Origin of the sequence: Acinetobacter thutiue (assembly GCF_030385805.1) — a bacterium.
In the GTDB taxonomy this organism is placed as follows: domain Bacteria; phylum Pseudomonadota; class Gammaproteobacteria; order Pseudomonadales; family Moraxellaceae; genus Acinetobacter; species Acinetobacter corruptisaponis.
Genome location: NZ_JAUDZE010000016.1, coordinates 1 through 44,711 on the forward strand (window position 1 = coordinate 1; position 44,711 = coordinate 44,711).

39 protein-coding genes, 3 pseudogenes and 1 other annotated feature are annotated in these 44,711 nt (G+C 38.4%); of the genes and pseudogenes, 20 read left to right on the top strand and 22 right to left on the bottom strand.

The annotated features are described in order from the left end of the window. Nucleotides 1–160: 160 nt before the first annotated feature. From QTA56_RS17745 to QTA56_RS17755, 3 genes are all read right to left on the bottom strand, one after another. A complete protein-coding gene (locus QTA56_RS17745) occupies nucleotides 161–1,054 on the bottom strand; it encodes a copper resistance protein B (protein WP_125318919.1) in 894 nt (297 codons plus the stop codon). Continuing rightward, entirely contained in the window at nucleotides 1,041–3,080 is a 2,040-nt protein-coding gene (locus QTA56_RS17750; RefSeq protein WP_267982255.1) for a multicopper oxidase domain-containing protein, read from the bottom strand. The genes QTA56_RS17745 and QTA56_RS17750 overlap by 14 nt, the downstream gene beginning before the upstream one ends. Nucleotides 3,081–3,169: 89 nt before the next feature. After that, nucleotides 3,170–3,466, bottom strand: coding sequence for a hypothetical protein (locus QTA56_RS17755; RefSeq protein ID WP_005021637.1), 297 nt, complete (start codon nucleotides 3,464–3,466; stop codon nucleotides 3,170–3,172). A gap of 148 nt (nucleotides 3,467–3,614) precedes the next feature. On the opposite strand from QTA56_RS17755, the gene QTA56_RS17760 reads away from it, so the two are divergent. Together QTA56_RS17760 and QTA56_RS17765 are read left to right on the top strand one after the other, a co-directional pair. Next, nucleotides 3,615–4,295: a heavy metal response regulator transcription factor gene (locus tag QTA56_RS17760; RefSeq protein ID WP_176538559.1), complete on the top strand. Its 681-nt coding sequence runs from the start codon at nucleotides 3,615–3,617 to the stop codon at nucleotides 4,293–4,295. Further along, the gene (locus QTA56_RS17765) at nucleotides 4,288–5,688 is read left to right on the top strand and encodes a heavy metal sensor histidine kinase (protein WP_005329302.1); all 1,401 of its coding nucleotides are present in this window, start codon (nucleotides 4,288–4,290) and stop codon (nucleotides 5,686–5,688) included. The genes QTA56_RS17760 and QTA56_RS17765 overlap by 8 nt, the downstream gene beginning before the upstream one ends. Nucleotides 5,689–5,726: 38 nt before the next feature. On the opposite strand, the gene QTA56_RS17770 is transcribed toward QTA56_RS17765, so the two are convergent. The 6 genes from QTA56_RS17770 to QTA56_RS17795 all read right to left on the bottom strand — a co-directional run bounded on the left by QTA56_RS17770 (nucleotide 5,727) and on the right by QTA56_RS17795 (nucleotide 11,741). Then, the gene (locus QTA56_RS17770) at nucleotides 5,727–7,010 is read right to left on the bottom strand and encodes an MgtC/SapB family protein (RefSeq protein WP_267982256.1); all 1,284 of its coding nucleotides are present in this window, start codon (nucleotides 7,008–7,010) and stop codon (nucleotides 5,727–5,729) included. Then, a complete protein-coding gene (locus tag QTA56_RS17775; protein ID WP_267982257.1) occupies nucleotides 7,007–9,382 on the bottom strand; it encodes a heavy metal translocating P-type ATPase in 2,376 nt (791 codons plus the stop codon). Before QTA56_RS17775 ends, QTA56_RS17770 begins: the two co-directional genes overlap by 4 nt. Before the next feature lie 11 nt (nucleotides 9,383–9,393). Continuing rightward, the gene (locus QTA56_RS17780) at nucleotides 9,394–10,044 is read right to left on the bottom strand and encodes a methyltransferase family protein (RefSeq protein ID WP_004663997.1); all 651 of its coding nucleotides are present in this window, start codon (nucleotides 10,042–10,044) and stop codon (nucleotides 9,394–9,396) included. Then, nucleotides 10,041–10,313, bottom strand: coding sequence for a DUF2933 domain-containing protein (locus tag QTA56_RS17785; protein WP_004755892.1), 273 nt, complete (start codon nucleotides 10,311–10,313; stop codon nucleotides 10,041–10,043). Before QTA56_RS17785 ends, QTA56_RS17780 begins: the two co-directional genes overlap by 4 nt. A gap of 28 nt (nucleotides 10,314–10,341) precedes the next feature. Continuing rightward, nucleotides 10,342–10,773 carry a hypothetical protein gene (locus QTA56_RS17790; protein ID WP_267982258.1) on the bottom strand — a complete coding sequence of 144 codons (432 nt, stop codon included), beginning with the start codon at nucleotides 10,771–10,773 and terminating at the stop codon, nucleotides 10,342–10,344. A 725-nt stretch (nucleotides 10,774–11,498) separates the two neighbouring features. Continuing rightward, nucleotides 11,499–11,741 carry a DUF2789 family protein gene (locus QTA56_RS17795; RefSeq protein WP_004281876.1) on the bottom strand — a complete coding sequence of 81 codons (243 nt, stop codon included), beginning with the start codon at nucleotides 11,739–11,741 and terminating at the stop codon, nucleotides 11,499–11,501. Between the two features lie 351 nt (nucleotides 11,742–12,092). Between QTA56_RS17795 and QTA56_RS17800 the strand changes: the two genes are divergently transcribed. The 7 genes and pseudogenes from QTA56_RS17800 to QTA56_RS17830 all read left to right on the top strand — a co-directional run bounded on the left by QTA56_RS17800 (nucleotide 12,093) and on the right by QTA56_RS17830 (nucleotide 19,770). Next, nucleotides 12,093–12,473, top strand: a complete 381-nt coding sequence (locus QTA56_RS17800; protein WP_004681441.1) for a copper resistance CopC family protein — start codon at nucleotides 12,093–12,095, stop codon at nucleotides 12,471–12,473. 64 nt (nucleotides 12,474–12,537) lie between these two features. Next, nucleotides 12,538–13,419: a copper resistance D family protein gene (locus tag QTA56_RS17805; protein WP_023278709.1), complete on the top strand. Its 882-nt coding sequence runs from the start codon at nucleotides 12,538–12,540 to the stop codon at nucleotides 13,417–13,419. 152 nt (nucleotides 13,420–13,571) lie between these two features. Next, nucleotides 13,572–14,805 (top strand): annotated as a pseudogene (locus QTA56_RS17810) (IS3 family transposase). Further along, nucleotides 13,847–13,963: a sequence feature (AL1L pseudoknot), on the top strand. Its footprint overlaps the pseudogene before it by 117 nt. Before the next feature lie 409 nt (nucleotides 14,806–15,214). Next, nucleotides 15,215–15,409 (top strand): heavy-metal-associated domain-containing protein, encoded by a 195-nt coding sequence (locus QTA56_RS17815; RefSeq protein ID WP_004281879.1) that lies wholly within the window; start codon nucleotides 15,215–15,217, stop codon nucleotides 15,407–15,409. A 178-nt stretch (nucleotides 15,410–15,587) separates the two neighbouring features. Continuing rightward, entirely contained in the window at nucleotides 15,588–18,065 is a 2,478-nt protein-coding gene (locus QTA56_RS17820) for a heavy metal translocating P-type ATPase (RefSeq protein ID WP_004281880.1), read from the top strand. Between the two features lie 126 nt (nucleotides 18,066–18,191). Continuing rightward, nucleotides 18,192–18,896: pseudogene (locus QTA56_RS17825) on the top strand (IS6-like element IS1006 family transposase). A 169-nt stretch (nucleotides 18,897–19,065) separates the two neighbouring features. Continuing rightward, nucleotides 19,066–19,770: an IS6-like element IS1007 family transposase gene (locus QTA56_RS17830; protein ID WP_001067793.1), complete on the top strand. Its 705-nt coding sequence runs from the start codon at nucleotides 19,066–19,068 to the stop codon at nucleotides 19,768–19,770. 936 nt (nucleotides 19,771–20,706) lie between these two features. On the opposite strand, the gene QTA56_RS17835 is transcribed toward QTA56_RS17830, so the two are convergent. From QTA56_RS17835 to QTA56_RS17855, 5 genes are all read right to left on the bottom strand, one after another. Further along, nucleotides 20,707–21,972, bottom strand: coding sequence for a type II toxin-antitoxin system HipA family toxin (locus QTA56_RS17835; protein ID WP_000934717.1), 1,266 nt, complete (start codon nucleotides 21,970–21,972; stop codon nucleotides 20,707–20,709). Beyond that, entirely contained in the window at nucleotides 21,972–22,277 is a 306-nt protein-coding gene (locus QTA56_RS17840; protein ID WP_000366814.1) for a helix-turn-helix domain-containing protein, read from the bottom strand. The genes QTA56_RS17835 and QTA56_RS17840 overlap by 1 nt, the downstream gene beginning before the upstream one ends. A 919-nt stretch (nucleotides 22,278–23,196) precedes the next feature. After that, nucleotides 23,197–23,454 carry a hypothetical protein gene (locus tag QTA56_RS17845; protein ID WP_004726728.1) on the bottom strand — a complete coding sequence of 86 codons (258 nt, stop codon included), beginning with the start codon at nucleotides 23,452–23,454 and terminating at the stop codon, nucleotides 23,197–23,199. Nucleotides 23,455–23,803: 349 nt separating this feature from the next. After that, entirely contained in the window at nucleotides 23,804–24,400 is a 597-nt protein-coding gene (locus QTA56_RS17850) for a putative adenosine monophosphate-protein transferase Fic (RefSeq protein ID WP_004826955.1), read from the bottom strand. A 12-nt stretch (nucleotides 24,401–24,412) separates the two neighbouring features. Beyond that, nucleotides 24,413–24,580 (bottom strand): YhfG family protein, encoded by a 168-nt coding sequence (locus QTA56_RS17855; protein WP_002125865.1) that lies wholly within the window; start codon nucleotides 24,578–24,580, stop codon nucleotides 24,413–24,415. A 274-nt stretch (nucleotides 24,581–24,854) separates the two neighbouring features. Here QTA56_RS17855 and QTA56_RS17860 point away from each other — a divergent pair, with 274 nt between their 5' ends. Genes QTA56_RS17860 through QTA56_RS17870 form a run of 3 tightly spaced genes read left to right on the top strand, consistent with a single transcriptional unit; the run spans nucleotide 24,855 to nucleotide 30,876 of the window. After that, complete coding sequence (locus tag QTA56_RS17860; RefSeq protein WP_000911011.1) at nucleotides 24,855–25,319, top strand: hypothetical protein; 465 nt, start codon at nucleotides 24,855–24,857, stop codon at nucleotides 25,317–25,319. A 12-nt stretch (nucleotides 25,320–25,331) separates the two neighbouring features. Then, complete coding sequence (locus QTA56_RS17865) at nucleotides 25,332–27,671, top strand: hypothetical protein (protein ID WP_004826952.1); 2,340 nt, start codon at nucleotides 25,332–25,334, stop codon at nucleotides 27,669–27,671. A 4-nt stretch (nucleotides 27,672–27,675) separates the two neighbouring features. Further along, nucleotides 27,676–30,876 (top strand): tyrosine-type recombinase/integrase, encoded by a 3,201-nt coding sequence (locus tag QTA56_RS17870; protein ID WP_002046149.1) that lies wholly within the window; start codon nucleotides 27,676–27,678, stop codon nucleotides 30,874–30,876. A 327-nt stretch (nucleotides 30,877–31,203) separates the two neighbouring features. Here QTA56_RS17870 and QTA56_RS17875 read toward each other — a convergent pair whose 3' ends face one another. The 6 genes from QTA56_RS17875 to QTA56_RS17900 form a co-directional block, all read right to left on the bottom strand. Then, nucleotides 31,204–31,422, bottom strand: a complete 219-nt coding sequence (locus tag QTA56_RS17875) for a hypothetical protein (RefSeq protein ID WP_267982259.1) — start codon at nucleotides 31,420–31,422, stop codon at nucleotides 31,204–31,206. 4 nt (nucleotides 31,423–31,426) lie between these two features. Continuing rightward, a complete protein-coding gene (locus QTA56_RS17880) occupies nucleotides 31,427–32,722 on the bottom strand; it encodes a Y-family DNA polymerase (protein ID WP_034700591.1) in 1,296 nt (431 codons plus the stop codon). Nucleotides 32,723–32,736: 14 nt separating this feature from the next. After that, entirely contained in the window at nucleotides 32,737–33,363 is a 627-nt protein-coding gene (locus QTA56_RS17885; RefSeq protein WP_004658359.1) for a LexA family protein, read from the bottom strand. A 111-nt stretch (nucleotides 33,364–33,474) separates the two neighbouring features. Beyond that, the gene (locus QTA56_RS17890; RefSeq protein ID WP_002046584.1) at nucleotides 33,475–34,116 is read right to left on the bottom strand and encodes an SOS response-associated peptidase; all 642 of its coding nucleotides are present in this window, start codon (nucleotides 34,114–34,116) and stop codon (nucleotides 33,475–33,477) included. A gap of 246 nt (nucleotides 34,117–34,362) precedes the next feature. Continuing rightward, the gene (locus tag QTA56_RS17895; protein ID WP_000482094.1) at nucleotides 34,363–35,469 is read right to left on the bottom strand and encodes an ImmA/IrrE family metallo-endopeptidase; all 1,107 of its coding nucleotides are present in this window, start codon (nucleotides 35,467–35,469) and stop codon (nucleotides 34,363–34,365) included. Between the two features lie 12 nt (nucleotides 35,470–35,481). Continuing rightward, nucleotides 35,482–36,192 carry a hypothetical protein gene (locus QTA56_RS17900; RefSeq protein WP_001052588.1) on the bottom strand — a complete coding sequence of 237 codons (711 nt, stop codon included), beginning with the start codon at nucleotides 36,190–36,192 and terminating at the stop codon, nucleotides 35,482–35,484. Nucleotides 36,193–37,077: 885 nt separating this feature from the next. Here QTA56_RS17900 and QTA56_RS17905 point away from each other — a divergent pair. The 3 genes from QTA56_RS17905 (at nucleotide 37,078) to QTA56_RS17915 (ending at nucleotide 39,612) form a co-directional block, all read left to right on the top strand. Further along, on the top strand, nucleotides 37,078–37,764 hold the full coding sequence (locus tag QTA56_RS17905; RefSeq protein ID WP_228130696.1) for a phosphoribosyltransferase: 687 nt from the start codon (nucleotides 37,078–37,080) through the stop codon (nucleotides 37,762–37,764). Nucleotides 37,765–38,157: 393 nt separating this feature from the next. After that, nucleotides 38,158–39,357 carry a tyrosine-type recombinase/integrase gene (locus QTA56_RS17910; RefSeq protein WP_000059658.1) on the top strand — a complete coding sequence of 400 codons (1,200 nt, stop codon included), beginning with the start codon at nucleotides 38,158–38,160 and terminating at the stop codon, nucleotides 39,355–39,357. A gap of 33 nt (nucleotides 39,358–39,390) precedes the next feature. Further along, nucleotides 39,391–39,612: a hypothetical protein gene (locus tag QTA56_RS17915; protein WP_001986288.1), complete on the top strand. Its 222-nt coding sequence runs from the start codon at nucleotides 39,391–39,393 to the stop codon at nucleotides 39,610–39,612. Nucleotides 39,613–39,864: 252 nt separating this feature from the next. On the opposite strand, the gene QTA56_RS17920 is transcribed toward QTA56_RS17915, so the two are convergent. Beyond that, nucleotides 39,865–40,116, bottom strand: a complete 252-nt coding sequence (locus tag QTA56_RS17920) for a hypothetical protein (RefSeq protein WP_004658363.1) — start codon at nucleotides 40,114–40,116, stop codon at nucleotides 39,865–39,867. A 194-nt stretch (nucleotides 40,117–40,310) separates the two neighbouring features. Between QTA56_RS17920 and QTA56_RS17925 the strand changes: the two genes are divergently transcribed. Both QTA56_RS17925 and QTA56_RS17930 read left to right on the top strand, forming a co-directional pair. Next, nucleotides 40,311–40,532: a helix-turn-helix domain-containing protein gene (locus QTA56_RS17925; protein WP_004658364.1), complete on the top strand. Its 222-nt coding sequence runs from the start codon at nucleotides 40,311–40,313 to the stop codon at nucleotides 40,530–40,532. 251 nt (nucleotides 40,533–40,783) lie between these two features. Continuing rightward, nucleotides 40,784–41,437 (top strand): annotated as a pseudogene (locus QTA56_RS17930) (IS5 family transposase). Nucleotides 41,438–41,683: 246 nt separating this feature from the next. On the opposite strand, the gene cadR reads toward QTA56_RS17930, so the two are convergent. Then, nucleotides 41,684–42,091, bottom strand: coding sequence for a Cd(II)/Pb(II)-responsive transcriptional regulator (gene cadR, locus QTA56_RS17935; RefSeq protein ID WP_104472708.1), 408 nt, complete (start codon nucleotides 42,089–42,091; stop codon nucleotides 41,684–41,686). Between the two features lie 95 nt (nucleotides 42,092–42,186). Here cadR and QTA56_RS17940 point away from each other — a divergent pair, with 95 nt between their 5' ends. The 3 genes from QTA56_RS17940 to QTA56_RS17950 are packed head-to-tail and all read left to right on the top strand — an operon-like array spanning nucleotide 42,187 to nucleotide 44,532. Further along, nucleotides 42,187–43,083, top strand: coding sequence for a cation efflux transmembrane domain-containing protein (locus tag QTA56_RS17940; protein WP_009392494.1), 897 nt, complete (start codon nucleotides 42,187–42,189; stop codon nucleotides 43,081–43,083). A 60-nt stretch (nucleotides 43,084–43,143) separates the two neighbouring features. Continuing rightward, nucleotides 43,144–43,572, top strand: coding sequence for a signal peptidase II (lspA, locus tag QTA56_RS17945; RefSeq protein ID WP_227549024.1), 429 nt, complete (start codon nucleotides 43,144–43,146; stop codon nucleotides 43,570–43,572). A gap of 27 nt (nucleotides 43,573–43,599) precedes the next feature. Beyond that, the gene (locus tag QTA56_RS17950) at nucleotides 43,600–44,532 is read left to right on the top strand and encodes an IS5 family transposase (protein WP_000743262.1); all 933 of its coding nucleotides are present in this window, start codon (nucleotides 43,600–43,602) and stop codon (nucleotides 44,530–44,532) included. Nucleotides 44,533–44,711 lie beyond the last annotated feature (179 nt).

Consider the following 44,711-nt stretch of genomic DNA (forward strand, 5'->3'; position numbering starts at 1 on the left):
ATAATTCAAGTGAATTTGTTTGAAAGAAGAACTTTAAAAGCTTTATTTTCACCCGATAAAATACCCATAAAACAAGAGGAAGCTCAAATGAGCTTCCTCTTGTGAAAAATTGTGGGACAGCAATGGCCTTAAGACTGCTATTTTTAATATCGAGACAAAATTAGAAAACTAATTCAATACCTGCCCCGTATAACCACCCCTTTTCAGAATCTGTAGCTTCTTGAAAAGTTGTTAATTTCTGCCCTTTTTCATATTGATAAGCGACATCAACAAATGGTCTGATACGCTTATTAATCTCGTAACGAGTTTTTATACCTGTCTTTAACTCAGACAAACCTGACTTTGCAGCAAAATCAGAATTATCATTAAGCACAATATCTGCTGCAATATATGGCTGAGTAATTAGCTTTTGAGTGAGTAATAAATCTCGATCAAACTCAAAACTGGCTCCCCAAAAATTATTTTCACCACCATAAAGGTAAGCTTTTGTCTCAAAGAAATAAGGAGCAAGACCTAATAATCCAATAACGCCATCAATGCGATTACTATTACGGTTATTTTTGTCCTCACTATACCTTACCCCAGCTTGAACATCCCAAAATGGTGCAACATTTCTACTGTAAAGAGCTGATACATCATAATTGGGATCATTACTCTCTGCTTTATTCAGATTGGCTTCAACAAACATTCGATTTTCATCTGTTCCAATCAATGTTTCGAAACTCGAACCTAAACTGCCTTTACCATCTTTATCAACTATCCACTCATTGGAAAATTTAGTTGTTTGGTAAATCTGCCCACCATGCTCGTTCAGATGTTTATCATGATTTTGGCTAAGAGTTAAAGTTTCAATTCCTTTGTCTTTTGAAGTTTTTTGAGCAACATTGCGTTCAACATAACCTAATCCGCCTGATTCTCTTAAAAGCACATTCATACTTGAAGTACTCTTATTTAGATTTTCAGTCGAATTATCATTCGCAAATGCCATACCTGCTAAACCAATTAAAGCAACTGATAAAAGTGTTTTTGAAAAAAGTTTTTTAGTGGTTTGCATGTTGATTCACTCCCTTATCATTTGCATGGGGTTGGGCAACGATACTTTTTGAATCAACATCATTGCTATCTACATTTGCCACAATGAGTTTGTTCATCATTCCAGCTGCCATGTGATATAACAAATGGCAGTGGATAGCCCATTCACCTAATTCATCAGCAGTAAGTAAAGTTGTAACTGTTTTCCCTGGTGGCACAATGATCGTGTGTTTATTTGGCATATTACTTGGATCTTGACCATTTTCAAGCTGCATAAACATACCGTGCAAGTGCATTGGGTGAGCCATCATACTGTCATTCACAAATTTCAAGCGTATACGTTCCCCATATTTCACTTTGAATGGTTCTGTTTCATTAAACTTCTTACCATTAATTGTCCAAATGTAGCGCTCCATATTCCCACCAAGACGGATTTCCATTTCACGTTCAGGGGCACGAGTGTCTTTTTGAGGATCTAACGATTGCAAATCACTATATTGCAATGCTTTATTACCTTCAGGTGTTGAAGCATTTGCCCATCCAAATACGGTATTATCATTCTTGTCTGAAGCCGCCTTGACAGTAGCGCTATTCATCGGCATATCATGATCCATACCTTTCATAGAAGACATATCATGATCCATACCTTTCATAGAAGACATATCGTGATTCATGCCTTTCATAGAAGACATATCATGATTCATGCCTTTCATAGAAGACATATCATGATCCATACCTTTCATAGAAGACATATCATGATTCATACCTTTCATAGAAGACATATCGTGATTCATGCCTTTCATAGAAGACATATCATGATTCATATCTTTCATTGAAGACATATCATGATCCATACCTTTCATAGAAGACATATCGTGATTCATGCCTTTCATAGAAGACATATCATGATCCATACCTTTCATAGAAGACATATCGTGATTCATGCCTTTCATAGAAGACATATCATGATTCATTCCCATATCTTCCATAGTCAATAAAGAACGAGGGCGAGATTTAGGCATCTCAATTTGTTTGACTGCTGGGCTGCTTTCTTCATGTAATGTTCCCACTGAAAAACCGGTACGATCAATAGATTCAGCTTCAATTTGGTAATGTGCTTGTTTTGGTTCCACAATGACATCATAGGTTTCAGCAGTACCAATACGGAACTCATCTACAGGAACGGGCTTTACAGGTTGACCATCAGCACTGACTACAGTCATTTTTAGGTTTGGAATGCGTACATCAAAGAATGACATAGCGGAAGCATTAATAAAACGAAGGCGAACTTTTTCTCCAGCTTTAAAATTACCGGTCCAGTTTTGCTGAGGTGTTTTGCCATTCATTAAAAATGTATAACCAGTCACATCGGACATATCTGTTTTCAACATCCGCATCTGATTCCACATAGAGCGGTCTTGCCAAGTTGCCTTTAATCCATCACGTTTAACTTGTTTTAATACATCGAATACTGTTTCGCGACGGTTCTGATAGTAATCTGCTTCTTTTTTAAGATTTTTCATAATTTGATCACTTGTTGAATTATGAAAATCAGAAAGCAAAACAACGTAATCTTTATCGGTTTTTTCAGCAGCTGTTAGTGGAGTTTTATCTTTAGGATAAATAACAAAAGCACCATATAAACCGTCTTGTTCTTGTCCTTTACTATGTGAATGATACCAATAAGTACCATTTTGGCGGACTTTAAACTTATATTCATAAGTTGTATTAGGGGCAATGCCATGAAATTTGTTAAATCCAGGTACACCATCCATAATTCCAGGTAATAATAAGCCATGCCAATGGATTGAAGAGTCCTGATTTTTTAACTTATTGTGAACACGGATAACGGCCTCATCACCTTCTTCAAATTCAAGAAGTGGTGCAACGAATTTACCATTTACAGTAATTCTCTCAACTGGTTTTCCTGTGATATTTACAGTTTGTTCAGCGATTGTTAAATCATATTCTTTAACTGCCGCCATTACCCAAGTTGATGAAAATAAACCAACTCCAATTAAGAGTACATGACTTAACTTATTTGACATTCTATCTCACCTTTAGAAAGGTCAAGATTGAAGTAATAAAGCAAATATTTAGTATAAACTTTAATACTTCTTTCTCGCTATTTATAAAATTATTTATTGCTACTAGGCATATTCATCTTTGAATGATCCATTTTAGAATGGTCCATATTCATCATAGCATGATCCATTTTTGACATGTCAGATGAGTTAGGAGACTGATGTTGACTATGATCTTGCTGAGTCTTGTCATCTTTTTCCATTTTACAAGGTTTTGTACAAGGTTCCTGTGCTTTTACCGTTTTAGTGGCACTTGAGGTTGATACATCTTTTGCCCAAGATTGAGTACCAGCAATTAAAGTTCCAGCACACATTAAAATTGTTAGACTACGACGCACTACAGTTTTCATAAGTTTCTCTAAAAGTTAATTTCTTGCTACTACAATAAAGTGAAGCACTGAACATCTAAGTGACTTGAAAATGACATTTTTGTAATCTATCTCGATCAGATGTTTTATAACGTTATTATAGTTTTAATGAATGACTTAGGATTCGGAAATGAGAATACTATTAGTTGAAGATGAACAAAAAACTGGTGATTATCTCAAGCAAGGTTTATCCGAAGCTGGCTATATTACGGACTGGGTTACAGATGGGTTAACGGGTAAACATCAAGCTCTTTCTGAAGAGTATGACTTAATTATTTTAGACGTGATGTTACCTGGACTAAATGGTTGGAATATTATCAATGATATTCGTAGCAGCGGTAAAACAATGCCCATTCTTTTTCTTACCGCCCGAGATCAAATCGAAGATCGAGTAAAAGGATTAGAGCTAGGCGCTGATGATTATTTAGTTAAGCCTTTTGCTTTTGCAGAGCTTCTAGCTCGAATAAAAACGCTCCTTAGACGAGGGCAACAAAGAGAAGATAATAATATTATTAAGATTGCTGATTTAGAACTTGATTTGAGAAAACGTCGGGTAACACGAGCAGGTCAACGCATTGATCTGACGGCTAAAGAATTTGCGCTTATGGAGCTTTTTATGCGTAGAAGAGGTGAAATTCTACCAAGAACACTTATTGCATCTCAAATTTGGGATATGAACTTTGATAGTGATACAAATGTAGTTGAAGTCGCTATTAAACGATTAAGAAATAAAGTAGATAGTAATTTTACCCCTAAGTTAATTCAGAATATTCGAGGAATGGGGTATGTATTAGAGGTAGAAGATGAATAATAAATTATTCAAATCTATCAGTTTTCGTATTGGTATTATTTTCTCATTATCGACTATATGCATTCTCATTATGATGGGGTTTTTCATCCATAAATTAGTGATGCATCATTTTGAAACGCAAGATCGTACCCAATTAGAAGGTAAAATCCAGCTTATTCAGAATCTTCTCCAACAGCATCCTAAAAATTCTCCAGAACTTGATCTTTATTTAAGAGATGCGTTAGTTGGACACCATGATCTTATGGTCCAAATAGAACGACCGACAGGTAAAGTTTTATTTAGTTCAGCATCCTCAATCATTAATACTCAAAATTTAATCAAGTCAGCAAATAATTCATGGATTAAATGGCAAGTTCAAAATAAGACCTATCGTGGCATGATCTACACTACAGGTATAAATAGAAATTCTGAAATACAATCTGTACGAATTATTGTTGGGATCGATACATCAGAACATCTACATTTTCTAAAAGATTTTAAGCGTCAACTTTTGTATATTGGTTTGGCTGGTACAATTTGTTTAATGTTTTTAGGTTGGTTTGCAACCTGGAGAGGTTTAAGACCAGTGCAAAAAATGGCTAAGGTCGCACAAGGAATTTCTGCTCAACATCTTTCAGAACGTTTAGAAGTTGAGCATACACCAACCGAACTAAAATCATTGGCAATCGCCTTCAATGCTATGCTGGACAGACTAGAGTCAGCTTTAGAAAAACTTTCCGATTTTTCATCTGATTTAGCACATGAAATTAGAACACCGATTAATAATTTAATGACCCAAACTCAAGTATGTCTCGCCCGTAACCGAGATATTGGTACTTATCAAGAAATACTATTTTCTAATTTAGAAGAATTTGAACGTTTGGCTCGAATGGTGTCCGATATGCTTTTCTTGGCAAAAGCAGAACATGACTTAAATTTACAGAACTTACAGAATATTGACCTGGTTAAAGAAGTTACAGCCTTATTTGATTTCTATGATGCGCTAGCTGCCGAAAAAAATATGACGCTTCAACAAACAGGATCTGGAAATGTCAAAGGTGATCCTGCTATGTTACGTCGAGCACTCAGCAATCTATTATCTAATGCAGTTAAATATGGAAATAAGAATTCTACAATACGCATAAAACTTCAACAGAATTTAGATAACACAATATTTTCAATTGAAAATGAAGGCCCTGAAATCTCTCCTGAACAACTATCCAGGTTATTTGATCGATTTTATCGAACAGATGCATCTAGACAAAGAACAGAAGAAGGAACCGGCTTAGGGCTCGCGATAACAAAATCTATTCTTGATATGCTTGGGGCGACCATCCAGGCTGAATCCCTCAATGGTCGAATCATTTTTACCATTGTTTTTCAAAGTGAATCCATGCAAGGGGAATCATTTTAACTCATTTTTTGAACCTCTTCCATTTACCCGAGTTGACCTTACATAAAGCTCAAACTGAGAGCCAGAGCTACGCCAGCACCTATCATGGCAATTGTGTAGCCAAATATGATAGCTCGGCCAAACTGTGCCCCCCCTGTCATCCATGCAATTGTCGCTTTGCTTAACATGTTGCTCAGTGTGGCCAGCCCTAGCGCGACAGCAGCCACATTTGTTGTTAAGCCTTCAGTACTATGCAGGCGGGCAAGTGAGACTAAAATAGCATCTACGTCTGCTAGCCCAGAAATAGTCGATAATACGAAGATGCCGCTGGTGCCCAACCATTGTTTTGCTGCCGGGACCAAGACTGCCATGACAGCCAGGAAAGCAGCGAAGCTGAATGCTGTCCCAAGATCAAAAGGAGCCATTGCTTCTATTGTTCGATCGTTGTTTTCAGCGCTGGTAATTTGGCGTTGTCTCCACAATGCCATACCCAGCAGAAGGATTCCCGCGATCATCATTGCACCACCAAAAGTGCTTAGCAATGCTGGCTCAATGACGCCTATCAGCACAACCATACGAAAAAACATGATGCCACAGGCAGCCAATGTTCCAGAAATAGCAGCACTGACCATGACGGGGTGCTGGCGTGTATAGCGTGCCAGTGCGACAGTTGCAGCTGTAGAAGATGCCAAACCACCCAATAGACCTGTCCAGAATATGCCTCTTTCTGAACCGGTAAGCCGCATGGCAAAATGACCTGCCAGAGAGAGTCCGGCAATCAGGATCACTGCCCACCATAACTGGTAAGGATTTAATGCAGCAAAAGGTCCCAGACCCGTATTGGGTAAGTAAGGTAATATAACGACAGAAAGTACCAGTAACTGTAGAGATGCGGTTAATTCACGATGTTCGATCAAGCGTAGCCAACCGTGTAAGGTTGGCTTGAGATCCAAAAATACAGCGACGATTACAGCCGCGGTTAATGCTAAAGTAACATTACCATGGGATGCATATGCACCTAAAACTAATGTCAACAGCATCGCGATCGTCGTGGTAGCGCTTAAATTACCGGAAATTTTTGCGGTACGCGCGTAGGACACTGTTAATAATAAGGAAAGCCCTAATACGGCCGCGACCAGCGGCCAAGGCCCGAAGTTTGGTTGTAAATGACCGAGCACTCCTCCGAGCAATCCTGTCAATGTGAAGGTACGTAGGCCTGCTACTCGGCTGCCCTCGGGCAATTCACGATCGTGCCATCCTCGTTCTAAACCAATGAGCAGGCCGATGGCAAGTGCTGCAATAAGACCTGGTACATCTGGTGGAAGAAAAGAACTCTCTATCATAACTTTTTATTTCGCAGGCGAAGGGCATTCGTGATGACTGAAGCTGAACTCAAACTCATAGCCAAGGCGGCAATCATCGGTGACAACAACCAACCGGTAAATGGATATAGTACGCCAGCCGCGATAGGGATACCCAAAGCATTGTAAAGGAAAGCAAACATGAGGTTCTGTTTCATGTTGCCGACAGTAGCTTCCGAAAGTGAACGGGCAACAGCAATCCCTCGTAAATCTCCCTTGACCAGCGTAACTTGGGCACTATTCATTGCAACATCAGTCCCGGTTCCCATAGCGATACCGACATCAGCTTTAGCCAAGGCTGGTGCATCATTGATGCCATCACCAGCCATAGCCACGATGCGACCTTCCTTCTGCAATTTGCTGACCAGTTCTAGTTTATCTGCGGGTTTGACTTCGCCATGTACCTCATCAATGCCTAGACGTGCTGCGACTGAACGGGCAGTGGTGAGACCATCTCCTGTTGCCATCACGATACGTAGACCCGCTTCCTTCAGGGTGGCAAGTGCTTCTGGGGTATTTTTTTTGATGGGATCGGATACTGCAAGCAGACCGGCCAATTCACCATTGATGGCTAGATGCATCACACTTGCACCTTCCGAACGCAGCTCTTCGGCTTGCGGAATCAGAGATTGTACCGAGATACCCAATTGCTCCATCAGTGCTGTGTTGCCCAAAGCTAACTGACGATCGCCCACTTGACCTCGAACACCAATCCCTGAGCCCGATTCAAAATTATCTGGTGTTTCAAGAGACAGGCCACGTTCGTGTGCTGCGTTTACAATCGCTTCGGCTAGCGGGTGTTCACTGCCTTGATCAAGACTGGCGGCTAAACGTAATACTTCAGATTCGTCAAAATCTGATGCGGCAACTACACGATCGAATACAGGGCGTCCTTCAGTTAACGTACCTGTTTTATCGATGATTAGTGTGTCAATCTTGCGTAGATTCTCAATGGCTGCTGCATCACGGAACAGCACACCATGAGTAGCACCTTGACCCGTCGCAACCATGATAGACATTGGAGTTGCCAAGCCTAGTGCACAAGGACAGGCAATAATGAGTACTGCCACAGCATTGATTAATGCATAAACCCAGCTTGATTCTTCTGGGCCGAATAGTCCCCATCCAAAGAAGGTAAGCAAGGCAATGGTCACTACAGCCATGACGAACCAACCTGCTACCTGATCAGCCATACGTTGCATTGGTGCTCTCGATCGTTGAGCTTGCGCCACCATCTGTACGATCTGGGATAACATGGTACTTGAACCAATTTTCTCTGAACGCATGATCAATGAACCATTGGTATTCAGGGTAGCTCCAATGACTTTATCGCCGATACGTTTAGTGATAGGTAAAGGTTCACCTGTCAGCATCGATTCATCCACTGAACTACTTCCTTCAGTGATTACACCATCCACAGGCACTTTTTCACCTGGGCGAATTCTGAGTAAATCTCCTACATGGACATGCGTTAGAGGAACATCTTCTTCAGTTCCATCAGGCAGGATTCGGCGAGCTGTTTTAGGAGCGAGCCCAAGGAGTGACTTAATTGCAGCAGAAGTTTGCGAACGTGCTTTTAACTCCAATATTTGTCCCAGTAGGGTCAATGAAATGATGACCGCTGAAGCTTCAAAGTAAACAGCGACACGACCCATGGAAATAAATGAGTCTGGGAAGATTTGCGGTGCAATGGTTGCGACCACACTATAAATAAATGCAGCTCCAGTGCCCAAACCAATCAGCGTCCACATGTTCGGGCTGCGATTCACAACCGATTGCCAACCCCGGGAAAAAAATGGCCAACCTGCCCAAAGTACAATTGGGAGTGACAACACCAGTTCAATCCAGCTCTGAACAGCCATATTGAACAGGTTCATTTGATGACCAAACATCGCCAAAAAAGTCACGATGATGGTCAATGGCAGTGTCCACCAGAAGCGTCGGCGGAAATCACGTAACTCCGGATTATCATCTTCCTCTAATTCAGGAATGAGTGGCTCCAGTGTCATTCCGCATTTAGGACAGTTTCCAGGATGATCTTGCCTGATTTCTGGATGCATTGGGCATGTATAGATGGTCGTACCTGTTGTGCTTGCCGCATTAACGTGTTGAACAGTCTGATGATGCTGTGTATGTGCATCGGCAGTCGTCGTTGCGGGTTTAGCGATATATTGCACCGGGCTGCTATGAAACTTTGATTGACATTTATCACTGCAAAAAAAGTAAGTTTTCCCCTTAAATTCCTCATGGTATTTCGATTCTTCAGTGACGGTCATACCACAGACTGGGTCTTTCAGTACGTCTGTTGTAGCCTGTGCCATATGGTCCTGGTTATGATTTTTTTGATCTGACATAAATAATTCTCTTATGGAAAAGTGGTTTTATGGCCGAATTTTGGAATAAATCTCGGAGTCTGTTGAGCATAGCTGTCATAGACAGCGCCAAACTGTTTACTCATTTCAGCCTCTTCCTTAATTGCCAAGCGGCTGTACATTAAGAGTAGGATTGGAAACATAATCAGTGTCAGTAAAGTTGGCCATTGCAATAAAAAACCCAGCAAGATCATCACAAAAGCCACGTATTGTGGGTGACGTATACGTGCATAAGGGCCTGTGATCGCTAAAGAATGCTGACGTTGCGCGTTGTACAGCACGTGCCATGACGTTGATAACAGGTAAAATCCATAGCCCAAGAAAACGTAACTGGCGATATGCAAAATGCCAAAATGTGGATCACCTTTTTCACCTAATAGCGTTGACCACAAGTGACCTGCATTATGAGAAAGTAAGTCAAGTTGAGGGAAGCGAGTTTGAAGCCAACCAGATAACAGGTAAATGGTTAAAGGAAAACCATACATTTCGACAAATAGAGCAATGATAAAAGCCGAAAAGGCCCCAAATGTACGCCAATCGCGCGCAGTGGAAGGTCTAAAAAAACTGAAAGCGAACATGATAAAAACTGCTGAGTTAATGATAACCAGCGTCCATAAACCATAAGCCGATTCCGCATGATTCATGAGGGGTCTCCTGGTTCGCGTGATTTTTTATTATCTGATGTGTCTGGATTTTTCTGTTGATGATGGTGATGTCCATGACCACCATGCATAAAAATATGCATGAGTGGGCATGCTAAAAGGAGTAAAAAGGGTAAAACACCAACGACATGGGCCAAATGCTCGGTTAAGAGAAAATAGGCTGCCACACCACCAATCACGAATAGGCCGATGGCATAACGTGTAGACCAAAAGTTAGGTACTGAATTATGTTCTTGAGGTTGATGGTTCATGGTGCTTCCCTCTCTAATTCATGGGTAATTATTTAGTTGTGGAGGGAGGCATACAGTCCATCATCATCTGCATCATGGATTGCATCATGTCCATACGTTTTTCCATCATCTGCTGACGGTCAGCCATATTTGCATTCATGCTTTGGCTGTCCATCTGTTTCATCATACTCATACCTCCTTGCATGAGTTTCATGTGCTCAGCCATAAGTTTCTGACGTTCTTGTGGGGTTTTTGCAGCCATCATCTTCTCATGCATGGCTTGCATCGCCTTCATGTGTTGATCCATTGCAGCCATTTTATCTGTAGCAGTGGTGCTGGTAACTGTTTGCTTAATTGTTACTGCAGATGGTGCTGTTTTTTCAGGGTGGTGATCTTTGTGTTCATCGGATTGCTGTGCAAATGTATTCAATGACGCGGCTGCGATACATAAGCCCAAAAAAATGTTTTTGAATTTCATCATAATTTTTTCCTTTAAATAATTTGGAAGTAAAAGCTATGTTTTAGTACTGAACAGAGACTAGGAATTTGACTACTAAACTGATGAAATTTTTGGTTATTCTCTGTCTCTCTTAAAAATTTTAGCACTATTAATTAATTATTTTTAAAAATGACAAAAATGTAATTTTGAGATCTTCTCGAAATATATAGTCTATGCTGAGATGACAAAAATTTTATTTAATATTAATCTTTTAAAACTATTAAAGTTGTTATGATTTTATGTGCTTAAAAAAATAAAAATGAAATGATTAGATGACTCCAAGGCTAGTTAGAGACACATTCTTAATGTAATTTACACTGTTATTCCTTTAAAGAAAAAATACAGTTGATCAAAATAGTTTTTTATAGAAAAAAGGGTGGATAATTTAATTATTAAACTTATTGGTATATTTATTAGATAGAAGGGGCTTTGTTGCACAAAGATTTCATAACTATATGATTTTAGAAGTTTTGATTATTTTTTGATCCAAAATTAAATTTATTTAAATCAGATGCTTACATATTTATGCAACAAAGCCGATAGAAGGTAAAGAAGATTATTTTTAATATTAGGGTTTATAATCCAAATTTCAGAGTAAGGAATCTACTACTTATATAATAGAGATTCCATCTCCAAAACAGTACTACTGTATGAATGAGTTGTATTCAATGCAGGGAAGAATGTAGATCCTTAATACTAACGGAAAATTATTTTACTGAATTTTCATGTAAAGACTCATTTAATTGATCAATCACTGTCGTCCATTCACCATCAGAGTGTAGTTTTTCTTCTAAAAAATGACGTTGAGCATCAGTCCAAAAAATTGCTTGTGTTAAAAAAACATCTCCAGCTAGCTGATGGCTCTCTATGAATTTTGCAATTGCTTCTTCAGTAGAAGCTAAACCAAGCTGTTCAAATAATTTGGTCATTCTTGGACGTGTTTGAGTCATGTGCTTAGCCCACAAATTTATATTAGATCAAATTAAACATAACATGTTTATATTTAAAATAAAATATAAAAAATTAAATAGCTACTATTTTCTTAGACAAAATGATTACTACATTTCATAAATCAACCACCTACATAATTTGTTTGTTAAATGATCATTATTTTTCAATAAGATTATTTTAATAGTTAAAGATTTTAAATTTTAAAAATGACAAAAATGTAATTTTGAAGTCATCGCTCTGTTTCTGTCTCTCACTAATAATTGAAATATAAGAGGAGATGATGTGGTCTCATTAAATATAGATTTTATAAAGTCATCTCTAATGAACTAACGAATCAAGAGGAAACGTAAATGAAATTATTTCAAAATAAAATGACTGCTCTACGTAATGTTGTAGTAGCTGCAACGATGATTGTGGCTACTACAACTACGTTCGCTCATGTGAGTTTAGTGAGTGCGATTCCTGCGGAAAATGCATCTATCCTTAGTCAACCAAAGAACTTGACCCTTAACTTTGGTGCAGAGGTTATGTTGATGAATATTAAGTTACTGGATGCTCAGCGAAGAGATGTTCCTTTAAAATATAAAGTTACTCATGACTTAAAGAAATCCTTTGATGTCGCTCTTCCGAAACTGAAAAAAGGTAAATATACCGTTGTCTGGACAACAATGGGGAAAGATGGTCACAACATGAATGGTGAATATAGTTTCACTATCAAATCAACTAAATAAGAATTGATTACCTTTCAACATGTCAGTGAGGTGCTGGCATGTTGTTCTAGAATGGACAAAAATAATGATTTCTGAATATTGGATGTGGGCCACTTGGTTAACTAAGGTTATTTTATATTTAAGTGTAGCTTTTGTCGTTGGTGGAGCCTTTTGCTATTTTTTACTTAGACAATATCTTGAACTAAAAGAATCGATTCTTAAATATATTACAATTGGCGCTGGATTAGGCCTAATTTCCAGTACCTTGGGATTTTTTATTCTGATTGGTAGTTTTGCCAATACTGGTATTACAGGTATGGTGGACCCCACGTATATTAATATATTGGTTAATACTCCGACGGGGTATATATACGTTCTTCGTTCTATTAGTTTTGCTCTTTTACTTCTTCTCATGGTGGTTAAACTTAACAGGAACAAAGGTCATTTTTCTATAATTGAAAGTTCAATATTTTGTATTTTACTTATCCCGATTATTTTTAGTTTTTCCCAGCTCGGACATGTCGCTAATTTAACCTTACTTGCTCAAATTTTATTATCAATCCATATTCTAGTTATGTCGTTATGGATGGGGTCTTTATATCCGTTATGGAAAACCAGCCGGGAAATAAGTGGTTTACCTTTAAAAGATCGCATGCATGTATTTGGACGTATTGCTGCTTTCATTGTTGGGATATTAATCGCCTGTGGCGCTAGTGTAGCTCTTCTTTTAATTAAAGATTTTAATACCTTAATCAATACTGCATATGGCTATGGTTTCATGGTTAAAATGTTTTTTGTTATAGGTATTCTACTTTTAGCTGCCTTCAACAAATGGTATTTCACCCCGCGTCTTCAACATCCTAAATTCGCTAAACACCTTAGTCATGCCATTTTATTTGAGATGTTATTAGGTCTATCAATTCTATTAACAACAGGCTATATAACCACTGTCGTGGGTATTGAATAAGAGAATTTCAAAATAAGGGAATTGAGGAAATTTAACATTACTGCATTTATCTTTTGTAGCTGAGCAATAAAGTTTCTACTGGACTGCCAACTTACGACAATCTGAACCGTACCGGGTTTGTCGGAGACCACTTTTCTTGAGAGAATGTCCCGATGAAAAAAGTAAAATACACCCCTGAAATCAGAGATAGAGCGGTTCAATTATTGATTGAATCCGAAAAAGATTATCCATCGAATTGGGCTGCGATCACAGCAATTGCGCCTAAGATTGGTTGTACTCCTGAAACACTTCGTGTTTGGTATCAAAAATATTTAGATAAACAAAATCCAGTTAAAGTACAGCAGCTTTCAGACCAAGAACGTATCAAACAACTCGAACGCGAAAATAAAGAACTGCAACGCGCCAATGAGATTCTACGTAAAGCAGCCGCTTTTTTCGCCCAGGCGGAGCTCGACCGCCCACACAAATAATGGTGGATTTTATCCATAACAATAAAGATCGATATGGTGTTGATGCGATTTGTAGAATTTTACCGATCGCAGCTTCAACCTATTATCGGGCTTTAGATCTCGTTGATAACCCAGAACATCGAGCGAAACGTGCTCTGCATGATTTACATCATGCAGAGCAAATCAAACGTATTTGGAAAGAAAGTTCAGGTCGATATGGTGTACGTAAAGTTTGGCAAAAATTGAAACGTGAGGGTTATGTTATTGCACGTTGTACAGTTGCTCGATTGATGCAGAAGGTAGGTATACAAGGTGTTTGGCGTGGTAAGAATAAACAAACCACCCGTAGCCGAGATGATCAAAAAAGAGCACATGATTTAGTGAAACGTAATTTTAATGCTGATCATCCTGACCCTTGCGAAGCAGTGCTTCTCAGGTGAGTGACTTTACGTATATTCAAACTCATTCAGGCTGGGTCTATACCGCCTTTATTATTGATGTGTTCTCACGAGCAATTGTTGGATGGAAAGTATCTACACGGATGAATACAGATATGGTGCTCGATGCATTAGAGCAAGCATTGCACGACCGAGGCATGCCAAAGAATGTGATTCATCATTCCGATAGAGGTGTTCAATATCTTTCTATTCGCTATACCAATCGTTTAGAAGCTGCAAATTTACGAGCATCAGTCGGTACGACTGGTGATTCATACGATAATGCTTTGGCTGAAACGGTGAATGGCTTATACAAAACAGAGGTGATTGAATATTTAAAAGCAGATTGGCAAGGTTTAGCAGATGTACAACTTGCGACACTAAACTGGGTAGATTGGTTCAATAAAAAGCGTGTACACAGTGCACTGGGTTATGTATCGCCTTTTGAGTTTGAAGCAATGTACTATGATAAGATTAACCCGTTAGGTCAGGTGGCCTAACTTAAATAAAAAAGTCTCCGACAAACCCGGTACGGTTCAATCAGAACAGTAAAATCGCATCATGAGGCATTATACATAAAGGTAGTCACCGGTTTTTAGCTTATCTTCAACCCATAACGGTCTCATCTATTCAGTTCACTACCATTGATTGAAATAACTAATCTTATAAATTTCAGAGTGATCGTAGATGACAAAAATGTCATTTTAAAGTCACATTAATGTTGGTTAAGTACTTTTACTGTAGTCATTAGAACACTCTTCTTTGGAATACTCTGAAGAAAACTGTAAGGTTGTAAACAGACCAAGTTACAGCGAGTAACTGATTCAGAAAAAGGCTGGTTGTATGGTGAAAGTTTAGAGTTACTGTTCTAATGTTTTAAACAAATGTTTTGTTAAAAAGGAGCAACATATGAAATTTCACATCGCTAATATGACTTGTGGTGGTTGTGCACGCGGCATTACTACCGCAATTAAAGAGCTCGACTCGAATGCCTCACTCGATATTGATTTACAAAACCGTATTGTTGAAATCAACACAACGGTGAGTCAGGATCAAGTCATTGCCACTCTCAGTGAGCGTGGATTTACAGCTGATCCTGCTTAATCTCTGTTAGAGTAACAGTGGGAATTCCTTACCACTTTTACTCTCTCTTATTTTCCTCATCGTACAGATAAAACCTGTACTTGCTTGAAATAAAAGTAATCCCTGAATTCCCCCTAATCTTGGTTCGAGCTGATCTTCGCATATAGAACTCAGCATATCTAAATGATAGAGATCGTATATGAGTACCGAAATGACTGATACGCCACACTACAGTGAAACATTAGAGATTGAGGGGATGACATGTGCTTCTTGTGTAGGCCGTGTGGAAAAAGCTTTAAAATCTGTTGAGGGTGTTGAATCGGCTCATGTAAATCTGGCTACCGAAAAAGCAGTCATTTATGCGCATCAACCACTTGATCGCGCTACTTTAATTAAAGCCGTAGAAAAAGCAGGCTACGAAGTGGAAGCGCTGCAACCAATAGAGCTTACGATTGAGGGTATGTCATGTGCTTCTTGTGTAGGTCGAGTAGAAAAGGCCTTAAAATCTGTTGAGGGTGTGGAATCAGCTCATGTAAATCTGGCTACTGAAAAAGCGACTATTCAGGCAAGCTCATCTGTCACTCGTGACTCGTTAATTCAGGCTGTCACCAAAGCAGGGTTTGAAGCAAAGTCAGTTCATCAAACTACGGAAAGCTTTCAAGATAAAAAAAATATTGAATTAGAAAAACTTAAAAAAGATTTAATTTTGTCAGTCTTATTGACTCTACCCGTTTTTATTTTAGAAATGGGATCACACCTGATTCCCGCCTTTCATACGTTTATGATGGATAACATTGGCCAACAAAATAGCTGGTTAATGCAATTTTTCTTGACCACAGTAGCATTAATTTTTCCAGGCCGACGCTTCTTTAAAAAGGGCATCCCAAGCTTATTCCGCTTAGCACCAGACATGAATTCCTTGGTGGCTGTAGGAACATTGGCTGCTTATCTTTATTCAGTGGTTGCTACTTTCTTTCCAAGTGTCCTGCCACAAGGCACGGTCAATGTTTATTATGAAGCTGCAGCGGTTATTATCACTTTAATTCTATTAGGTAGATTTTTTGAAGCCAAGGCAAAAGGCCGAACGTCTTTAGCAATTCAACATCTAGTTGGAATGCAGCCTAAAGTTGCCAGAATACAGCTCAATAATCAGGTGATAGAAGTTCCGATTGCCGAAGTTCAAACAGGAACGATTGTAGAGATTAGACCAGGCGAGCGTATCCCTGTCGATGGTGAAGTTATTCACGGCCAAAGTTTTATTGATGAATCCATGATTACTGGCGAGCCTATGCCCGTTGAAAAAACGATAGGCTCTACTGTGGTAGGAGGAACAATTAACCAAAGTGGCAGCTTAAATATCAAAGCCACCTCTGTTGGTAGTTCATCAGTGCTTTCTCAAATCATCCGAATGGTTGAACAGGCACAGGGTTCCAAGCTGCCTATTCAGGCATTGGTTGATAAAATTACCATGTGGTTTGTACCTGTAGTAATGGGTCTCTCTCTTTTAACTTTTATTACTTGGTTTATCTTCGGCCCTGAGCCCGCCCTAACGTTTAGCTTAGTTAATGCAGTTGCGGTACTCATTATTGCATGTCCTTGTGCAATGGGACTTGCAACGCCTACATCAATCATGGTGGGAACTGGGCGTGGTGCTGAAATGGGTGTTTTATTCCGTAAAGGGGAAGCTTTGCAGCTGCTCAAAGAAACTAAAGTGGTTGCTGTTGATAAAACAGGGACCCTGACTGAAGGGAAACCAATTTTAACCGATCTGCATGTCTTAGAAGGGTTTGAATACAATGCCGTACTTTCACTTATGGCAGCCGTTGAATCAAAGTCTGAGCATCCTATTGCTCGAGCAATTGTACAAGCCGCTATAGATAAGGAATTAATCCTGTCTCCTGTTGCTGATTTCAAGTCAGTCACGGGCTATGGAATAGAAGCAACGGTGTCTGAACATTTGGTTCATATTGGTGCAGATCGATATATGGAAAAACTAGGTTTGAATCCTAATGTTTTTTCTCAATTTTCGGATCGTTTGGGAGAAGAAGGAAAAACCCCTCTCTATGTTGCGATTGACCAGAAACTTGCTGCCATTATTGCTGTAGCAGATCCAATTAAAGAATCAACATTTGCTGCAATTGAAGCGTTACATCAGTTAGGTTTAAAGGTTGCCATGATTACAGGTGATAACCGTCATACAGCTCAAGCGATTGCAAAAAAACTAGGTATTGATGAGGTTATTGCAGAAGTCTTACCAGAAGGTAAAATAGAGGCCGTTAAAAAATTAAAAAATCAATATGGTAAACTCGCATATGTTGGAGATGGCATTAATGATGCCCCTGCACTTGCAGAAGCAGATATTGGTTTAGCGATAGGTACAGGTACAGACGTAGCTATTGAAGCTGCTGATGTGGTTTTGATGTCTGGCAACCTGAAAGGAGTGCCGAATGCTATCGCTTTAAGCAAAGCGACTATAACCAATATTCGTGAAAATTTATTTTGGGCATTTGTTTACAATGCAGCTCTGATTCCTATTGCAGCAGGTGTACTTTATCCGCAATTTGGACTGCTACTTTCTCCTGTATTTGCTGCTGGTGCAATGGCTCTCTCGTCAATATTTGTACTAGGAAATGCTTTACGATTAAAACGTTTTAAAGCCCCCCTTGCAATTATTTAACCATTTTTTATATACATTTAAAGTTTTGTTGGCTTTACTTTATATATTTGGAAATAGTCTAAGCGGCACTGTTGCAAATAACCACGAATGGTAAGCTGAAGACTGTTTTAGCTAAAGGTGCAGCATATGAATCCTTTCCATGGTCGGCATTTTCAGGGCGAAATCATTCTTTGGGCTGTGCGCTGGTATTGTAAATATGGCATTAGCTATCGTGAACTGCAGGAAATGCTGGCCGAACGGGGTGTGAATGTTGATCACACGACTATTTACCGTTGGGTTCAACGTTATGCTCCTGAAATAGAAAAACGTTTACGCTGGTATTGGCGTAATCCTACAGATCTGAGCTCGTGGCATATTGATGAAACCTATGTAAAAGTGAATGGACGATGGTCTTATCTGTATCGTGCAGTCGATTAACGTGGCGATACCATTGATTTTTATCTTTCTTCTAGACGTAATACCAAATCAGCATATTGTTTTCTTGGAAAAATTTTAAATAATGTGAAGAAGTGGCAAATTCCACAAGTGATCAACACGGATAAAGCACCCACATATAGACGTGCTTTATCACGGTTAAAACGGGAAGGTAAATGTCCACCAGACCTTGAGCACAGGCAGATTAAGTATAAAAATAACGTGATTGAATGTGATCATGGCAAGCTAAAGCGGATCATCAGGGCCACATTAGGATTCAAATCTATGAAGACGGCTTATGCCACAATTAAAGGTATTGAAGTCATGCGTGCACTACGTAAAGGACAAGCATCGTCATTTTATTATGGTCAGCCTCAGGGTGAAGTGTGTCTAATCAACAGGGTTTTCGGTCTCTAAGTACTTTTTAAAGGGAACATCATCGACTCAAATCTCTATTTGCAACAGTGCCTTTCAATTTATGTACCCGGCCTTTGTACTTCCCTTGAGAAGAGGCAAGTTTAATGGCACTGTTGCAAATAGGCTGACATGATAAGCTAAATATCTTATTTATTTCGAGATACAGCAGATGAATCCCTTCCACGGTCGGCACTTTCAAGGTGAAATCATTCTTTGGGCTGTTCGTTGGTATTGTAAATATGGCATCAGCTATCGTGAACTTCAGGAAATGCTCGCTGAACGTGGAGTGAATGTTGATCACACCACAATTTATCGCTGGGTTCAGCGTTATGCTCCAGAAATGGAAAAACGTTTACGTTGGTATTGGCGTAATCCTACAGATCGACATTTATGGCATCTGGATGAAACTTACGTAAAAGTGAATGGCAAATGGGCATATCTATACCGTGCAGTTGACCAACGTGGCCATACTCTTGATTTCTATCTTTCTGCTAGACGAAATACCCATTCAGCTTATTGTTTTCTTGGTAAGATTTTGAATCATGTCAAAAAATGGCAGATTCCACGAGTCATAAACACTGATAAGGCTCATACCTATGGCCGTGCTTTGTCGCGACTAAAACAGGAAGGAAAGTGTCCTGAAGACCTGGACCATCGACAGATTAAATACAAGAATAACGTGATTGAATGTGATCATGGCAAGCTCAAACGGATCATCAAGGCTACGTTGGGATTCAAGTCTATGAAAACGGCTTATGCCACAATTAAAGGAATTGAGGTTATGCGTGCTCTACGCAAAGGACAAGCTTCATTATTTTATAACGGTAATATTCTAGGAGAAGTTTGGCTAGTAAATAGAGTTTTCGGTCTCTAAGCTTTTTTGAAGGGAAAATCATTGACTCAGATCCCTATTTGCAACAGTGCCCAAATTCCTGACATGGAATACTATAACTGAGGTCACTTAAATGGGATGCATAAGTTATGTAAGTTACGCCACTTAAATAAGTTGAGGTGCTAAAGCGATAAAAGTGGCACTGTTGGAAATATAGATTTAAGTCGATGATTTTTCCTTTAAAAAAAGTACTTAAAGACGGCTTTGTTGCACAAAGCTGTTTGTAAGGTCTGATTCAGCAATATAATTTCCGAATGAAGAAGCCAGCAACTAAAATCTACCGTACAACGAATTGGTCCGCATATAAACTCAGTGCGAGAAACTTTCAGAGCCAAGTGAATGAGATAACACTAAATATAAAAAAAATGGAAGAATAATTTACTAAGTTATTGTTTTTAAGTTGATCCTTGTTTTATATGGGGGTGATAATAACTTCTGATTACTAGTTTTTACCTTAAATATACCGATTGAAAGATTCATTTAAAGGCTATGAATACATGAGTTTTACAGTTTGGCTAGGTCAGCATGAGTACTTTTCACAAGATTTAAGATCGACCATGAACGTGATTAAGTTATAGGGGATTGATGAAATAGTTTTTATGAATTTCTGGCTTTCTGGGCTGATTTTATCAAATTCATGTCTATGCAAAATTGCGACATATTTCTCGTGCTGGTAGTTATCCAGAGTTTGGTCTGCATCTATCCATAGTGCAGACCTTTTTTTGGTGACAGTTTTTTCTTAGTGATTTTCGATCTGGATGTAGTGATTTCACGTTTGCAGAATATATCTTGGCGGTGATCCATCTAATATTCGTGATTATAAAGAGAGCTAATTCACAGGTTCTACAGATTATGTAGCGACTAACTATATCAAAGTCTATTTGCAGTTGATGGTTGGCGCTTAGTTTATATTTACGCTTAGGTTTCAGTTAAAAAATCAATATTCTGTTGAATCCGTGATTGAATCATCTGTAGGGTAGATTCTCGAATTTGATGGGGATACAGGCGCTGCGCAATTTGACTAAATTGAAGTGCAATTTCACGCATGGTCAAGATGATCTCATCGACTTCTAGAGTAGTCAGATTAGCTTCTGAAGTACCGAGTTTATGTATGTCATTTCGGGAAATATTGAGCGCTTCTCCCATAATGTCCATTTGATGATAACCACCTGGACCCTCGCAGAAGGTCACATCATAGGCTGGAGCCAATTTCCATTGACCATTTTTCTCCATGAGAAATGAAAAGTTCTTAGTATGGTCATCCCGATTATTGAAAAGCACATTAAACACAGCACGTTTAAAAGCATGCAATCTTTCTCGTACATCTTGCGTACACATCAAGGTTGCCCGGAGAAAATTGCGATAGTCTAGGCTACCTGGAACTTTATAGTCTGCTCCTGTATATGCAGCCAAACTCTGCATTGGAATCCGCATACCATTTTGACGATCGAATCGTTTAGAAGCAAAAGCCGTTAAACCATTGGGCAAATTAAAGAAATGGGTATCTGGAGTCTCAATTGCACAAAGTCGCAAACATTCTGCATAGACGGCTTCAATGGCGCAGACTTCAGGATGCTCTTGCTGAGCAGGAAACTTAATCAGCCAGGCTTCATGTTGATCAGAATCTTGAGTCGAAAACTCTAAATTGACAGGATCTCGGTAAACCAACGCTTTTGGTCTGGCACCTTGAGGGGAGCCACCCATGACCAATAAATGCTGTAGAAATTCACCACCTTCACCTTTGAGTACTTCTTGAACTTCCTGGGCTAGTTGTTGTAAAGGGATATTTTCTGAGGTTTGCATGTCAGCAACACAAGGTTCAAAGGAGAGGGCACCCATTGCGTGACTACTAATATAGGTCAGACGCTCCAAAGGTCCAATTCGTGCTGAATTTAAGCCAATTTTTTTGAAATATCGATCCATCAACATCATGCCCCAACCATCTGGTAAAGCGTCATAGACTGGACCTGGGAGTCCCATTTGATGAGTAGGAAAACCTTGTCTGAATGGTAGACCTTTTAAAGGCAGCAAGTAAGAAGAGAGCTCAACACCTTGCTGTATTGCTTCTGGACTATATTCAAAAGCAATGGTGGGTCTACCTGTCGTGGCTGTTGAACTAATCAGCGTTCCCCATAACCATGATTCGCCCCAACCGTTGTAATAAACATTAAGTCTATTGAGCATTATCCCTTCCTCTTAATACGGTGGCGCTTACTTTGACTCTCATAGCGAAGAATGTCATTCACACTGTTAAGCTGAGGTTTAAATAGTTCCTGAAGTTCGTTTAATCGACCCAAGACCATTGCAATACGGACTAAATTTTCAACAGATACATTTCGTCCCGCTTCAAGATTCGAAACTGTATTCACGCCGACACCAGCGCGTGCTGCTACCTCAGCTTGAGACATCTCCAGAAAGAGTCGTTGCTTACGTAAACGCTCACCTAAAAGAGTCACAACTTCTTCTGGTTTAGTGAAATATAAATCCATTAAATTGGGTCTTAAGAATGAATAATTTAATTAAATCACAAAATAATGGAATTAATCTATAGCTATAGTGTGGCTAAGGAGGGCTTTGTTGCACAGCACATCAGAAGGGTAGGTATAGTCCTTGGGTATCGGTTACAGAAAATCATCAGGATGTACTTTGACTGATTGTTGATACGGAGATTTCAGTATTTTCATTTTTCCTAATAGGTCACATTACTTAGAAAGGGTTCTTCGAAAATTAGTTCATACTTTAAAAATCCTATAAATATTGAGGATATTTTCTTAATGCTTTCAATATAGCATGCGGCTATATGTAACTCGAACGGGCTTAATCTGCCTTTCAGTATAAATTTTTTGGGCGTGAGAGGGGAGAGGTGTGAGGGCAAGCAATTTATATCGTGGATACTTCTAAATTACTTATGTAATAGAAGGTGGTAAACATGGATTTAGAGGTAATAACACTAAATATAAAAAAATTGGAAGAATAATTTATTAAATTATTGTTTTTATGTGGTTATTGGTGATGTTATGAATAATAATAACTTTTTCTTGATGAATTTTACCTAAAAAAATTGATCAGATAATTTTCTTTAAATGTCATGCATACATAAATTTGACAGTTTGAAGGGATCGGTATGTGCATTTTTCATAAGGTTAAAGATCGACCATAAATGTGATAAACGGCAGAGGATCATTGAAAAATGAATGGATTTAAACACTACATGTATGCACGAAAAAAAGTATCGCTGCGGTTCTGCTGACAGGCTGTATTGAGCATTGAATGCAAATGATGTAGTAATTGTCTACAGGCTATAGGACCAGCATGAAGAAGAATGAAATGTAGTTGCCAATTTATAACCTTGGTTGAAAAGCATAGCATTGTTATTCGGAGAAGTGAGGTAAGCCATCCTTCTCTTATTCATTTAAAATGATTCTTACTCAACTGATCTCGACTCATGGGCTGGTTCCAATTAGACGGATAATAACTTCCATCCCCTATCTTTTTCTTACCACATTTCTTGCATTTAATCCCTTCTTTGGAGATTTGATTCAGCATCACTGTTGTCGGTTGAATCAAATCAATGACATAGTTCGTTGGTTCAGGAAAAGCAGAAGAGGCTGCTTTATTGCAAAAGAGAACATTCGGATCAAATGGATTGGATTGCACAAAAGCCATGATACAGCCACAGAGTAATTCACCTGCATGTAATCTGTAACATCCATTCAGGTCATCAGACGAAGATTAATCTGAAATTTAAGCACTAAACGCCATAAATCTATGTATGGGCAGACTTTTTTGAGACATATGTTGATAAACATGCGGCAAGTTACATTGCTTAAAAGTCTATCTAAGTTAACGATCTATTCAATTCTGGATAAGTAATCTGAATATTACGATCCTAAATTACCCGAAGAGTATTAAGATTTCTAAGAATCGTGATTGTTGGTTTATTTGGGAAATTAATCAGTGGATTGAAGCAAAGATGATGGCTCATTAAGGATTGTGGGCTTCGACTACTTAAATTTTAGGTATTTTGAATAAAGCATATTTCAAAAATCTTAATTAATGGATTTAAATTACCATAAAAACCTTCAATATTGGCTTGAATCCATTGTTGTTGAGAGTCAATGCGAGACCAATCAATACCATAACCACAATGAGCAATCAGATGCTCAAAGAAAATCCGTTGTGTACGTCCATTACCTTCACGGAATGGGTGTATGACATTAAGCTCACAATACAAGTCGGCAAGTTGAGGAATCAGTTGTTGTGGTGCTAAGCCTTGAAAGTATTTTTTTTCTTGAAGCGTTTTGAGTAGTTTATTGGTTTCAATTTCAATACGGGAAAAATTACAAAAACGGGTGTCACCTTTGGAAATATCGATTTGTCTTAACTTTCCTGCCCAGTCGTATAAGTCGCCAAAGAGCTGCGCATGAATTGATTTTAAGTATTGTAAGTCGTAAGGTGGTTCAGCATATTCAATTAAGTTACTTGCCAATCCAGACAGTTCTAGTTCAGCTTGTTCTAAAATTTGTTCATCATGAATATTGAGTTTGTTCTTTAGGATATTTGTGCCAGGGTAACAATACAGGCTGTCACCCATTTCCCCATATTTATCCATACATGCACCTGACTAAGTTTCGGGTTGCGAATACTTCTTATATTTTTGCAAGATTTCAGCTTTACTTTGTTGAGTTGTTTGAGCTGTCGTTGTAATGCCTTCAAGCTTTAGGCTGGCTTGATAGTTTTGCGCACGTGTCGCTTGAATATATTTTTTTTTCTGTTCAGTGGTTCTGAGCATTTCGAAACTCCATTGATGCTACACGTGAAGTAAGTATAGCAGAGAATCTTTTTGATCAATGCTGCATACACAGCATTTCAAAATGTAATACAACGGTATTGTTTCATGTAATAACAGAAAACTAAAAAAAAGTGGAAGAATTTTTAAAATTTAGACCACCCATGATAAGTAAACCATATGTATTTGTTGATAATTGTAATTTTGAGAAAATTTAGTTGATAAATTAAATGAATTTTAATATACAAAGATATGCTCATTTTTTATATCGATAAAAATGTTAAAATTTGACTATTTAGTAAAAAATATAGAGATATTTATGGGGCAATTTATCATGCCCTTTTGCTTTGAGCGACAAAATGTTCAATTTAAGATAGTAAAAATTAACTCAGAACTACTGAAAATCAAAAAGATTAAACAGAGCCAGAAAGTAGTAGTACAAGCAAAGTTCAAAATAATCTATGTGAAAATTTGGCAAAAAATATTGCTATTAATGCAAACGGAGCCATGCTTACGTGTACATTCTAATTATGTTGCAATCTTACAGTTGATACATAATCTTGATGATTTTATCGAAAAATCACAGCAACACTTGTGCTTTGAGAGAAAAGCTCAGAAAGAGCTGGATGCTAAATTTTTTGCTAGATTTTTTAAGCTGACAAAGAGTTCAATAAAAGATCAACTTTTACCAAATTGTTCAGATCGTAATGAATTTAACCAATGCAATTTGATAAAAAATTAAGCGAAAGCGAATATGCCAAAGATTGAAACAGAAGAGCAATTCTTAGATTTAGCAGAAAAATTCCAAAAAGATTATTGTTTATTACGCAATCATGTTGTGAATACACAATTTGTCGATCTATCAGATGATTTACGTGAAAAAGCCCATGCTCTAAATAAGGAAGCACAACAGATATATGGCTATATATCTAGTTCTAGACAATTAGGTAAATATTATTATCTAGCTTCTTTAAGTTATTTTGCATGCCCGACTACTAGTAATACTCAAGAGCTGTCGTCTGAACGTTATTTGATTCTACAAGCGAGTTTTTTAACATATCGGCAGTATCAAGAATTTGCAAAAATTGATAAAGCTGAGAATAAGCAAAAACATGTTTGTGATCTCTTTCGCTATGTATCACGATATGTTCTGGATTCTAATCATGCTGAATTATTTCAAGAATGCAGTGAGCTACTAAATCGCTATGTCATGTACGAACGTAACTTGAAAAAGGAGGATCGTAATCAACTTTTTAATATTAAAGATTTCAAACAAGTACAAGCCATAGAGTATTTATCGGCTCTATTAATAATTTTTAAAAGACTTGATGATCGTCGTGTTGTTCATCGTCAGCGTAAGTCAAAAAAAAGTAAAGTTTTGCAATGGCCGACGAAAAATGAACTCAAAAAATTTCGTGAAATTAAAACGGGTAAGCAAGTAGATATTGGACATAACGCAAAGATCAGTATTTATGATGCCGCTCTTCACAAAGATGAAGAGGGTGAAGTTGATCTATTAGATCCTGAAATGGAGTTTTATTCAGAAGATGAAAAGTCTAAAAATTTAAATTATATACTCAGCGATAATGCGACGCATCTAATGCGGCATCGCCAGCGCCGTCATGCTCCTTTTGTTACAAATCCACATTATTTGGCGCCAGATATACTGAAGCAAATTGTTTATGTGTTGAGAACCGAGTTATCCGGGCACTGGAGGGATGCTGCAATCGCTGCAGCATGTTTATTGTCACTTTTGACGGGATTATCACCCGTCGCACTGATGGATTTTAACGAGCTTATTCAAGATGGAATTTTGATCCAGAATGGTTCAAGTAGACGTCGCGAATATTTACTCAAATTAAATCTTAAAATTACAGAGCAGAAGATTAAGAGCTTAAATCATGTGCGGTGGAATGAAGTGATGACACATCAACTACATTTACCTTCTGCTTGGTTTGACTATATAGAACAAGCATCGAATCCACTAATTTCATCAACACACATTAATAAGAAACTTAAGAATTGGCTTGATAATCGGTTTGTAGGTTCGATCACTGTAGAAAAACTGCAGGCTCAATTATATTTTCATATATATTATGAAACATATAATGAATATCTTGCTCATGTAATTGCTGGGCGGGATAGTCAGCATCACATGCCTGGTATCTATTATGGCGGGCTACCGAAAACTCAACTCAGTAGCACATATCTAGCCTTTTTAGAAAAAGCACTTACACCACATTCCACACATTTTACTGAAGACACGGCTGAACTAAAAATATTGCAACAACAATTCAAAGTGCAATCTGCATTATCTATAGGAAGGATAGGGAGCCAACTGGCACTTGAACCCAATTTTGTGAAAGAGCAATTCCATATTTTACATAGACATTGTCACGAAAACATCCAAGAAGATAAGCACATTATTAATCAACTTAATGCATATGCGTGTTGGATGTGGCATATCAGTTTGTTGAGTTTGGCAAGTCGGCCTAAAAAAAACCTGTTGGGGAATTTGGATGATTATTGTGTTGAGCTCAAGCTTTTATATGTGAATGATAAAAAAAATAGTAAAGCAAGAAAAGATGGTCGTTTTATCCCTTTATCTGATTTTTTCATAAAAACACTGCAAAATTACACTGCCTTTTTAGAACAAATTATTGAAGCGTACGGTTCATTTTTTAGACAAGTCTTTGCAAAGAAGAAGATAACTGTAAATGATCTTTTTGGTAAGGTCATTTTTAGTAAAGATATCTTGCCGATAACTGTCAAAGAATGGCAGAGCAGGAAAATTAAGTTAATCCCTTTATCGAGAAAATGGGTGAATTCATATATGCAAGGAGTCTTTCCAAAGAATATGTATTCGAATTGGTTACGTCATTTTGACATGAACTTTTTGATGCATGAGCAGCAAGAGGGTAAACCAGCATTAGCTTTTCACTTAATTCAGGCCCTGTATGGTCATGACCAACGTGACCGAGAGGCTTTTCATCCGCATTCTTCACTTATCCCGAATGTCTATGTACAGCAAGCCCGCCAGCAATTGCAAGATAATGTCAAATCTTTATCGATTAAACACTTAGAGCGAAAATAGTTGTATGCAAAAAATCAAAGAACTAATAAAACCACAACTAGATGATCTATTTGTTGATATTCATAAAATGGTGAAAAAGTCGCTAGATAGACAGCCTTCTCCACCTGAAGTATTGACGAAAGAAATGCAGCAAAAACTTGATCAGCAGATCGCTGAAAAATGGCATGACATTAAAGATAGTGTTGATTGTTTGAGTCAAAAGTTGAGCCGAGACGAACAATCAAAACTGATGCAATTTACTGAAGATGAATTTAATAAAAGAAGGAAGCAATTCAACCAGAATGTAGATAAAAAATCATACAGAATTAAGCTAAATCCACATACTAAACGGATCGTACTGCCTAGAAAAATTGAGAGTACAGAGTCACGGTTAGAACAGGGGCATCTACATATCCATGTACTTAAGGAATTAAGGCAGTATTGGCAAGATTCATTTGAATATTGGAATGAACCAAAGTACTTATGGGGAAATTTATGCTTAAGTTTTATATATATTTCAGGCTGTGCAGATGAACAGCATTTGATTGCTATTCAGAAGCAATTGCAGGAGGCCATTGAGCTTGGTACAGATCTGAATTGTTTTCGGTTATACCATTCGGACTACAAAAAAATCACTAATCCATTGTTACTACATTATCGTGTTGAAAACTCTCAATATGGCAACGATGTAGAACAGGGAAAGTTGTACCAATGGAAACATGTTTTTTTTAACCCATATGCGCAGTTCATTTTGCAATATTTAAAAAAGTTGAAAGCTACTCAGAAAGAATTTTGTCTGCAACATTCAGTTGAAGATTGTATTTTAGAAAGCTTGAGTAAGATAGGCAGGAAAAAAAGTCTTGGGGATCTGCAATATCAAATTAAACGCCGTGGATTTCGTGCATTTAATGATGTGCAAATGGTACTCGAATTTAATCCAAACCTCAGCATAGATATATTTTTGAGTAATGTGCTTCAGCAAGAGATTAATACTGTTGCTTTAAGGCCATCCGAATTTAGATTGCTGTGGAATAATGATTACAATCAAGTCACAGAACCAGATAATCGCCCTATTCATTTTGAACAAGAGCAGTTACTTCCTGAAGTTCCGACTGTTCAAAGCAAATTACAAACGATTCCGTATGAGTTGATGTTGTTTGGTCAAAAGAAACGTAAAGGTCAAAAAGTTGAGCGTTTAGATAAAAAGAGGAATAAAGAAGAACGCACGCTACGTTTTTGGCAAGAAACTAGAAGGGTGTTAGAGGAGAAGATAGTTGATGCTAATACGGAGGAAAAGTCTTTAATTGATGCTCAACTACGCTTAATTCACTGGTTAATGCATTTAAAAAAACGAGGGCTTCAATTATCAACTATTGAAAGCTACTTAGGATCGTTTGGCAAAGAATTTATATTTGAGATTTGGCTCAATAAATTAGATTTAAAGCAACAATCCATAGATGACTATGAGGATTTATATCGGCAGCTATTGAAATACAGCAGTGAACGTGATGAAAAAGCAGTTCAACGAGATTCGGTGAAAGGAAAAACCTCTCGTAAGATGCACCAAAGCGCAGAATACCGTTTTGGTCGCCTAAAAGATTTTCATCAATTCTGTATAGAGAATTATGATGCTCCAGGGGTATTGGTGTTACAGAATTCAAGTTTTAAGCATTTACAAATTTGCAATGCACGGCTAGTGAGTCCTTTGCTATTTGGCAAATTATTGGAAAAACTAGAAAATTTAAGTCAAGAGCCAACGGCATCAGAGTGGGTCGATCATCTGAGTTGTTTAAAGCTGATGTATTTACTAAGTTATAGAACTGGACTTCGATTAAATGAAGTTCGTTGTCTTAAAATACAAGATATTATTTGCCCAGAGCTACTTTATAAAGAAAAAGAAAATACAGTTTTTAATAATATCACGCTTCATATCCAAGACAATTCATATCGCCGTCTGAAAACGCGAAGTGCGAATCGTCAAATACCATTGAAAATTGCATTGTCAGAACATGAGTTTTTAGTAGTACAACGTTACATACAACATCGTTATGAGCAATATTTGGTTAATCAGCAGGATGATCTACTTTTTAGTGTGAATCATCGTGTATTAACTGATCAATGTATCAGCAAAATTACAGTAGATTTGTTTAGTCAAATATTAGGTATGCATCATGGCTTTAGTTTTCATACATTACGCCACAGTGCTGCTAACTATCTAGCAATAACTTTGCTCGGTTCAAAAGAAATGATCAAGACCTACACAGATTGTCCTTGGGTAAAAGCAAAAAAGATGAGGGATTTATTGTTTGGTATGAAAGCACGTGCTCAAGAAGAGATTATTCAACATAAATGGCAGGTGCTCGCCTCTTGGATGGGGCATAGCAGTATTGAGCAAACGGCTTCAAATTACCTTCATGTTTTGGATTTATTAGCAGTCGATCGAATTTATAATTCGCCGTGTATCATTTCAAAAAAAGTATTAGAACAGTGTTTTAGTCCAGTGAAGTCAAGTACAGACTACATAAACCTAAATCGTTATACTCAGCAGCAGAAATGGTTTAATTCTTATCAGCAAACACAGCCAGTTACGATGGCTGGCCGACAAGAAAAGAAGTTTAGTATAGAGAAGAGTACTCTGACACCTTTTCAACGTTTGATAAGTTTTAGAGAAGGTCGTTTAAGCGAAGATACCCAAGCTCAAGAATGGATGCAACGATGTCAATGGATGAGCACTAAATGGATGGATCGCCAAAAATTTAATTTAAAAACGAATTATGTTTATAGTAAGAATTTAGAAGAGAGTTGGTTTGATGAACTTTACGAAAAGGCTAAAAAACTGACTCGTCCAGATGAAATAATTCCTCTCCTTGATTTTCATTATAAAGATGATAGGCAGCAAGATGCACTGAAAGAAAAGAACATGGTTAAGGCGCTTAAAATATTATTATTATTTGGAAAACTGCGTAAGAATTTTCTACATTTTCAATGCCGAATGAAAGGTGATGAGCAACAAATTGTTAATTTTATTACTGGTATAGAGCCAATGTTAGGAGATCATCTGTATTTAGAAAAACAAAACTACCCAGTTAATTTGGATGCTCCTGAGCGAACCGTTAAATTTAGTTTTCAAAGAGTTGTCGGCTCTAACAAAAAAAATGTTACTCCGCTGGTTATATTTAATTTAATGTTAAAAATGATGCAAAAAGATGAACTCTGGATCAAATAGCCTAAGCAAACTGAAAAGGGGGAATTGTTTAAAAATCTCTCTGGTTATAAGTAAACTGTCTTTATGAAAAGCATCATACTAACTTTGATTCATAATAAAGGGAATTTAAAAGCTTTAGCATCACAATTTGGTCACTGGATTTTAGACAATAGTGTAAAGATTAGCACTTTGGTAAATCGATGAGCTAAAGTGTTGTAGTCCAAACTCGATCTGACAATTACCCATTTTTTAGTGTGCCCGTCAGGTTAAATTTGAACTGAATTTTTCTCAGCCCAAATTCATTTCCAATCAAGTTATGTTTCAAGTGGCGTGCGAACACTGCACAATTTAATTCACGGTGCCTAAGACAGGTGTCAACTTCGGACCAGCCATTCTAGCTTTGCTAATGATTTCCACCAGCTCATCATAAGTCAGTTCAAACTTATCCTCACTATCAAATACATAGACCATATTCTTGCCTTCATGTTCAGGTGGAGTAGGTGGTACAAATCGTTTCGGGATAAGAATTTGTGCGAGTTGTTCGTCAGTTAATTTAAATAAGTGCATGTTTTTATCCTACTCTTGGTAAGTCAGACCATTTGGTTAAATACGAAGGTGATCTAAGGTTTTGATTCATGTGCCATGTGGCTTCTTTATTGTTGGCAATGCCTAGCGTGACGAGATTCTTCCCAAACCGTTCACTGATGGCTTCGATGGCATCTGAAAGCCTTTCTCGCTCTTGCTTATGTGAATAGTCCGTGAATAGATCGGGCACAAACTTGGATTGATCTGTAATTTCGAGCAGCACGATTCCCGCCTTTTTATACTTAAAGCCTTTCTTAAATATCTGATCGATGCCTTTCATCGCGGCCTTGGTGATGAGCAGTAGATCATCCGTATGCTCATGCATTTGAACGACGATGTAAGGCGAGTAGCGCTCTGTCTTATCAAAGCGACTGGTTTGGATATACACGCCGATCATCTTGCAGATTGAGCCATCTTCCCGCATTCGTTTCACGGCTCTGGCCACATAAAGCCGAACCGAAGCTTTAATGTCATCCATTTCATACACTGGGTTGCCATATGAACGGCTGCTGATGATTTGCTTCTTCGCTACAGTATCATCACTAAGGTCAATACAAGAAAGGCCCTGTAGCTCAAGCACCGTCTTTTCCATCACGATACTAAACTGCTTTTTGATTTCTTTAGGATTGGCATTGATCAGATCCAGCACAGATTGAACACCCATAGTATTGAGCTTCTTACAGTTCTGTCTGCCTACGCCCCAAACCTCAGACACATCAACCTGCGCGAGTAGCGTTTCTGCAGAGCATGGGTCCATATGGGCCAGATTACAGACCCCATTGAAGAACTTGTTTTTCTTGGCGAGATGATTGGCAATCTTGGCTTCGGTTTTAGAGCGACCAATTCCAATACAGCAGGGTAGGCCTAACCAACGCCAAGCCTTAGCCCTCATGTCTTGAGCATATACAGTCAGGTCAAATAGATGCTCGTAAGCTGTGAGCTTCAGAAAGCATTCATCAATGGAATAGACCTCTTGATCTCCTGGTGCAACATAGTCCCCAAGCAGCTCCATAAAGCGCTTGGACATTTCGCCATATAAGGAGAAATTACTGGATAGCACCTGAATGTTATGTTGTTTGATCAGCTCTTTAATTTGGAATACAGGAACACCCATCTTGATGCCTAAGTCTTTCGCTTCCTGGCTTCTGGCCACGGCACAGCCGTCATTGTTGCTGAGCACAATGGTTGGGCGATCATTCAAGGCAGGATTAAACACACGCTCACACGAGACGTAGCAATTATTCACGTCGACTAACGCGAATATTTCATTTTCACTTTGCATGGTTATTCTTCTTTTTATGAGCGGTGATAAATACGCTTTAAATTAAAAGTCACCACACCCCAGATTGATATGGTCTGACTATCATCAGGAATGATGTGATTGTAATTCGAATTTTCAGCCTTCAACCAAAGTTCTGGAAGCGGATAATCTTCATCTCCAAATATTTCTTTGATTTCAGACTTGGCCATCTTATTGGTGATCATCAGCCGCTTAATGGTCGAGGCATTGTCATCAATCAGGGCAACCACGATATCGTAATGCTTGACTTCAATACTGCGATCAATAATGATTGGATCATTAATCTCTAGGCCAGCATCGAGCATGGATTCACTGTCTACATAGGCAATAAAAGTAGAAATAGGGTTGTGAATCAGGAACTCATTCAGATCGAGTGCTTTGTCTTGCTCATCCTTGGTGCTGAAGGCCGGACCTGCAGGAATACGCTCTAAAGAGACGGGAATAGATACTTTGGATTTGGGTAGGACAGCAGTAAGCCCTAATTTTTCAACAAGCTCATTTTGAACAGCGATTTGTTCAAGCACGGTGTTGATGGTAGGACTTGGTTTACCCTCTGGACCCATGAGCTCTTGTAAAGATGACCATGCGTCGTCAGAGAAGTAAATAGGCAACTTCTTAGACATGAGATACTCCTACGCTACGAGGCGTGTTTGGAAGTAGAATTTGTTTAAATAGGATATTACTAACAGCGTTTAAAATTCAAATTTAAAAAGTTGTGGATAAACAAGGATGCGTCAGAATAAGACGTTTTGTTTCTGCTCATCGCGTGGAAATGTGACGAATTCATCGGGCATTTGAAAGAAATATTCATGCGCATGTTCATGATCGGCTGTTAGCCAGTCTTTTCTGTACTGTTCTGGAATAACGATGATTGATCGCTTCTCATCCTTCGGTGCATGGAATTGTTTCATAAAAGGGTGATGGTCCGAATTGATGGTCAACATTGAAAAGGAACGTACCTTATTGCCATTAATCACTGCATCATCATAGATCCCTGCAACAGTAAAAGGCTGATCATCTTTACGCTTGATGGTGTACCAGTGTGGCTTGCCATTGATGTATTTCGGCTCATAAAATTCTTGTACTGGGACTAGGCAGAACTTGCTGTACTTCCAAGCATGTCGAAAGCTAGGCTTATCTGCTACAGACTCAGTTCTGGCGTTATAAGTATGACTGCTGAACTTCAATTCTTTCGCCCAGCTCGGTAGTAATCCAAACTTTGCAATATCAAGCTCTAAGTGATCTGAGCCGTTCAGAATGATTGGAGCATGATAGGAAGGGAATACATGATCCTTAAGCTCAAGATCAAACTGGCTTGTATCGACACCTAAGAGTGTCAAATTTCTTTTATTTGGAAATAGGTAATTTGAGCACATAGCCTGATCACATAACTAAAGAATTTATCTGAAATTGTATACGATGCTTTATGGAACACATGGGATTTATGGTGTCAGTTCAAGTAGGCTATATGAAAAAAGTCATGATGGGGCAAGTTACATTTTCAGTTAAAGTATGACTTATGGGATGCAAAACTACGTTGGGCGTGAAGTCATAAAAAAATTAATCAGGATTTTGCATAAATAGTGCGCCGTAAGGCGCATTATTTTTAAGGAAGGTTTGTATTACTCGACAATATATAACTTATGTTTTTTCTTCGGGGGCTCAACTTTAGCTAAAGCATCAAATGTTAATTGATTAAAATCTTCTTCAGAGATTCCAATTTCATCAAGCATTTTATTTTTATCAAAAGATGGTTGTGAGGCTAAAACAGAGATAATTTTGGGCAACATCAAACTCTCATCTCGATGAGTTTCTTCAGGTTCATTAATGTTGTAGCCCAACGAATTGATCTTTATAGAGTTACTACGATTAACCCAATCACTAACTAATCCCAGCTTGTGAGCTTTATAGTTAATAGCCTTCAGGGATGTTCGCCAAATCTTTTTATACTCAATCATATTTTCTAGTGAAAAATAGCGTGGAGCAGTAGAAAGAAATGCATCTGTTGGCATTAAAAATTCAGATGAAAATTGATCCGCTTCAGTTTCGAGAACACGATTATCTTTCTCGACACGAATTTTTTTGTTATGCGTATGCATAACGATATGACCAAGTTCGTGTGCACAATCGAAGCGGGCTCTTTCGGCAGACTTAAATGTATTTAGAAATATGAAAGGGCTACCACTTTCATCATCAAAAAAAGATAGTGCATCAATTTCTCGAATTTCAGTCGGTAATCTAAAGACACGGATTCCCTTTAGCTCACACAACGAAACAATGTTATTAATAGGTTGATTACCTAAAGCCCATAAACCTCTCAACTCTGACGCTAGGTGATCGGCATACTTAGATTCACCCAAAAACTCAGTAATATCTAAATCAGGACGGTGAAAAGTAGGTAACTTTACTTTCTGATTTAAGTACTTGTTAATATTTATTGCTAAAAGAGTATATGCCTCATTAGCTTTTCTATGCTGTGCTTTAATACGAGCAACCGATCTATAGAAGATTTGGTCTGTTTCATGTGGTTGTGTGTCATTACCTGCAAAGAATGACTTGGGTAAATTTAATACACGGCATATATCATCTTGATCATTTTCATTGATTTCTTTATCCACGTCTAAAAGTTGCTTTACCTTAGAGATAGAGCAACTCAATTTTTCTGCGAAATCGGTATTGCTAAGTCCTCGTAATTCTTTAGCAATACGTAAACGATCTTTATTAAACACATTAACCTCAGATTAAACTACAAGCTGAATATCAAAATCATCTGGTTTAATTTCATTAGATGGTTCCAATACTGGCTTAGGATCAGTTTTTACAGGAACTGTATTATCTATTTCAAATGCAATTCTGCAAGTATGGTCACTTGGTAAAATTGAAATTTTTTTCGCTTTTAAGTCCTGTACGAAGCTAGTTGGGTATGCAAATTCAAAAGGAATATTTGGGATATCAATGTCTTTATAGGCTGGATGTGATGCTGAAGGAAAGTATAAAATCCATGTTCTCAATTTTGTCTCATCATCATAAGCAGACTGATTCTCCTTAATATTATTTAATGTCATTAATCCTTTTTCACAGTGTGCTGATACAACTTGATCAGCTAACCCCAATGCAATATTCCCGCTCATAAAGATAATTTGTATTTTCTTTACTGTATTCTCAATTCTTGGCTGGCTGTCATTGTGGAATATCCAAGCAGGATCAGATTGTCGAAGCAGTAAAGCAATCTGTTCTCCAATTTTTCCCCATCGTGCAATAAAGCGTGCACGGTTATAGTGAGTATTTGTTCTATAGTCAGCATCACCGATCATAATTGCGTTTCTGACTAACTCGAGATCAGGTAATCCTAACTGTTTAGCTTTTTTGATAGCATTTTCACCTTTGAAAAAATCACATGGCGTGGGTTCAGAAGGTTGGATTGATTCTTCATCAAGGAGATTTAAATTCATCTTAAAAGTTATCCTAAAGTAGCGAATGTCTTTTTTATAACATCTTTTGATGTTTTAAAAAAGACATTTTTATAAATGTGTGCTATCTTCACTTACAACTTGATAATAAGAATTTTGGAGAAGAGACGTTGAGTAACTTATTCATTAATCATAAAAATTGTCCTGAATGCGGTGGCCGTATCAAAGGCTATTATTACTACTGTGGGCAGTGTGGTAGTCAAAATGTTGTAAACTGGAAGCACACGGGGATATTTTTGTTGATTGCTGGAACGATTTTTCTGGTTGCTATGCTTTTTTTTGCTAAAAAATTTTGTGCAAATCCATTTTTTTCACAAGTTTCATTGTGCTAATTTTTTAAATAATTCATAGAGGTTGATAGTAAAATGAAAGTTAAAGATTTAATTAAATAATTAGAAGAGTTTGATCTGGAATTAGATGTTTTAATTGCTAATGAAGAGAACAAAATCATTGGCATAAAAACCCTAGCCCGATTCTTTGAAATAAGCTATGTTTCTTTTGTTCATCCAGAGACACAAAGAAATGATATGGAAAGAAATGTTGAATTTACCTTTTTAGGAATGTCGACTAAAGACTCTAGAGTTATTGTTTTTATTGACGTTGTTCCATAATTTTCAAGTAGTCAAAATGAGTATACAATATTCATGTGATGCAAGAAGATACAACTGGATAGGATGGGCCCATAAGTATTTGAAGCTGCCTCGTGTATGATCATGGGGACTGTCCAAACAAACGGCTTTTGAGAGTGCTGCCTGATACGAAAAATAATATCCAAGAGATGCTAGCGGTAAATTTAGTGTAAAATTTAATGCTAGCCATCATTAAAACTTATTTAAAAATATGAAGTTATATCGCACAGATTGGAATATGCTTCCTAAAACGGTTATTGACCGTGGTCTTGGAGATGCAACCTCTCATTACATGTATGAAGCTGCTAAAGCAGGGGATGTTGAAAGTGCGTATATTTTAGCTAAAGATTTAGTTTCGGATGAGGCGATTGCTGAACTAGAAAGAATTATCGATGGTCGGGAAACTATTATAGTACCTGTACATGCTGAGGAAGCAGTCGGTCGTAATATGATTCCTTTAGCTACTTCAGCAGTTATAGCAAAGAAACTTGGGCTTGAAGTTGATACGAATATAGTTCAAGCTATAAAAGTATCAAGAACTGGCGGTGATGGGTGGCATAGATTAGCCAACCCACCAGCATTTGATGGGACAATAAACAATGATAAATGTGTTATTATTGTTGATGATACCCAGACCCAAGGTGGTACTTTTGCAGCATTAAAAGGTCATATTGAAACAACTGGGACGAATAAAGTTATTGGAGCATATGCACTGACGGGTAAACAATACTCATCACAATTAGCTCTAAGTAAAGAAACTCTTCAGCAATTGAGGGATGTATATGGTAATCTTGAAGCATGGTGGAAATCGATTTACGGGTACGATTTCGAAAGGCTCACAGAGTGGGAAGCAAAGTATATCCTCAACTCTCGTAAAACAGCTGACGAAGTCCGAGATAGAATCATTGCGTCAAAACAAACGTGATGCTTATGCACTTATGATGAAAATGAATTAATTATTATTTAATTAAGTTAAAAGACTGCTATATAGCGGTCTTTTTTGTTTTTGAGCTCTACAAATTTTAATGAGTACATATAGTTACTTTTATAAAAATGATAATAAAGGGTAGAGGAGGTCATCTAAGAATTTAAAGCACAAGACTTATTTAACATTGATGACAGAAAAAGTGAGTTGTTGGGAACTTAAAGAAGAGGTGGTACTTATAATGGTTACTAAAATACAAATACTTAAAATATTAAATATATAAAACAATATATTACAAATATATATGATGCGTAGTGTACGCATCATATATATTTTCTTCTATTTTGATATAATGGATCTCGTCAATCCGCTGATAGGTTTCATTTAAATTTCATGAGTCTTACTGAAATTAAAGTTCGCCAAGCTCATTGCAAGGAAAAAACTTGTTTTTTATCCGATGAAGATGGACTTAGCCTGAAGATTGAGCCGACTGGAAGAAAATCTTGGTGCTATCGCTATACAGATCCACAAACAAAAAAACGTCGCCGCATTCAGTTGGGGCTTTATCCTGATTTATCGCTGAAAAAGGCACGACAAGTCAAAGATGACTTTAAAGACAATAATTATTGTTTTGAGCATGATACTGTCTCTAATGTCATCACCTTTCGTAAGGTAGGGGAGGAGTGGCTGCAGTTCAAACTGAAAAATGCATTTAATGATTCACCCCGCTGCGGTGTACTACAGTTAGCAGAAAGATGTTTACAGCAAGATATTTATCCAGACCTTCAGGATTTACCTTTTCAAAACATCAAGCGTTATGACCTGGTTTCAGTAATCAAAAAAATAGAGGGACGCCAAGTAAAAGAACCTGTCAAGAAAGCTTGTAGTTATTTGAACCAAATTTATGACTACGCTGTAGCGATGGGTTATTGTGAATTCAACATCGCGCATGGTTTAAATAAAATCGCCATTAACAGTAAAATCAAGAAGAATTATCCGTATTTGAAAGCGGAGGATATATCAGATTTTAAGAAAAATTTATTAAAATTGGATGCCCATCCGATTATTAAAAAAGCACTGCTGTTCAAATTACATACTGGCGTGCGAGGGGCTGAATTGTTATTGGCTGAGCCTCATCATTTTGATTTAAATGAAAAAATCTGGAAAATACCTGCCTTGCATATTAAACAGTTTCGACGAAAAGTCATATTAGGCCATGAGATTCCCGACTTCTTAGTTCCACTTTCAGATCAGGCTTTAGATATTTTAAAAGACGTCATGCAATGGTCATACGGTGAAAAGTACATTTTTGCTAGCCCACGGAAACATAATCAACCGATTCATTTTAATACATTAAATATGGCTATACGTAAGATGGGCTATGGAAAACATCAATTATCCTCTCATGGACTACGTTCCACTTTTAGTACCATTTTGAATGACTCAGGTTTGTTCCAGGATAACTGGATTGAGGCACAACTTTCACATATTGATAAGAACCGTACCCGTGCCAGCTATAATCACGCTGACTATTTAGCCCAGCGGACTGAAATGATGCAGTGGTGGGGTGATTATTTAAGTACTGCTAAGTGAAAATCGTACTTTTATACATAGACTTAAAACATTATGGGGTTTCAAATGGATAGTAAACAATATACTTGCCGTGTTACATGGTCAGCAGAATATAATGAGTATGTTGGGTTGTGTGCTGAGTTTCCATCATTGTCTTGGCTTGATGCGGATCAGTCTAAAGCATTCTCAGGAATAGAGGAGCTCGTTGCTGATGTTGTCGCTGATATGATTAGCAATAATGAAAAAGTTCCTACACCACTCTCCGGGAAAATATAGTAGGCAGTTTGTTGTCCTTGTTCTCAGTGGTTCAACAAAAACTAGCCCTCGAAGCCGCAGAACGTGGCGTGGACATAAATTGTTTAGTATCAGTAAAAAGAGCGATGTAATTTTAGTACGAGTGAGTGATAGAGCAGGAACCTATGCTTCATATATTCAGTAAATGGTATGTTTTTGAATTAATCGGTATTTTTAAATAAAGCTTTCTTTGATTTAGTGCTTTTTATTTAATAAATTAATTTTAAAAACAACTTAGGCTAATTGATAAACACTATCTGGAAAGATTAAAAGAAAATATTTTTTAATTTCTGCTAATTCATTTAAGGCTGGTTCCCTTTCAAGCAGTTGAAATGTCCAAATAAGTACAGCCTGATGATTATCATAGCAAGTATTTACTCCAAGAAAATTAGCCATTCCATAACTTCTATTGATGTTCATTTCTTTAATTAATTGATTTCCTAAGTCACGAGCTTGCTGGCTGATCAATAACTCATTTGGTAACACGGCGGTCATCTCCACAAAATAATCTAATGCAGGTTCAATCCTTATATTTAAAAAGTTATAATTTAGTTGAAATGGATAAAATATACTTTCTATAAGTTGTAATAACCTGCTGTAGGTTAATTTTAGCAAAGTATTACTCAGTCAACAACTTTAAATAACCCACAGCAAGTTATTTTTTGTAAATTAATTTAAATATGATTACTTGTAAGTTATCTAGCCTCATGGGCGATAGAAAAATTTTAAAATTAAGTGAAGTGGTGCATGCAACAGGTATCAATCGCAACACGCTCACAAGTATGTATTATGACCGTGCTGTACGTATTGAATTACCAGTCGCCGATAAGTTGTGTAAGTACTTTAACTGTACGATGAATGATTTGTTTGAGTTTAAGGAAGAAGTTGAAGAAAAAGATTAACTTAATACTTCGTTTGATAAGTTTTTCGAAGAAAAAGACTAGCCAATACTTAGTTTGATAAGTTTTTCTCTGCAGATCTAATATTGAATTTTATAAAATATCATTACAAACAGATACTAATTTCATTACTTCTAAAATGAAATCAATCGAATGGTAGAGTTTTTTTGCTATTTGCATTTTAAGGTGGGATTTTGAGGCCTTGTTGCGCAAACCTACCGATAAGGTCTTATACAGCAATAGCCTACACCTAAATTTATCGTACACCGAATTGGTCATCCTACAATCATGCTTTGATCAATCATGGTAATTTTACAATTTGGTTTGATACTAAGATTCAATGATATTCGCAGTCACAAGGAAAACATGGTCGAAATCAAACTTATTCTGACATAGCCATTCAGTGCTATCTCATGATTAAATCCTTATTTCGTCTTTCTGTATGCATGGTGACTGGCTTTGTCCAAAGCTTGATTAAACTTTGCGGATTAGATTGGACAGCTCTGGATTATTCAACCATTCGCAGAAGACAAAAGCATATTGATATTCAAATTAGCTATGAAAAGAGTTGCAATGGACTGCATCTACTCGTTGATTCCACGGATTTGAAGTTCTTAGATGAAGGTGAATGGAAACGTAAAAAGCATTAGCCGAAATATCGTCGCCGATGGCGTAAACTTCATATTGGTATAGATACTAAAACCCTGCTAGGTAGAACACTATGGAAAAAATGGTCAGGCTATCATCGCCGAAGTTTGGTCGAAACAAAGATGCACTGCATCAAATTATTAGGCGATAAATTAATGGCAAGAAGCTTTCCTAGTCAGATGAGTGAAATTCATGCTCGCGTAGCAGTCCTCAACAGATTTATGGAATTAGGCCGACCTAATACCCGAGTTGTAACTTAAATTTGAGTTGCTTAGGAAAACTCAATCTTTAAAGGCTTTATGCAACAAAGAACTTCGAAATTGATTTATGGATTATGAGCACCCTAAGGGCTTATAATTCAAAATATTTTCAATTATGGGGTGGTGAATTTTGGATAAGGTGAAAGCAAAAAAAAATAGGGTAAGCGGATTAAATGGTTGATCTTACCTTTGCATGAGAGTGAGGCAAACCGGCATCTCATCGGATTATCTGGTTGGCACTCCAACCTACTGCTGATGCATGCTTCCCTCGCTAATTCCAGCAAGAACCCCACACGCCTTAACTTCCCGGTCATCGTTGCAACGCGCTCTTAGTGAAACGAGTTGTTTCTCAAGCGCCTGTAGAGCGGTTATCTGCGAGCGCACATGAGAGATGCGATCATCGAGCAAGGCATTGACAGCGGTACAGGACTGATGAGGGTCGTCCTGATAGCGCTTTAGTTCGTGAATTTCTGCCAGTGACAGATCCAGGATGCGGCAGCGACGAATAAAGGCCAGCCGCTCAACGTGTTTCTCGGTATAGACACGGTAACCGTTCTCCTGCCGACCAGGCGGCGGCAACAAGCCCTGCCGTTCGTAGAAGCGGATCGTCTGTGTATCTACCCCTACTGACTGTGCCAACTGACCAATACGCATCGGGTTCCTCCGCAACGGATTCTCTACGCTATTGACATTATAACTACTATATAGTTTTAAATGAAAACCCGATCACATTCAAGTGGAGTCATATCATGAGTAAAAACTGCGGAGGCCCCTGTGGCGACCATGCAAGGCCTGCGTCGGATACCGATATGCAGGCCTCCTCCGATGCGTCGGGGGAATGGGTCAGTGTTTATGCCGTGCCGAAGATGGACTGTCCATCAGAAGAGCGCATGATTCGCCTGGCCCTGAACGGCGTTGAGGGGATTCGGGCACTGTCCTTCGACTTGTCGAACCGCCGGTTGAAGGTCGTGCATGACGGTGAGGTCGAGCCCGTCACCTCGAAACTGAAGACCTTGGGGCTAGGCGCCTCGCTTCAGGAAACCGTCGCTGCAAATCCGGAGACCATCAAGGCCGCCGAGTTTTCGGCAGCTTCTGCTAAGCAAGAATCCGGGACCCTGCGCTGGTTGCTCGGCATCAATGCACTTCTGTTCGTGGTGGAAATGACTGCCGGTCTGATCGCCCGGTCCACTGGCCTGATTGGAGAATCCCTGGACAATTTTGCCGATGCGGCGGTGTACGGGCTTGCCCTTTATGCGGTTGGACATAGCGTGAAAATGCAGGTACGTGCCGCGCATCTTGCTGGTGTACTGCAACTGATCTTGGCTGTGGGCGTACTCATAGAGGTGGTGAGACGCTTTGTATTCGGTAGTGAGCCTGAATCGCTGGTGATGATGGCTATCGCATTCGTCGCATTGATTGCCAATACCAGTTGTCTGCTGCTCATATCCAAACATCGGGAGGGCGGGGCGCACATGAAGGCAAGCTGGATATTCTCGGCCAACGACGTGGTGATCAACCTGGGGGTCATCACCGCCGGCGCTCTGGTCGCGTGGACCGGGTCCAATTATCCGGATCTGATTATCGGCACCATCGCGGGGGTAATTGTACTTAACGGTGCTAGACGCATTCTGGCGCTCAAGGATTAAGCAATGTCCATTTTTGGCAAACATCTGTCACCGTACGCTCTGTTGTCCATATCGGGCCTGCTGGCAGCGTCTGATCAGGCCATAAAATGGCTGGTGCAACAATCAATGGCATATGGCGAGTCTATTTCAGTGACCTCATTCTTTAACTGGGTACACGTATGGAATACCGGTGCCGCATTCAGTCTTTTTGCGAATGGTGGAGGCTGGCAGCGCTACTTTTTTATCGGAATCGCGGTAGTGGTCTCGATTTTTCTGATCAAGCTGATCCTTGAAAATCGTCATAAAGGAGAAGCCATCGCTTACAGTCTTATCCTCGGTGGCGCCATGGGCAACCTGATTGACCGGGTCTTTCGCGGCTATGTTGTGGATTCCTTTGATTTCTATTGGCGAGACTGGCATTGGCCGGCCTTCAACCTGGCTGATATTGCAATTGTCCTCGGTGCCTTACTTTTAGTTTCCAGCGGCTTTGTTGCACAAACCTATCTGTAAAGGCTTTTTCAGCGATATAATTTTCAAATGAAGAAGCCTACACACAAAATCTACCGCACAACCAATTGGCCCGCATATAACCGAGCACTCATTAATCGCGGAAATATTGCCCTTTGGTTTGATCCTGCTACGCAATGGTATGCTCCATCAAAAGGCAAACAAGGGCGAAATCAAACCTACTCCGACGCAGCCATCCAATGCTGCTTAATGATTAAATCCTTATTCCGTCTATCTTTACGTATGGTCACTGGCTTTGTGCAAAGTCTGATTAAACTTTGCGGATTAAATTGGACCGCACCAGATTACAGTACGCTTTGTAGAAGACAAAAGCATATTGATATTGCAATCAGCTACCAAAAAAGTAGCGATGGGCTGCATCTACTCGTAGACTCTACAGGGATGAAGTTTCTAGGTGAGGGCGAATGGAAACGCAAGAAACATGGAGCTGAATATCGTCGCCAATGGCGTAAACTACATATTGGTATAGATGCCAAAACCCTACAAATACGCGCTATTCAGCTCACAACCAATAATGTCTGTGATTCACAGGTGCTTGGTGATTTACTTAATCAGATTCCACAAGATGAGCAGATTGACTCTGTTTATACCGATGGAGCTTATGACACCAAGCAATGCCGTCAGGTCATTGCAGATCGGCAAGCACATGCGGTGATTCCACCTAGAAAAAATGCGAAACCATGGAAAGATACAAAGAGTAGCTCGCTAGAGCGAAATGAATTACTTCGAACAATTAAACGTTTAGGTAGGACACTATGGAAAAAATGGTCAGGCTATCATCGCCGAAGTTTGGTTGAGACTAAAATGCACTGCATCAAATTATTAAGAGATAAACTCAGTGCAAGGAGCTTTGATAGCCAAGTCAATGAGGTTCATGCACGTGTAGCAGTCCTCAACAGATTTACGGAATTAGGTCGACCACTTACCCAAGTTACGCCTTAAATTTGGCTCAATTAGGGGCGCTTTGCCTTTCAAATCTTTGTGCAACAAAGCCATTGTGATCTATATTTGCAAAGTCGCCTTTCACTATTGGAGCAGAAATTAGCAATCATTAATCGCATGGCAGCGACCAACGATTTGCCTGATGCGATGATCAATCAATCTGGTCTAAAAATAACACC

Excerpts from the sequence above, each read along its gene's own strand:
- QTA56_RS17940 (WP_009392494.1), top strand. The coding sequence starts at position 42,187 with ATGAGTAAAAACTGCGGAGGCCCCTGTGGCGACCATGCAAGGCCTGCG.
- QTA56_RS17835 (WP_000934717.1), bottom strand. The coding sequence starts at position 21,972 with ATGCTCAATAGACTTAATGTTTATTACAACGGTTGGGGCGAATCATGG.
- QTA56_RS17850 (WP_004826955.1), bottom strand. The coding sequence starts at position 24,400 with ATGGATAAATATGGGGAAATGGGTGACAGCCTGTATTGTTACCCTGGC.
- QTA56_RS17790 (WP_267982258.1), bottom strand. The coding sequence starts at position 10,773 with ATGATGAAATTCAAAAACATTTTTTTGGGCTTATGTATCGCAGCCGCG.
- QTA56_RS17890 (WP_002046584.1), bottom strand. The coding sequence starts at position 34,116 with ATGTGCTCAAATTACCTATTTCCAAATAAAAGAAATTTGACACTCTTA.
- QTA56_RS17780 (WP_004663997.1), bottom strand. The coding sequence starts at position 10,044 with ATGAATCATGCGGAATCGGCTTATGGTTTATGGACGCTGGTTATCATT.
- QTA56_RS17865 (WP_004826952.1), top strand. The coding sequence starts at position 25,332 with ATGCCAAAGATTGAAACAGAAGAGCAATTCTTAGATTTAGCAGAAAAA.
- QTA56_RS17765 (WP_005329302.1), top strand. The coding sequence starts at position 4,288 with ATGAATAATAAATTATTCAAATCTATCAGTTTTCGTATTGGTATTATT.
- QTA56_RS17755 (WP_005021637.1), bottom strand. The coding sequence starts at position 3,466 with ATGAAAACTGTAGTGCGTCGTAGTCTAACAATTTTAATGTGTGCTGGA.
- QTA56_RS17860 (WP_000911011.1), top strand. The coding sequence starts at position 24,855 with ATGTTAAAATTTGACTATTTAGTAAAAAATATAGAGATATTTATGGGG.
- QTA56_RS17745 (WP_125318919.1), bottom strand. The coding sequence starts at position 1,054 with ATGCAAACCACTAAAAAACTTTTTTCAAAAACACTTTTATCAGTTGCT.
- QTA56_RS17840 (WP_000366814.1), bottom strand. The coding sequence starts at position 22,277 with ATGGATTTATATTTCACTAAACCAGAAGAAGTTGTGACTCTTTTAGGT.
- QTA56_RS17905 (WP_228130696.1), top strand. The coding sequence starts at position 37,078 with ATGCTTCCTAAAACGGTTATTGACCGTGGTCTTGGAGATGCAACCTCT.
- QTA56_RS17795 (WP_004281876.1), bottom strand. The coding sequence starts at position 11,741 with ATGACTCAAACACGTCCAAGAATGACCAAATTATTTGAACAGCTTGGT.
- QTA56_RS17910 (WP_000059658.1), top strand. The coding sequence starts at position 38,158 with ATGAGTCTTACTGAAATTAAAGTTCGCCAAGCTCATTGCAAGGAAAAA.
- QTA56_RS17775 (WP_267982257.1), bottom strand. The coding sequence starts at position 9,382 with ATGTCAGATCAAAAAAATCATAACCAGGACCATATGGCACAGGCTACA.
- QTA56_RS17805 (WP_023278709.1), top strand. The coding sequence starts at position 12,538 with ATGATTTCTGAATATTGGATGTGGGCCACTTGGTTAACTAAGGTTATT.
- QTA56_RS17760 (WP_176538559.1), top strand. The coding sequence starts at position 3,615 with ATGAGAATACTATTAGTTGAAGATGAACAAAAAACTGGTGATTATCTC.
- QTA56_RS17830 (WP_001067793.1), top strand. The coding sequence starts at position 19,066 with ATGAATCCCTTCCACGGTCGGCACTTTCAAGGTGAAATCATTCTTTGG.
- cadR (WP_104472708.1), bottom strand. The coding sequence starts at position 42,091 with ATGCGTATTGGTCAGTTGGCACAGTCAGTAGGGGTAGATACACAGACG.
- QTA56_RS17900 (WP_001052588.1), bottom strand. The coding sequence starts at position 36,192 with ATGAATTTAAATCTCCTTGATGAAGAATCAATCCAACCTTCTGAACCC.
- QTA56_RS17785 (WP_004755892.1), bottom strand. The coding sequence starts at position 10,313 with ATGAACCATCAACCTCAAGAACATAATTCAGTACCTAACTTTTGGTCT.
- QTA56_RS17750 (WP_267982255.1), bottom strand. The coding sequence starts at position 3,080 with ATGTCAAATAAGTTAAGTCATGTACTCTTAATTGGAGTTGGTTTATTT.
- QTA56_RS17855 (WP_002125865.1), bottom strand. The coding sequence starts at position 24,580 with ATGCTCAGAACCACTGAACAGAAAAAAAAATATATTCAAGCGACACGT.
- QTA56_RS17875 (WP_267982259.1), bottom strand. The coding sequence starts at position 31,422 with ATGCACTTATTTAAATTAACTGACGAACAACTCGCACAAATTCTTATC.
- QTA56_RS17820 (WP_004281880.1), top strand. The coding sequence starts at position 15,588 with ATGAGTACCGAAATGACTGATACGCCACACTACAGTGAAACATTAGAG.
- QTA56_RS17880 (WP_034700591.1), bottom strand. The coding sequence starts at position 32,722 with ATGCAAAGTGAAAATGAAATATTCGCGTTAGTCGACGTGAATAATTGC.
- QTA56_RS17845 (WP_004726728.1), bottom strand. The coding sequence starts at position 23,454 with ATGGCTTTTGTGCAATCCAATCCATTTGATCCGAATGTTCTCTTTTGC.
- QTA56_RS17815 (WP_004281879.1), top strand. The coding sequence starts at position 15,215 with ATGAAATTTCACATCGCTAATATGACTTGTGGTGGTTGTGCACGCGGC.
- QTA56_RS17800 (WP_004681441.1), top strand. The coding sequence starts at position 12,093 with ATGAAATTATTTCAAAATAAAATGACTGCTCTACGTAATGTTGTAGTA.
- QTA56_RS17915 (WP_001986288.1), top strand. The coding sequence starts at position 39,391 with ATGGGGTTTCAAATGGATAGTAAACAATATACTTGCCGTGTTACATGG.
- QTA56_RS17925 (WP_004658364.1), top strand. The coding sequence starts at position 40,311 with ATGATTACTTGTAAGTTATCTAGCCTCATGGGCGATAGAAAAATTTTA.
- QTA56_RS17870 (WP_002046149.1), top strand. The coding sequence starts at position 27,676 with ATGCAAAAAATCAAAGAACTAATAAAACCACAACTAGATGATCTATTT.
- QTA56_RS17770 (WP_267982256.1), bottom strand. The coding sequence starts at position 7,010 with ATGATAGAGAGTTCTTTTCTTCCACCAGATGTACCAGGTCTTATTGCA.
- QTA56_RS17885 (WP_004658359.1), bottom strand. The coding sequence starts at position 33,363 with ATGTCTAAGAAGTTGCCTATTTACTTCTCTGACGACGCATGGTCATCT.
- QTA56_RS17950 (WP_000743262.1), top strand. The coding sequence starts at position 43,600 with ATGAAGAAGCCTACACACAAAATCTACCGCACAACCAATTGGCCCGCA.